The following is a 57671-nucleotide window of genomic DNA, read 5'->3' as shown; positions in this document are numbered from 1 at the left end:
TCGTCCCGCCGTAAGGCCCAGACCGTCGCCAGCGCGCCCGCGACGGTCCAGAAGGTGAACAGCACCTCCGTCAGGATCAGGTTGTTGTACCCCAGGAACGTCGGGTAGAACGCGAACAGCCCGGCCGCCCAGAGGCCTGCCCGCGGGCCGTACACGAGCCGGCCCAGGTTGTACATCAGGACGCAAATTCCCAGGCTGAGGACCGCCTGGGTCAGCCGGACGGCCGAGAAGTTGTCCACCCCGGCGACTGCGTACACGGCTGCGATCATCGCCGGGTACAGCGGCGGGCGGAGGGAGGTGGGAACGCCGGGGCGGTACGCGTACTCGCCGGTGACGGCGATCTGCCGGCCCAGTTCGACGTAGTCCTTCTCGTCCGCGATCCGCGGTTCGACGCCGACGAAGCCGACCCACAACACCAGCCGGAGGGCGAACCCTGCGGCGAGGATAGTTAGGAGCGGTCGCGGCCAGAAGGGCGCGGGTGTTGGCATGTCGCTCATGGGAGTTACAGGGCGGGAGCCGCGTGCGCGAGCCGTTCGCGGGACCGGGGCGGGCCGGCTTTCTCCCGCCGGGCGATGTTTTCCGACAGCTTCGGGTGCGGCACCAGGAACGGCCCGATCGCCAGGTAGTCGATGTTCCCGAGCAGGAAGGCCCGGACCGCGTCCTCCGGCGAGCAGATGATCGGCTCCTCGTGCATGTTGAAGCTCGTGTTGATGACGACCGGGATCCCTGTCCGGGCCTCGTACGCCTTCAGAATGCGGTAGAAGCTCGCGTTCGTCCGCTCGCTGACCAGCTGCGGCCGGGCCGTGCCGTCCACGTGGACGGCGGCCGGGCAGAGCCGCTTCATCTTCTCCGTGCAGTCGAATGTGACGGTCATGAACTCGGCCGCCTTCTCGGCCCCGGCGAGATTCTTGAACAGTTCCGGCCCGGCCTCGGCCAGCGCCGCCGGGGCGAACGGCATGAACTCCGTCCGGCCGAGCTGCTGGTTGAGCCACTGGTTGACTTCCGGCTCCGTGGCAGGGTACAGCACGGACCGGTTCCCCAGCGCCCGCGGGCCGTACTCCATCCGCCCCGCGAACCGGCCGACGATGGCGTTCTGGGCGAGCAACTCGCCGACCTGGTCCTCCACGTCGTCGTGCCGCTCGTACTTGAGACCGGCCGCGTCCAGGGCCTTCCGGATATCGGCGTCCGAGTAGTCCGGGCCGTAGTACACGTTCTCCAGCGGCCCGCGGGCGACCTTGTCGTGCCCGAACACAAGCATGGCGGCCCCGGTGCCGCACCCGCCGTCCCCCATGTTCGGGTAGATGAACACCCCCTCGACGCCCGGCAGCTCCTTCACCCGCTGGTTGAGCTTCACGTTCGCGTTGACCCCGCCGGACATGACCACGCGGGTCATCCCCGTCCGCTTCAGCCAGTACGCGATCGTCTCGGCTGTCACCTCCTCGAGCACCCGCTGGTAGGCGGCGGCGATGTCCCGCTTGGCGAACCGGCCGGCCAAGGCCCGGCAGAACAGGGCGTTCAACCCGGCCCGAATCTTGATGTCCCCGTCCTTGCACTCGAACCGCTCCCGCAACACGGCTCGCAGGTGCTCCGGGTTGCCGTAGGCCGCCAGCCCGACGATCTTCCCCTCGTGGCGGCTCGGCTTGAACCCCAGCCCGCTGGTCACCTGCTCGTAGAAGTGGCCCAGCGAGTTCGGGAACGCGAACCGGTGCAGCGGCCGGAGGCCCTGGGCGTCTCCGACGTACACCCCGCCGCAGCACCCGGACCCGTACCCGTCCAGCGTGACGACCAGGGCCGACTCGTACGCGGACGCATAGAAGCTGTTCGCCGCGTGCGTGTCGTGGTGGTGGAACCGCCGCAGCTTGCCGGTCAGGCCGTACTTGGCCAACCCGGCGTCCAACTCACGGTTCCACCGCTCGTGGTCGGCCGCGGCCGCCGCCACCCACGCCCGGAACTCCCGGCGGTGGGCCGCCCAGTCCAGTCGCGGCACGCGGGCGGTCGTCCGGTACGCCAGCCTCTTCCACCACGCCTTCCGGGGCATGAACTCGGACGCTTCGGTCGTCAGCCCGTGAATGCGGACCGTGCGGTCGAGGGCGTACCCCGACTCGGCCCGGCCGAGCGCCCGGAGGGACGGGGCCGTGCATCCCGCGGAATGGGCGTCGGCGTCCGCCGCCTGGGCCGCCCGCATCAGCCGTGCTTCCTCGGCGGCGTCGAAGAACGCATACGCGACCGCGTCGATGGACGCCGGGTCCCACCCGGTCCGCTTCAGCCCCAGGTCGAGGGCGCGGTACGGGAACCCGTCTTGCAACTTGACGCGGGACAACCGCTCCTCGCCGCAGGCGAAGACCACCCGCCCGTCTTCCATGAAGGAAACGGTCGAGTCCTTGTCCAACGGGCTAATTCCGAGAACGCGCATGATGTTCTTCCAGGAGAGTGGCGATTTCGGTCACGGTCGCCGGTCGGAATTCCGGCCACTGGGCGAGACAGCCGAGTGCTTCGTCGAGGTTGGCCAGCACCCGTGCCCGGTCGGCCGGCGTGCGGGTGAACGTGTTCCCCCCGGCGATCAGGGAGGAACTGTGCAAGCAAATGTCGATCGTCCGCGGGCGGGCCCGGCGGAGGGATCGGAGGAACCGGGCCGGCCGCTGGCCGAGCGGTGTCTCGACGTTCAGCCAGGACTTCCGCACGACGCCCAGTCGGTCCAGCACGCCGATCAGCCGGAGGTGCCGCAGCGGCGAGTGGGCCACGAGTTCGTGGACCCGGTGCCAGAACCCGAACGGCCGGCGGGAGTACGCCAGGGTCAGCGGGATTTCCCACAGCGGCGGGTCGCCGGGCCGCCGCGGCGGGAGTCGCCGGGGGTCGAGCCGCCGGTGCCGGTAGTCCGGCGCGCCGTCGTCCGGCCAGGAACTGAACGGGAGAATCGAGGCGTCCGCGACGACCCCCTTGTCCCGCAGGAAGTCCTGAATCGCCGGGCCGGTCGAGTACCGCCCGCCGCGGAAGCTCGTCGGCCGCAACCCGTGCCGGGCGAACAGGTCGTACACGGCCTCCAACTTCGCGCGGGCCTCCGCCGGCGGCAGGTTGTGCAGGAACGTGTCCCGCGGCCGCACGGGGCCCGACCCGGTGAGCGGCGGCGTGTTCCACGGGTGGATGTGCATCCCAATCTCCACCCCCGGTCGCGCGGCCAGGTCGAGCACCACGGCCCGCGCCACCGGGTCGGCCAGCACGGCGTAGTTCACGAAGTACGTCACCGACGCCCCGTGCCGGGCGCACACCGCTTGCAATTCGGGCAGGCGGGCGATGTTCTCCACGCCCGGCCGCTCGGTCGGGTACGCGCCGTCCCAATCCCATTCTTCTTCGGTATCGACCGTCACCGCGTAGGGCGTATAAGCGGTCGGGTCTACCAGGCCCATGCGACTGTCACCCGCTCGGTTAGGGGGAGGTTTCCGGACGGACCGGGTCAGATCTTCCACAGCGGGTTCACCGGCGACGGCTGGACGTTGAAGAACTGGTACAGGCCGGGGATGTGGACGAACATCAGCGCGAAGAACGCCACCACGCACACCGCCAGGAACACCATCAGCCCCCGCTCCTTGTACAGCTTCTCCGGGTTCTGGGCCGCGCTGTCCGGCTTCAGGGCGACGTACATGTAGAAGCACACGAACCCGGCCACCAGCGGGGTCATGAGCATCAGCTCCAGGTGGTAGCGGATGATGAACACCCCGAGGAACAGGGCGAACATCGCCACGTACCCGAACAGGCTGACGAGCAGCTTGTTCTCGTCGTAGTACCGGAACGAGTTCCGGTACGCCGCCGCCCGCTCCTTGTCCCCGATGTACCGGTACTCGGCGAACCGCTTCGCCCCCATGAAGAACGCCCCGATCATCCAGTACGCGATCAAAAGCGACACCGGCGGGACCTCCCCGGCCGTCACCGCGAACCACCCGAGCAACAGCCGGATCGGGTTGTTCACCGACTCGCTCAGCACGTCGATGTACGGCAGCTCTTTCGTCCGCACCGGCGGGATGTTGTAGACGAGGCCCATCACCAAGAGCGACAGCCCGGTCCAGAAGAACGGCATGTTGATGAGGCTCGCGAGGCCGAGGCCGGCCACGCCGAGGAGGATCCACTGGGCGTACCCGGCGGGCAGCCAGATGCGGCCGTCCGCGGCCGGGCGGTTCTGCTTGCTCGGGTGCAGCCGGTCCCGCGGGGCGTCCAGGATTTCGTTGATCGTGTAGTTGCTCGACGCGATCAGGCACGTCGCGGCCACGGCCAGGGCGATGCTCGCCAGCGCGGCGACGGTGAACAACTGCGGGTAGTAGAAGAACGCGAGCAGGACGCCGAGCGCCATGAACACGTTCTTGAACCAGTGGTCCGGCCGGGCGATGGACGCGTAGTCCTTGAGCACGCCGAGGGCCGACCGCCGCGGGGCGGGCGGGGCCTCGCGGACGACGACGGCCGGGGCGGTCAATTCCTGGAGCGTGGGCATGGTACCAGTCCTCAAACGGCGCAGGCCGGGGTGATGGTCGGGGTGAACGGCGGGGGCGTGTACGGCGAGTTCGCCGTCAGGTAGCGCTCGGCCCAGTCGCCGAGGATGAGCAGGGACCACAGAATCTTCCCGAGGCCCCGTGCCCCGCGCTGGTGGCGGGCGAACAATTTCGCCACCTCGCGGCGGTCCAACAACGAGCTAACCGCCCCGTTCGGGGCCAGCACGATGTCCGTGAACCGGTCCCGCAGCGGCCCCTTCAGCCACTCGCCGACCGGGACCTCGAACCCGTGCTTCGGCCGGTCGATCACGTCGCTCGACAGCGACCGCCGGGCCACCTGCTTGAAGATCCACTTCGTCTCGCCGTTCCGCACCTTGAACCGCGACGGCACGCGGGCGGCGAGTTCCAACAGCTCGTGGTCGAGCAGCGGCGGCCGGGCCTCGACGCCGGCGGCCATCGTCGCCCGGTCCACCTTCACCAGGAAGTCGTCCGGCAGGACCGTGCTCACGTCCGCCGCCAGCATCCCGGCGAGCGGGTCGTTCGGGCACGTCCCCTGGTGCGCCAGCCGGACCGTCAGGCCGGGGTCGTACCCGACCAGCCGGGCGACCACGTCCGGGGCCATCAGGCTGCGGCGGAGCGGCTGGCGGCAGAGCGAGATCGAGTTCGCGTGCGCCGCCGCCGGGTCCATCGACAGGTGCGTCAACGCCCACTTCAACCGCAGCGGCCGGGGCAGCCACGCCGTCTGCGGCCAGATGCTCGCGATGGGGCCGACGACGCCCTGGCGGAACCACTTCGGCAACATGTGCCGGACGGCCGATTCGCGGAGGTCGTGGGCGTACCGCGAGTACCCGCCGAACGCCTCGTCCCCGCCGTCGCCGGTGAGGACGACCTTCACGTCGCGGGCGGCGGTGCGGGCGAGCAGGAACGTCGGCACGGCCGCCGGGTCGGCGAACGGCTCGTCGAAGCACTGCGTCAGCCCGTCGAGCACCCGGCCGGAGTCCGGGATGAGCACCCGCTCGCTGTGGGCCGTGCCGAAGCTCTCGGCCACGGCGCGGGCGTAGGGTAGCTCGCTGAACCCGTGCTCCTTGAACCCGATCGAGTACGTCCGCAGTTGGCCGTGGTACTGCCGGCTGGCGGCGGCGATGACGGCGCTCGAGTCGATGCCGCCGGACAGGAACGCCCCGACCGGCACGTCGGCGATCATGTGCGCCTTCACCGTCTCGTCGAACTTCGCCTGGATCGCCTCGACCCACTCCTCGCTCGTCAGCTTCTCGTCCGGCTCGAACTTCAGCCGCCAGTACGACCGCGGGGCCGACTCCAGCCGGCCCGGTTCGAGCAGCAGCGTGTGGCCGGGCTGCAGCTTCGTGACGCCCTTGAAGATCGACCGCGGCCCCGGCACGTTGCCGTAGGTGAGGAAGTCTTCGAGGGCGGCGTGGTCGATCTCCGGCCGGAAGCCGGGATACGCGAGGATGGCCTTCGGCTCGGACGCGAACAGGAGTTTCTCGCCGTCGCGGTAGATGTACAGCGGCTTGATGCCGATCCGGTCGCGGGCGAGCAGCATCCGCCGGCGGCGGCGGTCCCAGATGGCGAACGCGAACATGCCGCGGAGGTGCTCGACCATCTTCTCGCCGCGGTCCTCGTACAGGTGGACGAGGACCTCGGTGTCGCTGCGGGACTTGAACGTGTGCCCGGCGGCTTCGAGTTCGGCCTTGAGCTTTTCGTAGTTGTAGATTTCGCCGTTGAAGACGACCTGAACGGAGCCGTCCTCGTTGCCCATCGGCTGCGCGCCGCCGCCGATGTCGATGATGGACAGGCGGCGGTGGATGAGGCCGACGCCGGCCTCGGCCCGGAGGCCCTCGCCGTCCGGCCCGCGGGACACGATGGCCTCGCTCATGGCCCGCAGGGCGGCGTTATCCGGAACTTGGGCGCTGTTCGCGAAGAAAACACCGGCGATCCCGCACATCTGGTAGGTCTCAGGGGGGAAAAGCGGAGGGCGGGGCGAGGGTTACGGCGTCGGTCGGGGACGCGGTCTGGGGATGTCGTCGCCGTCCAAGCGTTCGTCGGAACCGACTGTTGGGTCGAGGTTTACGGACTCCGTCCCCGTGGGTTACGCCGCCCGTGGGGGTGGGCCGCACCTGCTTCGGGGAGGCGTCCGCCGCCGCGGTCGGGGGTCGGGTCGCCGAAACTTGGAACTACGGTGTTAAATTAAAGTTGATGACGTGCCACACCAGTCGGGAGGCGTGTTTTTGATCTGTCGGGAGTTGCGGGAGGCGGCGTGTGCGGGATTGCCTGACAGGATTGGTGATGAACCGGCGATTCTGGGAGTGGCCGACGTGTCGTTCGTTCGGGATGTTGAACTTCGACGGGAAGGTGAGGGCAATTGCGGCAAGAGTAAGGGTCAACGAGTGATGATTCCGACCACCGCCGCGGCCGCCGCCAGGCCGGTGACGACCGCCAGACGCTTGGCCCGGCGGATGGCGATCGCCTTCTGGGAGGTCGGCAGGGACCAGTCGTCCGGAACCTCGGCCCGAGTGACGGACACCGCCGGGGGCGGGGCGGCCTCGCCGGGGTTGGCTTGCCACCACGTCCGCGACCAGCCGAAGTTCAACATCAATACCACGGGCCGGCAGAGGGACCGGGTTCGGAACTCACCGAGGGTCCGCACGACGTGGGCGAAGAACCATTCCGCCCGTTCGAGGAGTGCCGCCCGGTCCCGCCCGGTCGTGTGCTTCACCGCGTACTGAAAGACTTCAACCTTTCGCATGTCTTGGGCGGCCCAGGTCTCAGTCGGGAACTGGACCGCGGCCGGGCGGTCCAGCACCAGCCGCTCGTTCGCGGCCATCCACGCCGCGTAGTGCAGCAGCGTCTGCCGGGCGTGGGCGTACCCCCGGTCTGTCTCGCCCAACTCGGCCTTGTGGTCGAGGTACTCGCCGACCGCCTGGAGGTGCATGGTGTAGAACCACCGATGCTCGGCGTTCAGCAGGTCGAGGGCGTCCAGGTCCTGCCACGGGTGGGCCACCCGCCGGATCAACTCCTCGGCCTTGTCGAGCAGCCGCCGATCGCCGGTCAGTCGGTGGCCGACGACCAACGCGAGGATCGCGTTCGCGGTCGCCCGGCCGGGGCCGTGGTACCCGGCCCGGGACTCCGTTAACAACCCCGAGGGGATGTTCGCCAGGAGTCGGAACCGGGCCTGCGGCTTATCGAGCCGGTGGACGAACCAAGCCAGCCCGGTCGCCGCCTCCCGGTAGAGCGGATTGCCGGTCAGGAAGTGGGCGAGCATCAGTCCCTGGGCGTAGACGTGGGACGCGCTCGGCCCGCCGCTGGCCCCGTCCAGGCCGGGGTCGTTCGACCGGCGGAGCGACCGCGGGTAGGTCCGGTGGGTGCCGGTGTCCGCGTCCGAGTAGTGGGCCGTACACCAGAATAGCCCGCCGTTGTACGCCGCCTTGTCCCCGGTGGTGTGGTAGATGTCCACGTCGCAGGTGTGGTCCGCGGCCGGGACGAGCAGGTCCCACCACCGCGGGTCGGACGACCGGAGGAACTGCACCGCGCACCCGCGAACCACGTCGAACTGGTTGTTGTAATGCGAGACAAGGGCTTCCGGCCCGTCGTGGCGGACGGCCTCGTGGTCGGCGTACACGTCCCCGAAGTTCCGCCACCCGTACTCGTCGATGACCTCTCGCTTGGCGAAGAACGTGTCCGGTCCCTCGATCGCCTGATCGACGAGTCGCTTGTAGGCCGTGTTCTGGTCCGCGGCGGCCGGCGTCAGGTACGGGACGGCCTCGGCGGCCGCGTACCATTCCGGGTCGGCATGCGCGAGCGTCGGGGTTCGCGCCCACGCGAGCGGGTCGTCGGTCACCTCGTCCCGGTCTAGCGCGACGTAAAAGACGTGCGTCTTCTGTTCCCCGCCTTGCAGTTCGTACGGCGCGGTGGATTGACGGGGGAACAACCCCAACGCCCACCCGTCGGAATCGGCCGCGACCGCTTTCGGGAAGTTCTCCCAGAAGTACGGCATGGTCACGCCCAGGGTGCGGCCGCCCCGCGCGACCGTCACCACGGGCGTGGCCCGTAAGCCGGCCACCGTGGTCCCGTCGGCCGTCACTTGGTACCCGCGGAACCGGTGCGGCACGACCCGGTCCCGGTTCAGGTGTGTGTGGTGCTTCCAGTTCTCCCCGCCGCTGGAGTCCTGGTATAGTTCGATGCCGGCCGGGTACGCGCGGGCCGGCTGCCCGCGCTCCGCGGAGCAGCTCACGACCGCCGGGCCGGACGCCGTCAGGAACCGGGCCGCGACGGTGAGGTCGCGGAGGTCCGTCGAGCCTGCCCCGCCCAGGTCCCAGTTGCCGCCGGGGTGGCCGGCCGCGCGGGTGTTTCGCAGGGTCAACTGGACCCGGACCACGGGCGTGGATGGGAAGAAGTCGATGTGTCCGAAGGCCGTCAACCCGTCGGGCAGGTCGGCCGACGTGAACCCGATGCGGGTGCGCACGGGACCGCTTTCAAGAGCCTTCGCCTCGAAGCGGGGGTGGAACGGGCGGCCGTCGCCCAACGCCCCGCGGAGGAGGACTTCCGCCACCGGACCGGCGGCCGACCGCGCCGTCACGAGTGTTGTGCCGCCGACTTCCACCCGTAACCCGCCGGCCACGGCGGCGACGGGTCCGGCAGACGGGCGGTCGTCGAGCGGCGGCGAGTCCACGGCCCGGCCGGACCGGACCTCGATCCGGGCGTCCCCGTCCCCGGTCGTCGCGAGGAAGTCGAACAAGCACCACCGGACGCTCCCGTCCGACCACCGGTCTAGCACGGCTGCTTGTAGCGGTCCCGGTTGGCCGTCCGGGCCGAGGAACCGGAATTGGTCCACGGATCGAACCGCCCCGCGGGGCCAGGGCAACCCCCACGTTACCGGTTCCCCGCGGCGGACGGCCGGGTCCGCCGTCCGGAGCCGCACGGCCACGGTCAGCGCCTCCGACTCCTCGTGGTAAATTGCGGGCGTCTTGCTCGGGTAAGTAATGGTCATGCGGTTTGAAAACCGGTCAAATCGGTCCAGACGAATCGATCGAACATTAACCCGCGGGAAGGCCGAACAGCTTGGCCGCTTGCGGGACGAGGGCCGACCAGTCGAAGTTGTTCACGACCCACTCGCGGCCCCGCCGCCCCATCCGGTCGCGGCCGGCGGGGTCACCCAGCCACGCGATCACGACCTCGGCCAGCCGGTCCGGGGTGGTGCAGTCGATCACGACGCCGGTGTCGGTAGTCATCGTCTCAGCCGTCCCGCCGGACTGGCCGGCGATGACCGGCTTTCCGCACGCCTGGGCTTCCAACAGGACGATCCCGAACCCTTCCACGTCGCACCCGGCCCGGCGGTTCGCTAGCGCGAACACGTCGCACTGCTGGTAGCACTCGACGAGTTCGCGGTCCGCCGGCGGGCCGCGGAACTGGACCGCGTCGCGGACGTTCAACTCGTCCGCTAGCCGTTGGAGCCGGGCCAGCTCCCACCCCTCCCCGCACACCGCGTACAGCACGCCGGGGAAGGCCCGCCGGACGGCCGGCAGGGCGCGGATCATCGTGTCCTGGCCCTTCCGCTCGGACAGCGCCCCGACCGTCAGCACGACCGGCCGGTCGCCCCAGCCGAGGCGGTCGCGGACGGCCCGGTCCCGCGGGGCCGGGGTGAACGCGGTCGCATCCACGCCGGGGTGGAGGACGGTGATGCGGTCCGCGGGGACCTGCCAGTCGGCCAGCAGCATGTCCCGCGTGTTGCGGCTGTTCGCGATCACGTGGGCGGCCCCGGCGAAGCTCCGCCGGGCCATCCACCGGACCTGCCGGCTGGCCTGGGCGATCGTGAGTTCCTCCCCGTGGACGTACAGCCAATACGGCGGCCCGCCGACGGCCCGGAGCATCCGGGCGACGAACCCCTCCGGCACGCACCGGGCGCAATGCATGACAGAGGGGCGGGTGGCCCGGACGACTCGGCCCACCGCGCGGGCCGTCCGAACGTAAGTCTTGACGCCGCGGGGGCCGACCACGCCCCAGTTCGTGAACCGCAGGGGCACGCGGGTGATAGGTAACTCGTGGGTGCGGTCGAACGCGGCCGCGTCCGGCGTGTCGTGGGCCGCGACGTGGACCGAACCCGCCGGGAGCCGCCGGTACAGCTCCCAGAACCAGCGGCCGCTCCCGCCGCGGGTGGGAGGGAAGATGTCCGTGACGAGGAGGATCATGCGGGCGTCGAGGGGCGTCCGGGGACGAGTTGGCGGTAGGTTTCGATCACGTTCCGGGCGTGCGGCTCGAGCGCGAACAGGTCCCGGCAGCGGGCCGCCCCGGCCGCGCCGAACGCCGCCCGCTCCGCCGGGTTCGCGATCAGCCGGGCGAGCGCCGCGGCCAGTTGGGGCGGCGACTTCGGCGGGACGAGCAGGCCAGTTCGTTCGGCCGCGACCATCTCCGGGATGCCGCCCACGTCCCCGCCGATGACCGGCAGGCCGAGGGCCATCGCCTCCAGCGTCGCGTTGCCGAGCGGCTCGACGTGCGACGGGACGACGGCGACATCGGCCGCGGTCAGCCAGTCGGCCACGTTCTTCTGGAACCCGACGAACTTCGCCGGGCAGCTCTCGGCCGCGGCCAGTTTTTCCATTTCCGCCCGGTACGCCCCGTTCCCGGCGAGGTCGTCGCCGACGATCACCAACTCCGCCGCCGCGCGGGCGGCGGCCGGCAACAGGCCCCACGCCCGGATCAGGTCGGCGACGCCCTTCCGCTCGATGATCTGCCCGGCGAAGAGGACGATGACTTTGTCCGCCGGCAACCCGAGCTGGCGGCGGACGGTCAGCCGGTCGGCCGCGGTCGGGACGGGCGACAGCGGGAGGCCGTCGTACAGGACGCCGCGGGCGGACGCGGCGAGGGTCGGGGACGCGGCGCACATCTCGTCCATGAGCGCCCGCGACACGAACACGTGCCGCTCGGCCCCGAACTTGTTCATCCAGTCGATGGCGGTGCCGGGGAACGGGAACCGGTGGTGGCAGACCCGCGGCAGCCCGACCCGCCGGGCCGCGTCCGCGACCATGGCGTGCGTCGGCAGGTCGTTGCCGTGGATCAGGTCCGGCTTCTCGTCCGTCAGAATCCGGATCAGCCGCCGGCGGGCGAGCCAGTACAGCGGGTAGTCCCACTTCCCGGTGAACCGCATCCGGGCGACGACGCACCGCAGCCCGGCCTTGCGGTAGCGGTCGAGGACCGGCCCGGCCTGGGCGACGAGCATGAACACGTCTTGGCCGGCGGCCGTCAGTCCGAGGGCCGTCCGTTCCGCGGCGACTTCCGCCCCGCCGACGAACGGGGCCCACGTCGCGAAGCAGACCTTCAGCGGGCGATCCGTCGGGGTCATGCCTGCGCCCCGGTCGGGAGGACGCGGGCGGCCCGCGCCCACGCCAGCGTCAGGGCCAGCGCCCGGTCCCGCGACACCGGCGACCGGAGGCCGAGGACCTGCTCGGCCTTCGTCCGCCGGACCTCGACCCGCGTGAGGTCGAACAGGAAGTCCTCGGCCGCGGCTACCGGCTCCGGCTGGTACACGAACGGGGTGTCGATGCCCAACGCCTTCGTGACCACCCGCTTCAGCGGCGGCACGGCCTCCAGCGTCGCCTTCCCGGCGGAGTAAATCGGTTCCGCCTTCAGCACCCGCTTGGTCAGTCCCCACATCTCCGGAGAAGTCACGACCCGGCCGAACTCCCGGAACGGCGTCAGCGCCCACCCGAACGGGTTGCGGCGGGCCGGCGGGTTGAGCCGGGCGAACTCCTCGTCCGAGACGAACCGCAGCGGCCGGCCGGCGGCGTTGGCGAAGAACCCGTAGAAGTCCGCCCAGGTCAGGTCGTCCCCCTCGCTGATCGTGAACAGCTCCCCCTTCACCCGGTCGGCCGGGGCGGCCAGCGCCCGGACCATCGCCTCGACGACCGTGTCCACGTACACGGTGCTGCACGGGATGCTCGCGGCCGGGCCGGCCAGGACTAGCGACCCGTCCATCAAGTGGGTGAGCGGACGGGTGGTGAAGATGGTCGAGTTCGGGCCGTACACGTTCGCCAGCCGCAGGGTGGTGGCGCACAGCCCGCGGCCGATGGCCGACTGGATTTCCCGGTCGGCCTCGGCCTTGCTCTCGGCGTAGTCGTTACCCGGCGGCGGGGCCGGCGGGGTGGTGTCGTCGATCACGCCCGGCCGGGACAGGTCGTGGACGGCGAACGTGCTGACGTGGACGAACCGCCCGACCCCGGCCGCGAGCGCGGCGTCGGCCAGCCGCTTCGTCCCGCCGACCGTCACGTCGAAGATTTCCTTTCGGTTCCCCCAACTCGTGCCGATGGCGCAGTGGACGACGGCGTCGCACCCCTCGACGAACTTCGCGGCGTCCGTCGTGCCGTTGAGTTCGCCGACCACCATCTCGACGGGCAGCCGGCAGAGGCGGCTCGCGCGACCGGGGTTGTGGACCAGCGCCCGCACCTGCCACCCGTCGCGGAGGGCGAGGACCTCGGCCAGCCGCCCGCCAATGAACCCGGTCGCGCCGGTGATGAGCACCCGCTTCGGCTTCCCGGTCCCGGTGTGGACGCCGGCCGCGGGCGTCAGCCCCTCCTCGACCCACGGCTCCGGCAGCCGGTTCGCGGTCCGGGCGTAGCAGTCGGAGATGATCTTCAGCGACGGCAGCACGGTCGCCCCGTCGAGCTTCGGCGGCGCGCCGGTCCGGATCGCGTCCAGCCAGTCGTTGAGTAGGACGCGGAACCCCTCGAACGAATGCGGTTCCGGCTCGCCGGCCCACCCGGCGTGCATCTCGAACGCCCGCGGCTCGCCGGTCTGCGGGTCCACGGCGGCGACGCCGTCCGGGATGACCCGCACCTTCGTCCGTTCGCCGGACATGAGTTCCAGCGTGCCCCGCTCGCACCGGACGCGGTACGAGTTCCGCAGGTTCCGGCTGCGGCTCAGTTCCACCCGCCCGTCGATCGGCCGGCCCTTGTACTGAAGCCGCAGCCGCACCTCGCAGTCGGACTCGACCTGCCCGCCGCGGTCGTTGTCCCGGTAGTCGAGGACCTCGCCCGGCCCGTCGAACAGGGCGACCAGCCGGTCGAACGTGTGCGACCCGTAGTCGATGAGCACGCCGCCGCCGGCCAGGTCCTTCCGCATGTTCCCGAGGGTGGCGGTGGGCCAGTTGTAGACCTCGCCGTCCTCGGCGTCGAACGACAGCGGCGCGCCCAACAGCTCGGCGTCGATCAGTGCCCGCATCAGCCGGGTGGCCGGGAACAGCCGGCGGAACACGCTGACGGACAGCGCGACCCCGGCGTCGGCGGCCGCCCGGACCATCCGCTCGGCGTCCTCGTGCCGGGTCGCCATCGGCTTCTCGACGAGGACGTGGAACCCGCGGCCGGCGAGGTCGATGGCGGCCGGGGCGTGGTGGAACGGCGGGGTGCAGACGATCGCCGCGTCGGCGAGGTCCCGCGTCAGGGCGGCCATGTCCGTGAGGACGGTGCGGACGCCGTAGGCGGCGGCGATCTCGCGGGCGCGGGTCGGGTCGCGGTCGATCACGGCGGCGATCTCGACGCCGGGGTGGCCGGCGAGGATCGGCATGTGCAGTTCGCGGGTGGCGGCCCCGGCCCCGACGAGGGCGATGCGGACCTTCTGGCCGTCCCGCGGGCGGGCGGGGGCGACGCGGGGCGTCGTCGCGGAAGGGCGGTCCAACACGGCGGTCGATGAACTCATGATCCAACCTTAGGAATGCGATTCGAGGAGGACTTGCGGGGCCGGGCCTGGCCGGGCGGTGAGCGTTCGGTACAAGTCGCGCAACCGGCGGAAGCTCACGGCCGGGTTGAACCGCTCGGCCACCCGCCGCTTGGCGGTGTCACCCAGCGCCGCCAGCCGGGCAGGGTGGTCGATCAGTTCGCGGGCGGCCGCGATCAGCGCCGGCACGTCCGCGTTCTCGACGATCCGCCCGGTGTCGCCGACGACTTCGGCGACCGACCCGCCGCGGTAGCCGACGACCGGCTTGCCGAGGGCCATCGCCTCGCACACGCTGTTCCCGAACGTCTCGTACTCGCTGGTGCTCACGAACAGGTCGATGCCGTGGTAGAACGGCTCCACGTCGTCCAGGTTGCCGAGCCACCGAAACCGGTTTCCCAACCCGGACGCCGCGATGTGCTGGAGCACCTTCTCACGGTACGGCTCGTCGCCGGGCATGGCGTCGCCGGCCAGCACCCCGCGGACGCGGGGGTTGTCGCGGGCGAGGGCGGCGACCAGGTCGATGAACTCCTCGACTCGCTTCCGCGCCCGGAGGGCGCACGCCTGGCCGATCACCAGATCATCGGGACCGAACCCCCACGCCGTTCGGGTCGCGGCTCGGGTGTCGTTGACCCCGAACGTCGCGAGGTCGAGGCCGAGCGGCAACACCTCCTGCCGGTCCTCGGGAACGACTCCGCGGATGGCGTCGGCGCAGTCGGCCCGCTGCTGGGCGGAGGTCCACAGCAGCGCGTCCGGCCACTTGCGGCCGCCGAACGCCCAGGTCGCGAACCCCGGCTCGACCTTGTACCGGACGTGGCAAACCATCGGGCGGGGCAGGAACCGGCGGAGGAGGCTGGCGAACGGGTAGACGTTGTGCTCGTTGCAGTGGATCACGTCGACCCGATGCTTCCGTGCCCACCGTGCCAGCCGCCACGCCTGCCAAAGGGCCGGGACGGGCCACTTGCGGTTGGGCCACGTCATCGGGCTGCTGGTGTGGGGGACGCCGTACGCGGCCAGCCAGGAGAGGAACTTACTACCGGGCGGGGTGACGACGCACGGGTGAACGCCCTCACTCGGGGCCAGCCGGAGCCAGCTCTGGAGGATGCGGATGGTGCCGCCGAGCGTCGGGTTGTCCGTGAGGAAGAGGACGTTCATCCCCGGTCCTCGGAATTTGCAGCAGCAAATTCCCCGAGCTGTTTCCGGGGGTCGGCGGCGAGCAACTTGGTCTCGACAAAGTCCAGGATTCGTTCGGCGGCCCGGCCGTCCCCACACGGGTTCGGCGGGGCCACGGCCGCCGGCTCGACGCGGAGGGCGGCCAGCGTCTCGTCCCGGATGTGGTTCCCGTCGTTGCCCACCAGCCGCACGAGGCCGGTCGTCAGAACCTCCGGCCGCTCCGTGTTCTGACGGGTGACCAGAACCGTCTTGTTGAGTGACGGGGCTTCTTCCTGAATGCCGCCGGAGTCGGTCACGATGACCCGGCTCCGGTGCATCAGGTCGATGAACGGCAGGTAGGACTGCGGCGGGATCAGGTAGACGCGGTCCTGCTTGCCGAGGACGGCGTTGACCGTCCGCTGCACGTTCGGGTTCAGGTGGACCGGGTACACGACGGCCACGTCCGGGTTGCCGCGGGCGATGCCCAGCAGCGTCCGGCAGAGGCTCTCCAAGTGCTCGCCGTGATTCTCCCGGCGGTGACCCGTCACCAACACGAGCTGCTTGCCGGCGAGCACGGCCGGGTCGAACCCGACGTAGCCGGGGTCGCGGTCGGACAGCTTCCGGACGGCGAGGAGGACGGCGTCGATGGCCGTGTTCCCGGTGACCTTGACGTTCGCGGCCGGGACGCCCTCGCGGAGGAGGTGGGCCTTCGAGTCGGGGGTCGGGGCGAAGTGCCACGCGCACAGCACGTCGATGAGCCGGCGGTTCATCTCCTCGGGGAACGGGTTGTCCCGGTCGCCGCTCCGCAGCCCGGCCTCGACGTGCCCGGCCGGGATGCGGTGCCAGAACGCGGCCTGCGCCGCGGCCAGGCAGGTCTGCGTGTCCCCGTGGACGAGGACGGCGTCCGGCCGGTACTCCCGGAAGCACCCGCTGAGCAGGGTGAGCAGCCGGGCGGTCAGGGCGTCCAGCCCTTGCCCGTCGGCCATGGCCTGGAGGTCGAGGTCGGGCCGCAATCCGAACGGGTCCAGGCCGTGTTGCAGCATGTCGCGGTGCTGCCCGCTGGAGCACAGGACGACCCGCAACCCCGCCCGCCGCCGGCCCTCCAGCACGACCGGGGCCATCTTGATGGCCTCGGGCCGGGTGCCGATCACGCACAGAATGGTCTTCACGAAACGCCTGCCAACTTAGAGTTCAGGGGCTGGGCCGGTCGGGGGTTGGTGTGGCCGGGCGGCACGGGTTGCGCGGCCCTGTAGAAGTCCGTCGTTCGGGCGGCCACGCGCTCCCAGGTGAACTGCCCGAGAACCTTCTGCCGTGCTTGGCGGCCGAGCCGCTCCCGGCGAATGGGGTCGGCGACCAACTGGGCGACGGCCGCCCCGAACGCCTGCGGGTTCCCGTACTCGACAAGGAGCCCGGTTTCGTCGTGGGCGATCAAGTCCGGAATCCCCCCGATGTTCGTCCCGACCAGCGGCAGCCCGCACGCCATCGACTCCAGGCCGGTGATGCTCGTCGCCTCCTTGAGCGACGGGAGGACGCCGAGGTCGGCGGCGGCGTACAGCCGCTGCATTTCGGCGTTCGGCACCGCCCCTAGGAACCGGGCCTTCCGGCCGAGCGGGGACCGCTTGATCGCGCCGGCGGTCTCCTTCTCGTAGGTGTCGGTCGTGTGCGGCTGGTTGCCGGCGAACAGCACGGTCGTCCGGTCCGCGACGGCGGCGAGTTCCCGCAACCCGTGCGCGAAGTCGATGACGCCGTTCTTCGCCACGAACCGCCGGGCGCACAGGATGACGACCTCGTTTTGCGGGATCCGCAGTTCCTGCCGAACCCGCTGGCGGAGGGCCGGGTCGGGCTTGAACCGGTCGGCATCGACCCCGTTCGGAATGAACCGGACCTTATCCGCCGGGGCCTTGCATTGGATCACGCCGTCGGCCAGTTCCTGGCTCGGGGCCAGCACCCCGTCGTACATGGCGAACCGCCGGACCCAACCCTCCGGCACACCGTCCTCTTCCATGTCTTGGAGGAACCCGGACGTGTGGTTGGTGAACAACCGGGTGACAGGACCACCGGCGAACTCGGCGAGGTAGTGCCCGTAGTCGCAGTCGTGGACGTGGAGGACGTACGGGCCGGTGTCGAACCCGCACAGCCGCGGCAGGTCTTTGGCGAACCGGCGGAACCGCCAGAACCGGCCCTTGCCGCCCGGCCCTGCGGAAAGCGGTAGCCTGACCGCCTTCACCCCGTCCTGCTCGGTGGCCTGCACGCCCCAGCCGGTCGGCGTGAACCCGACGACCCGAACCACGTGCCCCAGCCTCTGCAGGCCGCGGGCGAGTTCGTGGACGTGAGCGGCCACCCCGCCGATGCTCGGCAGGTAGTCGCTGCTACAAACGGCCACCTGGAGCGGCACGGACGACGGACCGGACACGGGCGTTCCTCACGAGGGTTAGGCGGTGGCCGCGAAAACGAAGAAGTCGGCGGCCGACGTGGGTTGGCCGTCCGCGAGGGGCGGCGGGTAGGCGTTCGGGATGCGGCGGACGAGCTTCCACCCCGGGCGGTTCCGAGCAACCCAGTCTGTGAACCGCCGGTGGCGGACGTGAGCCGTGGGGTACTCGTCATGGTCAGTCGAGTAAACAATCACGTACCGCCCGGCGGACCCGAACAGGGCCGCCATGTACGCCTCGAAGATGGCGTCTTCGACGAGGTGGTAAATCACATCGATCGACAGTGCCACGTCCGACTGGAACAGGTGGTGGTTGTCCACGAAGCAGAACGGATCGAACAGGAAGAAACTCTTGGTCGGGTCGTTCGGGAACCGCTGGCTGGACACCACGACTGCGGCCGGCGACACGTCCAGGCCGATGTACCGCGGGTACTTCCCGAGCGACAGTTGATGACCGTCTCCGCACCCGAACTCGACAAGCGAGGTGATCCCGAATTCCTCTACCAACCCATTCAGTACTTGGGCCTTGAACTCAGCCAGCCGTCCGTAGGACCCCTCGCCCGAGTTGCCACCCGTTCGATACCGCTGATCCCAGTACACGGGCGACCCTGGGAACGACCCGCCGTGCCCCCGCCCGAGTAGTCTTGCCCACAACGACTGGACTTGCGAAAGTAAGCCACGCATGGCAGGTTCCGTGTTGCTGATGTTCAGACGGTGACCACGTCGGTGGACGAGTTAGGTCTTCGAGAGCTGGGCACTTCGGGATACATTCGACAAACAGTCAGGGCCGGCGCGCTTGTTGGGAGCCCCGCCCCTTATCCGCGTTCGATCGATTCGATCTTCCAATCAAAGATCGGCGAGACGACGCCGGCGCGGCGATCGTTTCGCTTGGTACGGATACATCCCGCCTCGGTCACGTCAAACGACAGGGCATCGTGTTGGGCGTCGAGCGTCTCTTGGTTGATGATTTGGGCCAGGAAAGACACGGCGTATGTTGTGGGTGACAACAAGTTCCTGGGAACCGTGCAGACCGAGCGATACCGGCCCGCGGGCCGCACTTTGTCCGGCCATCCGGCGGAATCACAGTCCATAGTTGACAGCACCGGCAAGCCTTCGTGATTTCGCAGGAATAGCCAGACATCGAAGTTGGGTGTCGCCCGCAATACGTCATACTCAACGACGATCCGGAACGGTTCGCCGGCCGGTACGCTTCCGGTAACGGCACCGCTCGCCCCGATCACCTCGGCGCGAGTCAGGACCACTTGCTTCGCCGGCGGCGGCGCGTTCTTCGGCCGCTCCCAGCGGCCGCCCTGGGACTGGTTGTCCCGGAGGTAGGCCGGGATCACGTCGTCCACCGGGCCGTCCGCCACGACCTGGCCGCGGCGGAGGTGGATCGCCCGGCTGCACAGGCGGTGGATCTGACCCAGGTTGTGCGACACGAAAATGATCGTCCGCCCGCCCTCGGCGACCTTCCCCATCTTGGCCATGCACTTCTTCTGGAACTCGGCGTCGCCGACGGCCAACACCTCATCCACCAGTAGCGTGTCGAGGTCGAGGTGCGCCGCCACCGCGAACGCGAGCCGGACGTACATGCCGGACGAGTACCGCTTCACCGGCGTGTCCAGGAACTGGTCGATTTCCGCGAACGCGACGATCTCGTCGAACTTCCGATTGATCTCTCGCCGCGTCATCCCCAGGATCGAGCCGTTGAGGTAGATGTTCTCCCGGCCGGTCAGCTCCTGGTGGAACCCGGTCCCGACTTCTAACAGGCTGCCCATCCGCCCGCGGACGACGGCCCGGCCGCTGGTCGGCTCCGTGATACGCGACAGAACCTTCAGCAGCGTACTCTTGCCCGCCCCGTTCCGGCCGATCAGCCCGACGACCTCGCCGGGCCGGATGTCGAGGCAGACGTCCTTCAACGCCCAGAACTCCTTCGGGGCGGCCCCGGCCGCGGGCCGCGGGGACCGCCACGCGGCGGCCTTCGACATGATCGTCTCGCGGAGCGTGCGGTACCCGCCGGGCGACTGCGTGCCGAGCACGTACCGCTTGGACAGGCCCTCGATCTGGACGGCCGGCTTCATGGCAAGCGAACCTCGGTCTGGGACCCGGTGCCGGCGCGGCCGGCGGACTCGACCTTCAAAACCCCGGCCCCCAAGACGGTGACGAAGTACGGGGCTTCCAGGCCGGGGATGGTGACGAACTGGGCGGTGAATACGAACCCGACGGTGGCCGCGATCACCATCCGGGCGACCGCCCGCGCGAACGGGTCACCGACCGGGTTGGCGGCGCGGGTGAGGGGCCAGAGGAGGACGACCGGGATGACGAAGTAGGCCAGTAGCAACCCGGCCCCGACGACGCCGATCTCCGCGGCCACCTGAAGCCAGGTGGTGTGGGCCTCCTTGAACGGGGTCAGGCCGAACGACTGGGCGTAGATCGGGAAGTGGTGCGGCCCCAACCCCAGGACCGGGTTGGCCGTCGCCTCGCGGATGCAGATCTCCCACATGTCGAGCCGGCTCTCGGCCGACGAGTCCCGTTGCGTCTCGCCGACGAACGCCGACTCGAACCGCTTGACCACCTCGGGGCCGGTCGTCAACGCCAGCCCGAGCAGGCAACCGGCGAACAGGGCGTAATGCTTCAGCCGCTTCGGGACGAGGACGAACGAGAGCGTGCCGACGAGGATCAGGCCGAGCATCGCCCCCCGCGAGAAGGAGAACAGGACGGCGTGGGCCAGCAACGCGACGGCCCCGCCGGCGAGGGCGGCTTCCCACCACCAGTTGACGCCTAAGGCGAGGAAGGTGCCGAGGCCGATGATCGTGACGAACGCGATCCCGTTGCAGTTGTTGTCCACACCGCCGAAGCCGAGTTCGTGGAGCCGGTTAAACCCGGAGAAGTAACTCAGGTTCAGGTCGTAGGCCACGTACCCGTAGCTCAACAGGATGACCCACGCGAGTTGCCGAATCCGCTCGTAGGAATCGATGAGGGTAATCGCGACGACGCACGGGATCACGACTTTCGCTTGGGCCTCGACCCAATCCCAGGCCACGGCCGGCACGGCCGCTTGCGTCGCGGACAGTACGTTCCAGGCCAAGTACCCGATGAGGCTGACGACGACGGGCGTGGCCCGCCCGAGCCGCCAATCCCCGCACCCGCGGATGGCCCACCCGACGAGCAAGCTGACGGCCAAGACCTTACTGTAGTTCCCTTGCGGCACCGACCAGTACCACAGCCCCACGCCGGGCCGTAGGATCGCGAAACTGATGTAAATCAGGAGACCCACGAACGGGTAGAAGATCGCGACGGCGGCTCCGCCGTAAGCCATCAAGTACGTAAAGAGTAAGCCGAGGGCCATGTCTCGTCCGAACATCGTTCCGTTAGATCGCGTCGGCGAAATGCTGCTCGACGCGACGGTAGTAAAGCACGCCGGCGGCAAAGACCGCGGCCCCCACGACGCCGGAGATGCCCAGGGCGTACCAATCGAGCGGGCCGCCGAGCACGGCACTCCGGAAGTTCAAGATCAGCCCGTAGGCCGGGTTCAGCGGTAAGACGGCCCGCGAGGTCGGCCCGAGGGCTTCCGCCGGCATGTAGATGATCGGCGTCGCGAACATCCAGAACTGCATACAGAACGGCACGACGTACCGGAAGTCCCGATATTCGACCGTCAGGGCTGCCAACAAGATGCCGACGCCGAGGGCGGCGACCGCCAACAACGCCACGAGGGCCGGTAGCAGTAAGACGCCCAGCCCCGGCAGCACGCCGAAGTACAGCATCGCCAGGGCCAGCAGCCCGCACCCGACGCCGAGGTCCACGAGGCCGACCGCGGCCGCGCTAACCGGGATGATGAGCCGCGGGAAGTACACCTTCGTCACCAACCCCTGGTTGCCGATGACGCTGCCGGCCGCGGCCGTGAGCGCCCCGCTGAAGAACCCCCACGCGAGTAGCCCGGCGAGCACGAACAGCGGGTAGTGCTCGACGCGGTCCGCGATCCCGCCGACCTTCGCCAGGAACAGGCTGAACGCGGCCATCATCGCCAGCGGCTGCAACACCACCCACGCCACGCCCAGGGCCGTCTGCTTGTACCGGACGGCCACGTCCCGCCACGCCAGGATCAGGAACAGTTCGCGGTACCGCCACAGCTCCCGGAGGTCGAGCAGCCGCCAGCCCGGCCGCGGCTCGATGACCGTTTCCACCGGCTCCGGCGGGGTCGGGTCGGCCGCCGGGGCCGAGTTCTCCGGGGCGCGGGCGGGCGCGGGTATCGCGTCAACAGGACTCACGAACGCTCCTCGTCTGGGGGCGGGGATCGCAACCGGTCACACGTCCGAGGCGGTGGCCGACAGGGCCGGCAGTTCTTGCGTGTCGTCGAGCAGCCCCACGGCCAGGTCGCCGGGGATGCCGCACCGGGTGAGGATCCGCGGGGACACGAGGCCGACCATTTTCAGCCCGGTGCAGGCGATCAGCCGCAGGTCCAGCCACGGCCCGCGGACCCGGATGTAGTGCAGGTCGTAGGCGAGCTTCTTGCCGACGCCGGGGATGCACACGTCGGCCGGCCGGCGGAGCTGGGCCAGCCCGGTGACGCCCGGCTTCACCCGGTGGCGCTCGTGGTAGTTCGGGTACACGTCCGCCAGCGTCGGGACGATCTCCGGCCGCTCCGGCCGCGGGCCGACCAGGCTCATCTCCCCGCGGAGGACGTTGACGAGCTGCGGCAGCTCGTCCAGGTGCGTCGCCCGCAGGAACCGGCCGACCCGCGTGATCCGGTTGTCCCCCGGCACCGACCACTTCACCCCGGACGCTTGCTCGCACCGGTGGTACATGGTGCGGAACTTCAGGATGCGGAAGTGCCGGCCGCCGCGGCCGACGCGGGTTTGCGAGTAGAACGCCGGGCCGGGGCTGGACACCTTGACCGCGATCCCGGTCAGGACCATGACCGGCAGCGCCAGCACGAACAGCACGGCCGCGAGGCCGAAGTCGAGGGCGGACTTGAGCGCCCCGGCCGGGAGGCTCTCGACGGCGGGGGCGGGGGCGGCGGGCGGGGCCGACGACGGACCCGCGGGCCGGTCCCCGCGGGGGACCTGGGCCACCAGGTTTTGCACGTTGTTGGGCATGGCCTCTACCTGAATCGGATCAAGGGGGAACCAAGTCGGGCGGGGCCCGATGGGCGAGCCACCGTCGGTCGCATTCACGGTTGAGAGGTAACGGCTTGCAAGGCGGGGAGCAGCTGCTTCAACAGGTCGAGTTCGGGGGCCGGCGTCGCGTCGTCGGCCTTCGCGGGGAGGGACCGGACGAGGTACATCTTGTACAGGAGCGGGGACCGGGCGAAGTCCGTCCGCGGGGACCCGGACGCCGCCCACCCGCGGCCGTCGTTCCACGCCCACCGGACGCGGAGCTTCTCGACCGTCGCCCCGGTCCCGCGGGTGAAGTCCGTCTGCCACAGGGCGGCCGCGTCGCCGACGGCCTCGGCCTGGACCGGCCCCATCGCGAACCCGTTCGCCCCGTAGCACACCTCCGGCGGGTGGACGGCGACCGGGCCGGGCCGGCCGCAGAGGATCAGCAGGTTCACCACCGTCCGGTCGTACCGGTGGGTGAACTTCCGGCTCACGTACCCGGCGACGTTGGCCGCGGCGACCTGCTCCTTGGGCAACTCGGTCGCGACGCCGTCCCAGTCGCCGACGGTCAGCGGCACGGCCTGGAGGCGGTCCACGGCGGCTTGGAGGTCGGCCGGCGTGCCCCACCGGTCGGTCCGGTTGCCGTGGACGACGGCCGCCCCGACGAGGACGGCGGCGGCCGCGAGGGCGAGTCCGTAGGTGCGCATCAGGTCGGCTCCGTGGAGGTGGCGGCGGCGGCGACCGGGGCCGGGGCGTAGTAGTACTTCGACCGGCCGTAGGTCTGCGGCTTCGTGCCGTTGACGATCGCCCCGAGGATCGGCACGCCCAGCGACGCGAACCGCTGGATCGCCTCGGTCGTCTGGTTCAGCCGGCTGACGCCCTGCAGCAGCGACAGGATGATCCCGTCCACGTGCCGGGCGATGAGCAGGGCGTCCGCGACCGGCAGGACCGGGCTGGAATCGACCAGGATGAAGTCGAACTGGCCCTGGCAGGCGGTGAACACCTGCGACAGCCGGTCCGGCGTCAGGATTTGCGGGATGTCGGCCGACCAGAACCCGGCCGGCAGGACGTACAGCCCGGCGACGGACGTTTCCTGGATGAGGTCCGACACGGCCGCCTCGCCGCGGAGCGCCTCGCACAGCCCGCGGGCGGCCGGCAGGCCGAGCCGGACGTGCGTGTTCGGGTTCCGCATGTCGGCGTCGATCAGCAGCGTCCGCTGGCCGGTCGCCGCGATGCTGACGGCCAACTGCACGGACAGCGTCGTCTTCCCCTCGCCGCTGACCGGGCTGGTGATGAGCACGGTCCGGTGCTCGGACAGCCCCTCGCCGTGCAGGATCATGGTCCGGGTGCAGGCGATGGCCTCGGCCAGGCCGTGGTGGTCGGTCCCGTCGGCGGACACCTGCCGGCCGGTGATCGGGGCCTTCGGCCGGGGCACCGTCCCGACGACCCGCAGGCCGAGGCCCTGGGTGATCGCGTCCGTCGATTCGACCCGGCGGAGCAGGACCTCGACCAGCCCGACGAGCACGAGGACGGCGACGAACCCGCCGACCGCGGCCCCCGCGGCCATCATCATCTTGCGGCGGTTCTCGTCCACGCGGGCGATGGTCGCCGGCTCCATCTGCTCGACCCGCGGCGGGGCGTCCTGCTCGATCGACAGGAACGTGATCTGCTTCAGGATGCTGGCGAGCATCTCCTCGTTCTGCTTGATCTCGAACTGGATCGGGGCGATCTCGTTGCCGGCCACCCGGTTGTCCGAGAGCGTCTTCGCGTAGGCGTCCAGCTCCCCCTTCAACTGGGTGACCTGCTGGTCGAGCAACGTGTTCTCGGCCTTGACCGCCTGGAGCTTCGTGGCCCGCTCCGTCTTCGATTCCTTCTCCCGGTCGAACTTCATCTCCTTGCCGACCTTCGCCCGCAGGTCGGCCAAATCCTTCGTCAGGTCCGCGACCCGCTTCTCGGCGTCCTTCACTTCCTTCTGTTGGGGGCTGCGGGCCATCTTGTTCTTCTGCTCCAACTCGGCGTCCGCCTTCTTGAGTTCCGCGACGGCCAGCCGCACGCCGGCGTCGGCCTCCACGTACCCGTCCAGGACCGGCTTGGTGATCTCGACCGGGGCGTCGGCCGCGTACATCTGCTCCTTAATTTTCCCGGCCTTCAGGTCGGCCTCGGCCTTGAGCAACTGCGTCCGGGCTTGTTGCATCTGGGACCGAAGGGTCTCTTGAATGAACACCCGCCTCTCGGTGTCGAACACGCCGGAGTCCTTCGCCAGCTCCCGGACCGTCTCCCGCTGCCGGGAGAGCGTCTTCTGCTGGTTGGCGGCGATGCTCTTGAGCAACTCGAGCCGGGCGGCGCGGGTCGTGCTCGACTTGTTCGCCACGTTCGTCAGGTAGCTATCCTTGATCGCGTCCACCATGACGCGGGCCTGCTCGCCGTCCTGGTAGCTCAGGGCGATCCGCAGGATTTCCGGCCCGAGGAACTCGACCGTCAGCTTCTTCCGGAGCCACTCGAGGATGTCCGCCTCGGCCTTGACGAGCGGCAACTTCGAGGCCTCCGTCCCGTCCCGGAGGGCGGCGTTGAGGACGAGCTGACTCTTGATGAGTTCGACCTGGGTGGCCCGCTCCAGCGGCGGGTCCGGGTGCTCCCCGATGGCCCCCATCGGCTTGAGCGGCATGTGCAGCTTCGCCGACGCGGTCGGGACGGCCGGGGGCAGGAACAGCCAGACGGCCGTGCCGGCGGCGGCGGCGACCAGCATCCCGAGGGTGACGGCCAGCCGCCACCGCCGGAGCGTGCCGCGGAGGACGGCCAGCGGGATCGACTGCTTCGTCGGCTTGGCGGCCGGCAGGGCGTTCACCGGGGCCATCGGCACGGTCGCCACGGTCGCCACCCGCGGGGTGGACCGCGGGGCCGACGCCGGGCGGGTCAACGCATAACTCTCAGGCCCTAAATCCGATAGCGGGTCTGGCATTGCGGCAGTACCTAAATTTCCCAGGCGATCCAGAAGGTGTTGCGGGCGCGGAACCCTGACCTATCGACGGGGGTGGGCGGGTCGGGGTTCCGTTCGAGAGGGGTTAAGATTTCACGGGCACTTTCGCGGCCCCGGTCGGCGGCAGGCCGACCACCGGCATCGCGGTCGCGGCCGGCTCCACCAGCAGCCGGCGGAGGACCCAGAGTTCGATCCCCAACAGGACGAGGGCCAGCGGCATCATCATCCACCCGCCCTGGTCGTGGAACCACTTGTGCGCCACCTCCGGCCCCCACCACTCGATGGCGAGGCCGTTCCCGGTGATCCGGGCCATGTTCACGACCAGTGCCACCGGGACCGTGCTGGCGACGAGGAGCAGCTTGTCCAACAGCGGCCGGTCCACGACCATCGCCAGCCCGGTCGTCAGGGCGGCGAACGTCAGCAACATGCTCAGCCCGTTGCACGCCTCGACGACGGCGATCCGGCCTTGTTCCAGCAGGATCGTGTTCCCCTCGGCCACGGCCGGCAGGCCGGACAGTTGCAGCAGCCACGTGCTGCCGCGGGTCGCGATCGCCTGGAGCGGCCGGCCGACGGCGGTCTCGACGAAGTACGGCAGCGGGACCATGAACCCGAGGAACAGGACCATCGGCAGGCTCCACCGCAGCGCCGCCCGGCCGCCGACCATCAGGGCCAGGCCGAGCAGCGTCGGGATGACCGCCCCGGCCGCGAGGATGTCCATGTACAGGTAGCCGCCGGCCACGAAGAGGCCGGCCCCGAGGACGACCAGCAGCAGCCCGCGCCAGTCCGGCCGGCACTCGGCGGCCGCGAGGTTCTTCCGCCGGACGTACATCAGGACGGCCGCGAACAGCGGGACGAGGTAGCCGTGCGAGTACTGCGGGTCGGTACTCCACTTGTCGAACATCGCGACGAGGGCCGGCCAGTACGCCCAGCCGATCACGGCGGCGAGGCCGGCGGCCACGGCCAACTGGGACGTGGACCGCGGGGCGGCATCGGGGGAGCGATCCGCGGACATCGGGGCTGCCTCCACGGGGTCGGGACGGGGCCGCGCGTCCGGCGTGGCCGCTCGCGCGTCGCGGGGTTTGACGGCCGATTTCGAGGGCACGGGATGAACCCTTTGAGGCGGAATTCGGCGCGGACTCCGTCCCCGTGGGTTACGAACCCTTGAGGGCGGGCCTCAACGCGGTGAGGGTTGATGGCGCGAGTCGCTTTCTGCACCCGAAGCTAGAACCGTTTCCCGGTTCGTGTCGGTCGCAGCTCGCCGCCGCCCGATGGAACGGGTCCACGCGGAGGGGCGACTTCCTATCTGACGGATAGCGTAAAGTTGCGGTGTGGCTTTACCAGTCGGGTTACCCCCACGGCCCGTGTCGGGAATCGTCTGACCCAACATTCCCTGGAAAACAAGGCATTTCGCGCGATAGGCCCGGCCGGATCGGGGACCGACCCGACGGAGAAAAAGAACCCGGTCGGCCGGGAGAGTATTTTCCCCAACCCGGAGGGTCGGGAAATATGACCGAGTCAAAACCGGGAGAAGGTTTTCGATTCGGGAACCGTCTTCATTTTCTATACTAATTATGACTCGTCGCGACGCCCTTCGCCCCGCCTAACGATGAGGTAAACGGCTTGGTCTCGCATTGCCCGACGACCACACGTCCTGATCGCCCTGGGCATAAAATCTGACCCGCCCTGAATCGCGTATGATGGTTACGATTACGTCGGCTCGTTGATACGAACGGTCCGGTTTACCCCGACGCCCCGTCGGGTGGTGTTACTCGCCGCGGGAAGACTCGTCGAACACAGGATGGGCCGTGATGCAGGGTCCGGATTCCACAACCCCGGTGGCGCACGCGAACGCAGTGCGGCCGGCCGAGCTGCCCCGCGAGGTCCTGGACGCCGTCGCGGCGGAGAACCACCGCATCGGCCTCGAGTTGCACGACCACGTCGGCCAGCACCTCACCGGGCTGGAACTGCTCGCGGATAGCCTGACGCACCGCGTCGCCGCCCTCGACCCGGCGATCCGCGAGACCGTCGCGAAGATCGCCCGCGGGCTGCGAGAAGTTCACGCGGACGTTCGCTGCCTGGCGCTCGGGCTAAGCCCCAACGGCGTCTCGCCGGCCGGGCTGGAGGCGGCCCTGCAATTCCTGGCCGAGCGGGTGAAGCACGCCGGCATCGCCATCGACCTGCGGGTGACCGGCCCGCTCCGACTCGCCGACACGGCGGCGGCCACCGACCTGTTCCGGATCGCGCAGGAGTCGGTGTCGAACTGCCTGCGGCACGCCCAGGCGACGAGCATTGCCGTCCACCTGCACGGCACGCCGGCCGCGGTGACGCTGGAGGTCCGCGACGACGGCGTCGGCCTGCCGGAGGCCGGGCGGGACGGCAACGGCCTCGGCCTGCGGCTGATGCACCACCGGGCCACGCGGCAGGGCGGCACGCTGGCCGTCACGTCCACCCCCGGCGGCGGCACGCGGGTCGTCTGTCGGATGCCGACCGCCGACGCCGCCCCTTGAATTCCTCTTGTCCCGCCGTCCGAGAATCGGGTACACCTTCTCCATCTCGCCGGGTCACGTCGCCCGTTCACCGTCACCGGCCGTGGGATTGAGGTTCATCCTCAAAAATCGCGATCGTGCCTTCCGTCGAACGCGGGGAGTTCGGTTGCCGCGCGAACTCCCCGTCGGCGCGTTTTCACGACTGCACGATTCGGGGATTTATCCTATGATTTTGAGGTGTTTTCCAATCTCGCGACGATCCCCCAGGATTTCGTGAAGACGCCCGCTCCGACGCCCTGGCCTTCGTCCCGCTGCGAAAGGACTCCCCCTGCGGCCTTCGGAAAGGATGCCCAGATGCCCCTGGTTCCGTCGGCCCTGTCGCCGACCCTTCCGGCCGAACTTCCGTCCCGCGACCGAACGGTCGTCGAGGATTGGACCCCCCTCCCGTCCCGTCGCGGCCCCCACGTCGGCCCGCCCGCCCACCACCCGACCCACGAGAACGGGGACGCCGTGACCCACGCCCCTCACCCCCGCGCGGTGAAGCTGTCGGACGCACCGCCGCGGATCGCCAACGTCGATGTCATCGCGGACCCGCAGCCGCGGCCGATCCGCGTCGGGTTCGTGCTGCACGTCATGCAGGTGGCCGGGGCCGAGGTGCTGGTGAAGGAGACGATCCAGCGGCTCGGCAAGCTCATCGTCCCGACCATCTTCTGCCTGGACCGCGTCGGGCAACTCGGCGAGGAGTACGTCGCCGACGGCGGCGAGCTGGTCTGCTTCGACCGCCCGCCGCGGCGGGACCTGACGCTGCCGTGGAAGCTGGCCCGCGAGTGCGGCCGCCGGCGGATCGACGTGCTCCACGCGCACCAGTACACGCCGTTCTTCTACGCCGGGCTGGCGAAGATGCTCGCCCGCCCGATGCCGCGGCTCATCCTCACCGAGCACGGCCGCCACTACCCGGACCACGTGTCCCCGCTGCGGCGGGCGTTCAACCGGATCGTCCTGGACCGGCTGGCGGACGCCGTCAACGGGTGCTGCGAGTTCAGCGCGAAGGCCCTGCGGGACGTGGACGGGTTCGCCGGCAAGCGGATCGAGGTGATCGAGAACGGGATCGAGGTGCAGCGGTACGGCCCGGCGGCGGACATCGCCCAGCAGAAGCGGAAGCTCGGCCTGGACCCGCGGCGGCGGTACGTGGCCCACGTCGCCCGCCACCACAAGGTGAAGGACCAGCCCACCCTCTTGCGGGCGTTCGCGCTGACGGCCGCCGACGTGCCGGACGCCGACCTGCTCATGGTCGGCGACGGCCCGCTCCGCGGCGACCTGGAGCGGCTGGCCAGGGAGTTGAAGATCGAGCACCGGGTCCACTTCCTCGGCGTCCGGTCGGACATCCCGGACCTGTTGAAGGCGGTGGACATTTTCGCGCTGACGAGCGTGAGCGAGGCGGCGTCCCTAACGCTGATGGAGTCGATGGCGACGGGCGTGCCGGTGGTGGTCACGAACGTGGGCGGGAACCCGGAGATCGTCCGGCACGAGCGGGAGGGGCTGCTCGTGGACCGCGGCGACGCCGCCGGGTTCGCGGCCGCGTTCCGCCGGCTGTTCCAGGACCACAAGCTGGCGAAGAAGCTCGGCCTCGCCGGGCAGATCCGCGCCAGCGCCCGCTACCGGCTGGAGCAGACGATCGACAACTACCACCGCCTCTACCGCCGGCTGGCGAACGTGTGACCCGCTCGCGGGGTTACGTATCATAGCCCCGCCATGAAAGCCCTCGTCAAACTCGGCGTCCACGTCGTCGCCCTCGTCGTCGTGTCGCCGGTCATCCTCACGTTCCTCGTCGGCGCGCGGCTGCTGGGCCGCGACCGGGCGCTCGAGGGGGCGACGCAAACCCTCGCCCTGCTCCCCGGCCTCACCGGCATCTACCTCCGGCGGGCGTTCCTCACCGTCGCCTTGAAGCACTGCGACCGGTCCGCCGAGGTCGGGTTCGGCACGATCTTCTCCCAGGCCGACGCCCGGATCGACGCGAACGTGTACGTCGGCCCCCGCTGCCACCTCGGGTGGGTCCACCTGGAGAAGAACGTCCTCGTCGCGGCCGGCGTCCACATCCCGAGCGGGCCGAACACGCACTACTTCCACGACCCGGCCGTGCCGATCAAGGACCAGGGCGGCGAGCGGGTCGAGGTGACGATCGGCGAAGGGGCGTGGATCGGCAGCGCGGCCGTGGTGATGGCCGACGTGGGGAAGGGGAGCGTCGTCGCGGCCGGGTCGGTGGTCACGAAACCGATCCCGGACAACGTGATCGCCGGCGGCGTCCCGGCGAAGGTGATCCGCGGCCGGTTCGACCCGCCGGCCGAAAAGTGACGTTGAGCGCCGACCGCCGGGCCGCTATTGAATTCCGCTCCTAACCCGTTCTCGCCCGCCCGTTCGGCCCGCGCCCGCTTTCCGGCAGGAGCAGTTTCGTGAGCAACGGAAGCCTCCTCTACCCGACGCTGAACGCCGACCCGGTCTACGTGCGGGGGATCGAGTACGGCATCCTGTACGCGCAGATGCGGGCGTCCGACGAGACGATCGAGCAGTTCTTCACCCGCCCGAATCAGGAGCAGATTCTGTTCCTGGCGAACCGCATGGGGTGGTCGGTCGAGTCGATCGAGCCGCAGGACGACGAGTGGTTCTGGTGTCGCATGACGCGGAAGGCGGGCTAGGCCCGCGCGACGCCCTGACAACTAATCCGGCTTCTCAATGAGCCGTACAGGTTGTCCGATTTCCGGTCGGACGGCCCGGAGTTTTCGTTCGATTTGCGGAACACGCCACGTCGCCCTCGTCTCACACAGTTAGATTGTTTTCGTGCTTGACTCGGTCCCCCCAGTGCGCCGTTGTCATTTCGCCCCCCGCCCGATTCGCCCACCCCCCGAATCGCCCCACCGATCGGAGACGAGCGGATGAATCGCGCATTCATTAGACTCGGATTGATAGGCGTGGCCGCCGGCCTCGCCGTGGCCGCCACCAACTCGCCGGCGGCGGCGGGGTTCCTGTGCGCCCGACCCGCGAACGCCGCCGGCAGCTGGCTCGACGCCCGGTACGAGGCGGCGACCGCCTTCCGGTTCGACTTCGCGGAGGACGGCTACACCGCCGGCCCCCCGTCCGTCTCGGTCTTCGCCGGGCCGTTCGACCCGCCCCTGGGGTCCTCCGAGGTCGCGCTCGAGTACGTCGCGGCCGCCGGCCCAGGCCCGACGACCATGCTCCAGGAAATCTTCGTCCGGGTCTACCTGCTGCAGAAGTTCGCCGGCGGAGCGACCGAGCCGCCGGGCTTCGACCCGCCCGGCCCGACGGGGGGCGATTCGCAGGCCCGCGACGCGACGACTTCCATGCCCGGCCCGTCCGGGTTGGTGCTGCTGGCCGCGGCCGCGCCCATCGTCGGCGGGTACTTCGTCCGGCGGAAGCGGCCGGCGGCGTGATCGGCAAGGAAAAGCAACGGGCCGCGGGCAACCTGCCCGCGGCCCGTTCGTTCGTCCCCGTCCGTCATCCCACGAACACGCCGGTCGCCAGCGGCGCCGCGAACGGGTCGATCTCCTGCACGAGCGGCGGCTCGTCGCCGTTGCCCAGCGGGAACGACGCCCCGCGGTACACCCGCACCCGGCTCGGCTGCTTGTCCCCGCTGCCCGTCACCAGGTCGGCCCGGCCGTCGCCGTCCAGGTCCTTCACCGCCGGCCGGATGCCCCCGCGGGAGAGGGAATCGTTGTTCACGAAGAAATTCGCGACCGGCAGGTTGTAGACCGCGTCCAGCGGCTGCGTGAGCATCAGCCGGCCGCTGAGGGCGTACACCCGCGGGCCGCCGCCGGGGCCGCCGCCGAAGACGAGGTCGCCGAAGGCGTCGCCGTCCAGGTCGCCGACCGTCACGAACACGCCGTTGCGGAGCGTCGTCGCGTCCTTGCCGGGGAACGCGAAGAAGTCGTTGACCAGCTTCGGCGGCCGCGGCGTCGCCCCGAGCGGGTCGAACAGCGTCGCCCCGTTAAACACGGCCACCCGCGGGCCGCCGCGGAACCCGGCCCCGACCACGAGGTCCGGCCGGCCGTCGGCGTTGATGTCGCCGAGCGCCACGCGGGCACCGCCGCGGAAGTTCGGGTCGTCGATCCCGAAGAAGTCCGTCCGCTTCACCGGCGTGTTGTCCGCGGCCAGCGAGTAGACGGTCGCCCGCGGCCCGCCGCCCACGTCCGGGCTGACGACGAACTCGGCCCGGCCGTCGAGGTCGATGTCGGCGGCGGCGACGTACACGCCGCCGGTGAACCCCTTCTCGAACGCGTCGAAGTCGAACGGGGTGACCGCCCCCGGCGTCAGGCTGCCGAGCAAGAGCCGGACCCGCGACCCGGTCCCCGGCCCCGCGCCGAGGATTTGGTCCAGTATGCCGTCCCCGTTCAGGTCCGCGACGGCCGGGCGGACGGTCGCGGTCGCCGCCGGGCCGGCCGACGTGCCCTGGTTCGTGAACCCCGTGCCGACGGTGACGAAGGTCTGCACCGTCCCGGTCGGCGGCCCGGCGACGAGTAGCTCCTGCGGGTGGTTCGTGTTCGCCACCAGCCGGGCGACGCCGAGGTCCGTGTCGCCGGTCGCCACCGTCTCGACCGTGCCGACGACGACCGCCCGGCCGATCGCGTCCACGGCGATTCCGCCGGCCGCGTCCGCGTTCCCGCCGCCGCGGTCGAACGCCACGGCCGTCCGCCCGGTGGACGCGAACGTCGGGTCGAGCTGCCCGGCGGCCGTCAGCCGGGCGACGCCGAGGTCCGTGTCTTTGCCCGCGGCCGCGTCCACGGTCGCGGCGACGAGGACGGCCCCGGTCGCGGCGTGGACCGCCACGCCGGCCGCCCGGTCGTTGTTCCCGCCGCCGCGGTCGAACCCGAACGTCGTCTTGCCGTTCCCGTTGAACGCGGAGTCGAGTTGCCCGTCGGCCGTCAGCCGGACGACGCCGATGTCCAGGCCGGCGGGGACGGCCGCCGTGCCGGCGACGACGTACCGGCCGGATAGGTCGCGGGCGATCCCGGCCGCCACGTCGGCGTTCGTGCCGCCGCCGTTGACCGGGACGATCACCAGCCCGACCTCGTTGAACGACCGGTCGAGCGCCCCGGACGGCAGCAGCCGCGCGACGGCGAAGTCGGCGTCGCCGGCCCCGCCGACCTGCACCGTGCCGGCGACGACGACGGCGTCCGTCGGGTCGAGCACCAGCCCGGCGGCCGCGTCCGCGTTCGCCCCGCCGTGGTCGAACGCGACCGTCTGCCGCCCGTCGGCGTCGAACGCCGCGTCGAGCGACCCGTCCGCCAGCAGCCGGGCGACGCCGAAGTCCGTGTCCCCGGTCGCGTTCAGGGCGACCGTCCCGGCGAGGACGACGCGGTTGTTGGAATCGACGGCCACGCCGGCGGCCCGGTCGTCGTTCGTGCTCCCGATCACGTCGAACCCGACCGTCTGGCGGCCGTCGCCGTCGAACGTCGTGTCGAGCTGCCCGGCCGGGGTGAGGCGGGCGACGGCGAAGTCGAAGTCGCCGGCGGCGTCCACCTGGGCGGACCCGGCCACGACGATGCTGCCGTCCGCGAGCACCGCGACGGCGGCGGCGGCGTCCTTGTTGTCCCCGCCGAGGTCGAACCCGACGGTCCGCAGCCCGTTCGTGCCGAACGTCGCGTCGAACGTGCCGTCCGGGTTCAGCCGGGCGACGGCGAAGTCGGTGTCGGCCGTCCCGGACCGGGCCGTGCCGACGACGATCACCTTCCCGTCCGCCTGGACGGCGACGGCGGCCCCGAGGTCGGCCCGCGTGCCGGCGAGGTCGAACGCGATATCCGCGAGGCCGGTCGTGTTGAACGTCACGTCCAGCCCGCGGACCGTGGCCGGCGTGGTGCGGGCGTCGAGGGCGGTCAGCTCCAGGCGGGTCATGCCGCGGACTCCGGGGTCGCGAGGTGGTGGGGAGCGCCTACGACCGCACGCGGCGGCGGGCTTGCGACGGAAGCATAATACGGAATCGGTCGTGAGAAAGACGGGCGCAGCGTTTCCCGCGATTGACGCGAACGCGGCGAGCGGCCCGGCGGGCGCGGGCCGCCGCCCCGCGCCCGCCGGGCCGCTCGCCAAATTTTTTCCAACTTTCCCCGCCGTGTAAATCCTGTTAACTCAGGCCCCGTCGAAGCCGCGTCCGGGCCTTATTTTTCCGGCCCGCGGCGCTCGATCCCCGGTGTTAACCCCCGGCCCGGCCCTTCGCCCCAGTTCACGATTCAGCCGCCGGCAATCGCGCTGACACAATAACCCGAAAAATCCAATTCCGCCTTATTTTCAAGCCGTTTCCGCGTGTCATAATCCCCCATTGATGGGCCGTCGCGCCCCGCCCCCACTGACGCCTAGCAGTGAGTACCCCATGCCCGCCCGCAAGTTTGGATTGGATTTCCACGCCCTCGAAGACCGCACCGTCCCGACCGCGTTCGGCACCCCGTGGGCCGACGGCGAGCACATCTCGCTGAGCCTCGTCCCGGACGGCACGGCCACCCACCTCGGCACGAACGCCCTCGCCAAGACGTTCGGCGCGACCACGGCCAAGAGCACCTGGGAGCGGGAACTGCTCCGCGCGTTCCAGACGTGGGCGGCGGCCGCGAACCTCAACATCGGCCTCCGGGCCGACGGCGGGCAGGCCCTCGGCACGCACGGGGCCGTCCAGGGCGATTCCCGGTTCGGCGACATCCGCGTCGCCGCCGCCCCGCTGTCCGAGGACCACGGGGCGCACGCCTCGCCGTTCAGCTGGACCGGCACGACGTACAGCGGCGACGTGGTGTTCAACAGCCTTCAGAAGTTCACCGCCGGGCCGACCGCCGGCGGGTACGACATCTTCTCCGTCGCCCTGCACGAGGCCGGGCACGCCCTCGGCCTGCCGCACTCGGACGACCCGCTGTCCGTCATGCACGAGGACTACCGCCCGCTCACCGCCCTCGCCGCGTCCGACGTGGCCGCCGTCCAGGCGCTGTACGGCCCGCGGCCGCAGGACGCCCACGACCTCGACCGGAACAACGACGCCCTGGCCCGCGCCACGGCCCTGGCCCCGACCACCCTGCTCGGCGTCCTGGTCGGCGAGGCCCGCGTCGCGGACGGCGACATCACCACCCGGTCCGACGTGGACTTCTACAAGTTCTCCGCCCCGGTCCTCGGCGGCACGGCGACGGTGACGCTGCAGGCCGCCGGGCTGAGCCTGCTCGCCCCGAAGGTCACGGTCTACAACGCCTTCGGCCTGCCCATCGCCGCGGCCAGCAGCGTCAACCCGAAGTCGAACGACGTGACGCTCCAGTTCCCGGCCAGCCTGATCGGCGGCACGTACTACGCGAAGGTGGAGGCGGCCGGCGATGCGTTCTCCGTCGGCGAGTACCGGCTGACCGTCCACGCCGGCACGGTCCTCGACCCGCTCTTGAACACGCTGCTCGCCCCGGTGGCGGACGGCAACTCGAACGACACGCTCGCCGCCGCCACCGACCTGACCGGCGGGTCGTCCACCCGGCCGGACACGCGGTTCGACGCCATCTACCGCGGGGTGATCGAGAACGACCGGGACGTGGACACGTACCGCCTCCGCGCCCCGGCCGGCACCGGGCTGGGGTTCAACGTCATCGTCTGGGGGACGGACGCGACGCCGCTGGACGCGCGGGTCCACGTGTTCGACGCGGACAAGAACCCGGTCGCGTTCCAGGTGCTGGCGAACGACAAGGGGCTGTTCAGCGTCCGCGTCCCGTCGGCGACGCCGGGCGGCACGTACTACGTGTCGGTCGAGCCGCGGGACGCCGGGGCGAAGGGGGCGTACTTCCTGGGGGCCGACTTCAACGCGAACCCGACGCCGATGCTGGCCGGCATCGCCGCCGACGCGATCGCGGCCGGCGCGACGCAAACGGCGAAGGTCGAGCTGGCGACGGCCGGCATCTTCCAGTTCGGCCTCGCGGCCGCCGGCGCGGAGGGCGGCGTGTCGATGGCGTTCGCGGACGCGACCGGCCGCACGGTGTTCACCCTGGACGCGACGGCCGGCCGGCCGCTGGTGACGGCGATGAAGCACCTGGCGAAGGGGACGTACACGGTGACGTACACGTACCGCGGCCGGGCGACGACCCCGCTGGGCTACGACCTGTTCCTGTTGCAGTTCAGCGACAACATGGGGCCGTATTCGAGCACGACGACGAGTTCGTCGGGTACGACCTCGTCGTCGGATTCGACCTACACCTACAGCAGCTCGTCCTCGTCGGAGCCGACGTACTCGAGCAGCACGCAGACCTCGACGAAGAAGCCGTCGTCGTCCTCGGCGTACTACTATTGAGTTGCGACCAACCCCGTGAAGCGAGGGCGAAAACGTCCTCGCTTTTTTCGTGCGCGCGGTTGCCGAAACCAAAGTATCAAGTTGTCGGGGTGGCCGGCCGCGCCAAAGTTCGCCGAACGAATTTTTTTGACATTCGGCCAACGGTCGGTCAGTGTGTGCGTTAGCCCATCAGCAGCCGGTTCGTCGGACCCCGTCGGAGAACCCGGATGGCCGCCACGACCTTGACCTCCCCGCGCGATGGAACGGCAACGCACGGGAACAAGCGGCGCGGAAGCCGCGGCGTTGGCTCGACCTGATGTGCCTGGAAGACCGGAACACCACCGGCAGCCTCCTCGGCGACCCGCTCGCGTTGACACTGGGCGACCTATTGCCGATGCTCAGCGAACCGCCGGCGGCCCTGCCGTCGAGAGCCGTCATTGCCACGTTGGCGAAATCCGTGTCGTCTCACAGTGTCGTCGCGCGGCACGACCCGCAATCGCTCGCACCGGAACGCGAGGTTGCCCGCGTTCGTAGTACTGAGGGGTTCGTCGCAATTTCCTCGAACTTTGCTCTGGGCTTCGTTTCGGATGATGTGGGGGATGTCCTCTTCATCCCCACAAGCCTCCTCGCGGCCCAGCCGGTCGTCCCTGTCAATCAAAATCTGCCGGCCACATCTCCGCGCGACGATTCGGGTCTGTTCGCAACAGTCTCGTCCAACGCCGTTCCGTATCGCAATTCATTGGCGTTCGACGCCGTGGCTGAGAGGCCGATCTTGTTCGGACAGAACAGGATCACGCTCGCCCCGCCGCCGAGACCCAACTCCTCTCCGGTGGCGACCAACGACAGCGTTTCGGTCAACGAGGACTCTTCCGTCCTGATCGACGTGCTCGCCAACGACACAGACTCTGACGGGGATAATCTCCGGGTGAAGATCGGCGATTACGTGACACTGCACGGGACGGTGACGCCGGAGGCAGGCAAAGTCCGGTACACGCCGTTCCCGGACTACCACGGGTCGGATGCGTTCACGTACCGGGCGACCGACGGCGTGGCGGCCAGCTCGCTCGTCACCGTGTCGATCACGGTGACGCCGGTGAACGACGCCCCGATGGCGTACCACGACGCGTTCGCGTGGGGGCTGGAGACGGACCTCGACAACAACTTCACCAACCTGCCGACCGGGTGGGGGAACGGGCCGGGGTACTTCGCCGGGAACGTCCTGAACAACGACATCGACTTCGACTGGCAAGACGCCATTACCACCCCCATCTCGCCGCCCGGCCCGCCGTACAGCCCGCCGCCGCCGCCGAGCGGCAAGGACACGATCTTCGCCGTCCTGGACACCCAGCCGGCCATCGGGTCGGTGGTGAACTTCGCGGGGAACGGCAACTTCTACTACATGTACCCGCAGGGCAACCTGGACGAGACGTTCCAGCCGTTCAGCACGTCGTTCACGTACCACGTGGAGGACGGGAAGGGCGGGAAGAGCGCCCCGGCGACGGCGAACATCTGGGTGAAGAAGGGGAACTACGGCATAAACGTCGAGAGCAAGGACGTGCCGACGTTCCTGGTCGGGGACGACCCGATCGAGGACGCGGTCCCGGCCGGGTACACGACGGTGCTGACGAAGGCCCCGTGGTATGGGCGGATGACGCAGTTCGAGTTCGACGGGAAGTTCAAGTACACCCCGCGGCACGACCGGACGGACCAGGGGTTCCAGTACAAGCTGGTGGACCCCGGCGGCATCACGTACACCTTCGTCAACGTGACGCTGCCGATGCTGCAGATGGACGTGTACGACGGGCAGGGCGGGGCGCAGTCGATCCGCGAGCAGAACGAGCTGAACGTGGGGGCGTTCACGGTCGCGAACCGGAACGACACGGACAGCGACTACGTGAGGGACGACGTGGACGGGGTCGTGAAGGGGACGCCGATCGCCGGGTGGAACACGCCGCACGACGGGGTGGACGAGGTGGACCTGATGAAGGTGAGGATTTACAAGCCATTCTCGACCGCCTTTCTCGACTGGACCTTGGAGGTGATCAGCCCGAACGGTTTCGGCGGGCACATCTACGACAACCCGTATGCCGACCTCGACAGCACGACCCTCTTCACGCGGCCGCTCTTCCCCCCGTCCAGCAAGGTGTCGTTCAGCGACGCCTCGTTCAGGAATCCCGACAACTCGTACAAGGCGTCGATCGACGTATGGGTCGGCTTGAACGTCGAGTCGGCGGCCTTGCGTGACTATACGATTGAACTGAAGATGGGGTCGGTCTCGGAGCGCGCGAAGGCGACGGCCGTGTGGTCAACTTTGACGCAATTCCGGGGAACGAACGCGAACGATGCCAAGATACTACCGAATGCCGGCGGCAATAAGGATGTCCAAAAGTATTTGGATTCTCTGGCCGCACAATCCCCCGTTGGGAAACTTGGTACCGCCAACCTCCCCTTCGTGTACGACACTAACAAGACGGCCATATCAAACCCCTTTGAATTAGAGTTCACCTTGACACCGGCAGGTATTGGTACCGCGAATCCCCGATTGGCGTTCGATGCGTCGCGCTCGACCGACCTCATGCACTGCGAGAAGTTGCCTGGCGCTGCCGTCAATGTGTTGAGACAGTACGGCCTTCCCCCCAATCGGGATCGGGCCAATGACGACCCCGCGGTCCCTGGCGTTCTCGATGAAGTTCAAATCGGCGATAAATTCTACTCCGTCGATGCGCCGGGCCTGTTCCAGGATCGGGAGACCCCTGGGCAAACGGAGTGGTACAGCTGGAGGTTGAACGCCTTGACCTTTATTCGCGTCAAGATCGGACCCAACGCGTCGATTACGGACCTCCCCTTGCCGGCACCACAGGCCGACCCGACCCCGGACCTTCAGGGGTCGCGGACCTCCGAACTCATTTCCTGGCGTTCGTGGGTCACCGTTACCCCAATCGATCCGGCTCCCTTCTGGACGCGGACGCTGGGGGCCGGGACCAATGAAGTCGTCCAGGGGCAACCGCCACGAGATTTGACGACGTGAGGAGTTCTTCATGGTCGCGTGCTTCGCCGTGCTCCTGACCGCGCCCGGGCTGAACGCCCCCGGCGACCGGGCGCTCGCCAGCAACCGGTTGCCGGCGGGCGTCATGCTCCAACTCTGCGACGGCAACGCCTTCCGGGGACCGGCCCTCCGCCACTGGCGGGCGTACGTCGATTCCCTGCTGGTGTGGAACGTCTACCACTACTACGGCAAGTTGACCGGCGACGGGAAAAAACTCGCGCACCTCAGCAGAACGAGTTCCAAGCCGGATGTGGAGGCCGTGCAAGAGGTGCTGGGGCTGGTCGTCCAGCACCGCTCCGCGGCCTGCCTACGGGCGTTGGCCCTGACCTCGCCGCTGTCGGTCCTGACGTTTCCCACTACGGAAATGATGTACGCCCGACGCTCGACGTTGCCGTCCACCCTCTGTCCCATGGAGCGGGCGCTGGGCCAGTACCCGGCCGAGGCGGTGGGGCCGCTGTTGGACCTCTGCGTCGAGTGCGCCCTGAGCTATCCCAAGAGTTGGGTCCCCCCGTCAGTCCTATGGGCGTTCGTGGGGCGGGAGGACATGTTGGTGGCCTCGATGGACCACCTCGAAACGGCGGCCGCGGGGCTGATCAAAACCGAGCGGGGCCGGCAGACCTTGAGCAACCTTGTCTACCAACTCGAGCAGGCCAACTGGAAGCGCGTCCGCAACCGGGACGTGATCGCGCGGTGCGCGAAGCTGAAGGCGGGGCTCCCGGAGACGACCGCGAAGCCGGCACCCGCCGCCGACCCGCCGGCCGCGAAGCCCGAAAAACCTTGACCGCACTCCCGGCGAGCCGGGGGGACGTTCAGCCCGAACCCCGTCATGCGTCGTCGGCCATCGGCGGCGGTGGCGAGGTCGCGGGCGTGCCGGACTGAGTGTACGAATTATCATTATACCGGTCGCGTCAACCCAGGTGGCCATTCCGCCACGGGGGGCCACCCGTGGCGGTGGCGGCGGTGGCGGCGGCACGTCACTCCACCGTCCACACGTCCTCGGCCTTGAACAGGTCGGCGACCACGCCCTTGCCCTTCTTCGCCACGTTCTCCGCGATCTGCGCCTCCAGCAGCTCCTCGTAGCACGGCTTGCGGAACGACCGGTACGTCCCCAGCACCTCCGGGAACTTCGGCCCGACCATCCGGCTCAAGAGCGTCGCCAGCGTCGGGTCCTCCGTCTTCTCGTCGTGGACCAGCAGGTCGTCGATCTGGCAGTCCTTGCCGACCTCCACCACCTCCGGCGTCAGGCCGTTCAGCCGGATGCCCTTGTTCCGGTCCTTGCCGAAGATCATCGGCTTGCCGTGCTCCACGTACAGCAGGTTGTCCGCCTTCACGCTCTTGTCCGTCGCGTAGGCCCACACCTCGTCGTTGAAGATCTTGCAGTTCTGGTAAATCTCCACGAACGCCGCCCCCTTGTGGGCGGCCGCCTTCTGGAGCGTGTCCGTCAGGTGCTTCACGTCCACGTCCACGGTCCGGGCGACGAACGTGGCCTCCGACGCGATGGCGATCGTCAGCGGCCGGATCGGCGTTTCCAGCGAGCCGGTCTTGCTCGTCTTCGACGGCGTCCCGGTCCGGCTCGTCGGCGAGTACTGGCCCTTCGTGAGGCCGTAAATCTCGTTGTTGAACAGCAGGATTTTCAGGTCGATGTTGCGGCGGAGGGCGTGGAGCAAGTGGTTGCCGCCGATGCTCAGGCCGTCGCCGTCGCCGGTGACGACCCAGATTTGCAGGTCCGGGTTGGCCAGCCGCAGGCCGGTCGCGACCGTGGGGGCGCGGCCGTGGATGGTGTGGAATCCGTAGGTGTTCATGTAGTACGGGAACCGGCTGGAGCAGCCGATGCCGGAGACGAACACCATCTTCTCGCGGGGCACGCCGACGGTGGCGAGCGCCTTCTTCATCTGGGCGAGGATGGAGTAGTCGCCGCAGCCGGGGCACCAGCGGACCTCCTGGTCCGTGGTCAGCTCTTTCGCGGTCAGGGTCGGGAGGGTGGTAGCAGCCATTGGAATCGGGTTTCGGGTTGGAGGTTTTGGCGAACGGCACGGCGTAAGCGTGCCGGTGTCCGGCGAACTACCGGCACGCTTACGCCGTGCCGTTCGCCGGGCTTAGAGCGCGGAAAAAATCGCTGCCTCGATCTCGCTCACCAGGAACGGCCGCCCCTGCACTTTGTTGTAGCCCTCCGCCGGGGCCAGGTATTTCGCGCGGAGTAGCCAGCAGAGTTGGCCGCTGTTCAACTCGGGGACCAGAATCTTCTTGTACTTCTTCAGCACCGCTTCCGTGTTCTTCGGCATCGGGTTCAGGTAGCGGAAGTGCGCCTGCGCCACCTTCTTGCCGCTCTTCCGAACGCGCTCCACGGCCGTCGTGATGCTGCCGTAGGTGCCGCCCCAGCCGATCACCAGCAGGTCGGCGTCGGCGTCGCCGAGGACCTCCAACTCCGGGATCGTCTGGGCGATGTTCTCGATCTTCTTCCACCGGGTGTGGACCATGTGCTCGTGGTTGGCCGGCTCGTAGTTGATGTTGCCGGTCACGTCCTGCTTCTCGATGCCGCCGATGCGGTGCTCCAGCCCCGGCGTGCCGGGGATCGCCCACGGCCGGGACAGGTACTGGTCCCGCTTGTACGGCAGGAACTTGCCGGCCCCGCCGCCTTCCCCTTCGCCGCTCTCGTGGACCTGGCCGTTCAGCCCCTCGCCGTTCGGCTTCGTCGCGTGGACGATCTCGATCTTCGGCAGCTTCGCCACGTCGGGGATCTTCCACGGCTCCGACCCGTTGGCGATGTACCCGTCGGACAGCACGAACACCGGGCACATGAACCGCGTCGCCACCTGCACGGCCTCGTAGGCGATGTCGAAGCAGTCCACCGGCGACTGCGGGGCGAGAATCGCGACCGGCGACTCGCCGTTGCGCCCGAACATCGCTTGCAACAGGTCCGCCTGCTCCGTCTTCGTCGGCAGCCCGGTGCTGGGGCCGCCCCGCTGGATGTCGAGGATGACGAGCGGCAGTTCGGTCATCACCGCGAGGTTGATGGCCTCACTCTTCAGACAGATGCCGGGGCCGCTCGTCCCGGTGACGCCGATCGCGCCGCCGAAGCTCGCGCCGAGGGCGACGCCGATGGCCGCGATCTCGTCCTCGGCCTGCAGCGTCTTGACGCCGTGCCGCCGCATCTCCGGCTGGCTCAGGTCTTCGAGGACGGAACTCGCCGGGGTGATCGGGTAGCCGGAGTACACGAGCGTCTTGTTCGCGGCGTGGCTGGCGGCCACCAGACCAATCGCGAGCGCCTCGTTCCCGGTGATCTTGCGGTACTTGCCCGGCGCGATCTTCGCCTTCGCCACCTTGTACTGGACCGGCAGCAGTTCGACCGTCTCGCCGTAGTTGTACCCGGCCTTCAGCGCCGCCGTGTTCGCGTCCAGCACCGGCTTGTGGTCGGCCTTCTTGCCGAACTTGTCCTTCAGCCACTTGAGCGTCGCCTCCAGCGGCCGCTCGTACAGCCAGTACACGAGGCCGAGGGCGAAGAAGTTCTTGCACCGGTCCTGCTCGCGGGGGCTGAGGCCGCAGTCCTTGACCGCCTCCTTGTTCAGCTTCGACACCGCGACGCGGACGACGCGGTAGCCGGCCAGCGACCCGTCTTCCAGCGGGTTCGTCTTGTACTTCGCCTTGTCGAGGTCGGTCTGGGCGAAGGCGTCCGTGTTGACGATCAGGATGCCCTCTTTCTTGAGGTCCCGGAGGTTCGTCTTGAGGGCGGCCGGGTTCATGACGACGAGGGCGTCGAGCACGTCGCCGGGGGTGTGGATGTCCTGGCTGGAGAAGTGGACCTGGAACCCGGAGACGCCGGCGAGCGTGCCGGCCGGGGCGCGGATTTCGGCCGGGAAGTCGGGGAACGTGGCGATGTCGTTGCCGAGGACGGCGGCGGTGTCGGTGAACCGCGTGCCGGCGAGCTGCATGCCGTCGCCGGAGTCGCCGGCGAACCGGATGGTGATCGACTCGACCTCTTGGACGGTATGCGTGGCGTTACGGGTGGCGGCAACCTGAGCCGGGGCGGACCCCCCGGCGGAACTGGTGGGAGAAGCCATTCCTGAACCTCAAACGTATCGGATAGTCGGCGGAAACGGGACCGACTCCGGGAAGTAATTTTGGTGAGAAAGCCGGTTCAGATGTTATATCGGTCCCACCGTCCAAATCCGAGAGCGCGAACCGAAAACGGGCCGGGCCGTTCTCCTCATATCTCGTCCCGAACCACCACGGCTACCCCGCCGCGCAACGGCGAGCGTCACGGCGTGAGCGTGACGTGTCTCGTCCCACGCGGGACAGGCGGTCACGCCTTGTAGAACCCTGAGCGGAAGCGACGGGGTGAAGCGCCTCCACCCCGTCGCTTCCGCTCAGGGTTCTACGAAGCCGGTCGTTGCGGTTTCGAGACACGTCACGCTCACGCCGTGACGCTCGCCGTTGCGACGGCAGGACGACAACTTTGGACGCTCCGAACCCGCCGGGTTGCGGCGGAATGCAATTTTTTCCACCGGGGGTTCGCGGTCGGCTACCATACCGGCATTCCGACCGAGGACGACCATGCCCGTTCCAGTGACCTGCTCCGGCTGCGGGGCGAAGATGAACGCCCCGGACAACCTCATCGGCAAGCGGGTGGCCTGCCCGAAGTGCAAGACCGGGTTCGTCATCCCGGACCCGAACGCGGCCGACGGGTTCGAGGTCGTCGAGGAGGAACCGCTGGCCGTCGCCGAGGTCGTGGACGACGACCCGCCGCCGGCCGCGACCCCCGCCGCCGCGAAACCGGCGTCGAGTCCCGGCGTGGCAAAGGCCGCCCCGGTGGTGACGAACTCCAAAAAGGGGAAGAAGCCGAACGCCCGGCGGAAGAAGCAGGTCGATGCGACCGACTACCTGACCCGCGTGAACGGCAAGCCGGTCGCCGTTCGTGAGGGCGAGGCCCCGCCGCCGCCGATCCCCCGCAAGAGTCCGCCGCGGGACTAGCGAGCAGACTTCCGAAGTCCGGCTTCGACTTCGGAAGTCGAGGGGAAGGGGGCGGTTGCCGACCCCGCGACCGCGATTGCGGCGTTCGACTTCCGAAGTCGAAGCCGGACTTCGGAAGTCAGTCTTCGCCCCGAACCGGAAGCGAGTCCCGCCATGCCCATCTCCGTCCTGTGCCCGAAGTGCTCGATGCGGGTGACCGCGCCGGACGAGGCGGCCGGCAAGAAGGCCAAGTGCCCGAAGTGCGCCGCGACCATGCTGCTGCCCGGCGGGTCGGGGCCGTCCGCCGTCCCGCCGCCGCGGAAGCAGCCGCCGGAGGAAGAGGACGAACGGCCCGTGAAGAAGCCGTCCGGCCGCGAGGAGGAAGACGAGGAGGAAGACGAACGCCCGCCGCGGAAGTCGGCCCGGCGGCGCGACGAGGACGACGAAGACGAGGAGCGACCCGCGAAGAAGTCCTCCCGCCGGATCGCTGCTTCCGAGGACGACGAGGACGAGCGCCCGCGGCGGAAGTCCCGCCGGGACGAGGACGACGAGGAGGACGACGACGACCGCCCGCGGAAGAAGGGGAAGGGCAAGGCGACGAAGAAGGGCGGTCCGCCGCTGCCGCTGCTGATCGGCGGCGGCGTGCTGCTGCTGTTACTCGCCGCGGGCGGGGCGTACTTCGCGTTCAGCGGAGACAGTTCCAGCGGGACCGGCGGTGGCGGCGGTGGCGGGCCGAAGGGTGTCAACTGGGTGGCGTTCAACGCCCCGGACGGATCGTTCTCGACCGCCTTCCCGGACGCCGCGCCGACGGACCTGGACCTGGATTCCCTGATCCGCCAGACGCAGAAGGCGAACGCGACGGAGGAAGAGGTCAAGATGGCCAAGGACATGATGACCGCGTTCAAGATTCAACTGACCGGGTGGAGCGGGGCGCGCGGGGGGAAGAACTTCTTCGTCGTGGTCACGACCATCCCGCCGGGCATGCCGGTGAACCCGAACATGGACGCCGCCATCGAGCAGGTGGCGAAGGTGTCCGGGTCGAAGATCGTGGCCAAGAACCCGTTCTCCCACGGCGGGCTGCACGGCATGCACTTCACCCTCCACGACCCCAAGAGCAACAAGTGGGTGGTCACCCGCCAGGCGCAGGTCGGGAAGGGCAAGACGGTCGCGCTGTCCGTCATGGCCGAGACCGAGTTGAAGGACGACGACGCCGAGGCGAAGGCGTTCTTCGAGAAGTTCCAGTGGAAGCAATGACCCCCCGCGTTTGGGCGTGCCGGCAGCACCGGTTCGCGATCGGCGTCCGGCCGCTCGTCCTCGGCATCGTCAACGCCACGCCGGACAGCTTCTCGGACGGCGGCACGTACTCCCCCGTCGAGCACGCGCTGAAGCTCATCGCCGACGGCGCGGACCTGTTGGACATCGGCGGCGAGTCCACCCGGCCGGGGTCGCAGCCCGTCCCCGTCGAGGAGGAGCTGCGCCGCGTCGTTCCCGTCATCCGCGAGGTGATGCGGCAGCACCCCGTGCCGATCTCGGTGGACACGAGCAAGGCCGAAGTCGCGCGGCCGGCGCTCGACGCCGGAGCGGTCGTCATCAACGACGTGACGGGCCTCCGCGACCCGGACATGCCGGCCGTGGCGAAGGCGGCCGGGGCCGGGCTGATCGTCATGCACATGCAGGGGACACCGGCGACGATGCAGGTGAACCCGCAATATGCGGACGTGGTGCGGGAGGTGTCGGACTACTTGAAGCAACGGTTCCGCGAGCTGACCGACTTCGGCATCGACCCCGAGACCATTTCCCCCGACCCGGGTATCGGGTTCGGCAAGACGGTCGAGCAGAACCTGCAACTCCTGGCGAAATTGAATCACATCTGTACCGGCGAGTTGGCGGGTCGGCCGCTGACGCTCGGCGTGTCGCGGAAGGGGTTCATCAGCAAGGCCGTCGGCCGCAGCGGGACGGCCGACCCGATTGCGAATCGCGTGGCCGGGTCCCTGGCGCTGGCGTGCTTCGGCATGGCGACCGGCGGCGCGAACATCTTGCGGGTCCACGATGTCCGTGAGACCGTGGACGCCGTTCGGCTGTATGAACTGACATATAGCGGTGGGCTTGCCCACCGTGCGGCCGAGTCTTCGAGGCCGCAGGACGTTCCTCCCGCGGAAAGCTGATCCCGATGGGAGGAGCGTCCCCGTGGGAGGCAGGCGGTGCGGGTTCTCGAAGACTCGAACCCGCACGGTGGGCAAGCCCACCGCTATATTTCCAACATGACACTCTCCGACTCCTGCACGGCCACCGCCCGCGCCGCCCGCGCGGCGGCGACGGCCCTCGCGACGGCCACCGCCGACCGCAAGAACGCCTGGCTCCGCGCCGCGTCCGACCGCCTTCAGAAGGAAGCCGCCACCGTCCTCGCCGCGAACGCGAAGGACGTGGCCGCCGCCCCCGGCTACGGCCTGTCGGCCGCGAGCATCGACCGGCTCACGCTCACCCCGGCCCGCATCGCCGCCGCCGCCGACGGGCTGCGGCAGATCGCGGCGCTGCCCGACCCCGTGGGCGAGGTCCGCGAGGGCGGCGTCCGGCCGAACGGCCTGCAAGTCCTGAAGGTCGGCGTGCCACTCGGCGTCATCTTCTTCCTGTACGAGTCGCGGCCGAACGTTACCGCGGACGCCGCCGGGCTGTGCGTCAAGTCCGGCAACGCCGTCATCCTCCGCGGCGGCAAGGAGAGTCTGCACTCCAACGCCGCGCTGCACGAACTGCTCGCGAACGAGCTGCCCAACCACGGGCTGCCCCGCGACGCGGTGCAGCTGGTGACGACGACCGACCGCGACGCCGTCGGCCACTTCTTGAAGCTGAGCGAGCTGATCGACCTCGTCATCCCCCGCGGCGGCGAGAGCCTGATCCGCCGGGTCGCGGCCGAGGCGACGATGCCGGTGCTGAAGCACTACCTGGGCAATTGCCACGTCTACGTGGACCGGGCCGCCGACCTGGACATGGCCGAGCGGATCGTCGTCAACTCGAAGACGCAGCGGACCGGCGTGTGCAACGCGGCCGAGAGCTTGCTCGTTCACGCCGGGATCGCGGAGCGGTTCGCGGGGCGGATCGTCGAGGCGCTGCGGGCGAAGAAGGTCGAGGTGCGGGCGTGCGACGAGACGCGGCGGTTCGTCCCGGACGCCGTGCCCGCGACGGAGGCCGACTACGCGGCCGAGTTCCTGGACCATATCATCGCGATGAAGATCGTCCCCGATTTGTCCGCCGCGATCGAGCACATCAACCGGTACGGGTCGAAGCACACGGACGCGATTGTGACAGCGGACTTGGCGGCGAGTCGGCGGTTCGTGGCGGAAGTCGATGCGGCGGCCGTGATGGTGAACGCGAGCACGCGGTTCAACGACGGGTTCGAGCTGGGCCTGGGGGCGGAGATCGGGATTAGCACGGACAAGTTCCACGCCCGCGGCCCGTGCGGCCTGCGGGAGCTGACGACGTACAAGTACGTCGTCACCGGCGACGGCCACGTCCGCGGGTGACGGCAACAATTGTGGGACACGGAGCGGAAGCGATGGGGTGCTGGTCCCGCACCCCGTCGCTTCCGCTCCGGGTTCCACAAGACTATCGCCGCACCTTCTCCGCCGTCGTGCCCTGCTCGCCCTTCCGCAGGACGTACCGGACCGGGAACGACTCCGTGAAGTCCTCCTGGTGCGACACCAGGATGATCCGCTTCAGGTCCCGCTTCAGCTTGTTCAGCTCGTCGGCCGTCGCCCGCAGGCCGTCCTTGTCGAGGCTGCCGAACCCCTCGTCGATGATGACGCACTCCAGCGGCCGGGCCTGCCCGGCGGCGAACCGGCCGACGGCCAGCGCGACGGCCACCGCCACCCGGAACTTCTGGCTGCCGGACAGGTAGCTCACGTCGATCGGCGGCGACCCGTCCCGCCGCACCCGCAGGGCGAACGCCTCGTCCGGCCCGTCGTCGGCGTGATCGAGTTCGATCGACAGGTCGCCGTCCGACAGGTTGCGGACGGTGTCGTTCGCCAGCCGGACGATCTCCGCCTCGGCCGTGCGGACCAGCTCCCGTTGCAGCCCCTTCTTGCCGAGCAGCTCGTCGAGCCGCTTGTGAACGCGGGTGGTAGCCTCGGCCGCGGCGATCTGCATCTTCAACTTCACGAAGTCATCCGCCTGCTGTGTGAGGTCGCGGAGCGCGTCGCGGGCGATGCCGAAGGCAGTGTCGGCTTGCTTCGCGACTTCGGCCGCGGCCTGCTGCCGCCGCTCGGCCTCCGCGACCGGGACGCGGGCCGCCTCCGGGATGGCGGCGGCCTTCGCCGCGCCGTCGCGGAGCTGCGCGTCCCACTCGTCGCGGCGGGCGGCGTCCTCTTGCCACTGCCGGAACCGCTCCGCGACCCCGCCCGTCGCGAGTTGCTGCCGTTCGCTGATGAAGTCTTGAAGTTGTGCCGCGGTTGTGGCGACCCACTCGTCGGAAAGTTGTCCGGCGAGGGTGGCGAGGGTCGCGGCGTCGGCTGCTTGATTCGTCTCGGCCTTCTGAACCGCGGCCGCCAGATCGCGGACCTTTTTCTCCAGTGGGGCGACCTTCGGGTCGGCGAGCTTCAGCGCGTCGGCTTGTTTCGTCTGCTTCGCCCGTTCCTCGGCCGCGAGTTTTTCCAGCCGCGTCGCGTCGGCGTCGGCCGCCGTCAGCTCGGCCCCCAGGGCCGCGGCGTCCGCCGTGCCGCCGAACGCGGCCAGGTTCTTCCGCTGGAGTGCGAGTTGCTGCTTCGCCGCGTCGCGATTCTGGATCGTCGTGGTGAGGACGGCCTGAGCTGTCGTCGCTTTCGTGATGGCGTCGCCGGCCGTTTTCCAGTCCTTTTCGGCGCGGGCGAAGTCGGCGGCGTGTCGGCGAACTCGGTCGGCGATGTCGGCCCGTTCCTTCGCCGCGTGGTCCTCGGAAACGACCTGGCCGCACCGCGCGCACTCGACGCCGACCGCCACCGTCGCGAACTGCTTCTGCTCCTTCTCCGCCTGCTTCAACAGCGTCTCGGCTTCCGTCTTTGCGTCGCGGGCGCGCTGCTCGGCCCCCGTCGCCGCGGCGAGTTTTGACCGCAACTCCCCGGCCTGCGAGTCGAGCGTTGGGTCGAACGCGGCCACCTGCCGGTCGAGCGCCGCGATCTCCTCGGCGGCGGTCAGCAGCTTTCCCTTCGCTTCGATGCCGTCGTGGAGCGATTTCGCGGCCCGCGCGTGGTCGGACGCGGCGGCGCGATGCTCCTCGATAACGAGCTTCAACCCGTCGATCTGGTTCTTCAATTCCTCCAACGATTCGGCCGCCGCCCGGTGGTCCTCGCGGAGCTTCCTCGACGACACCTCCGCCGCCGGCCGCGCGTCGCGGAGCGGGACGAACTTCTCCAGCGTCGGCAGCACGCGGGCCAGTTCCGTGAGCCGGTCGTGGTCCGCCCGAATCCGGTCCGCGTCCTTCGCCCGTGCCGTCGCGTCGGCCAGCTTCGCCTCCAACTTCCGCCGCGCGTCCTCGTGTTCGGCCCACTGTTTCGCGAGCGTCACACGTTCGGCCGCGGCGTCCTTCTCCGCCTCCGCCCGGCCCTTCGCTTCCTTCGCGCCGTCGCACGCTAGCGCCGCCTCGGCCAGTTGCGCGTCCGTCACCTCCGGCGTCGTTTCGCGCTGCGCGAGCAGCCGGTCCAACTCGGCCTCCTTCTTCGCCGCGTCCTTGTGAACGTCGTCGGACAGCTTCTTGTACCGCTCGGCCGCGATGATCTTTTTCAGTATCTCGAGGCGCTTGGTCCCCCCGGCCGCTAACATCTCGTCCGCCTTGCCTTGTCCGAGCAACACAGAAGTTTGGAACGCATCGTATCCCATGCCGAGCAGTAGCTCGGACCATTTTTTAGCCTCTGCAACAGAGTTCACCCCGGTGATGGCCTTCCATGCTTCGCCCGTGCGCTGCTCGACACGGGCCGTCGGCCGGCCGTCGATTTTGGTGTTCCGCGTGATCCGGTAGTCGATCCCGTTGAACTCGAACTCGAACTGCACGGTGAACCCGTTCTCGCCGTGCCGCACGAGCTTGTCCGGGTGCTGCTGTCCGCCGCGGTGCGCGCCGAACAGGCAGAACGTGATGGCGTCGAACACGGCCGACTTGCCGACGCCGTTCGGCCCGCCGACGACCCACAGCGGCTCGTCGTCGTCGAACGCGATCACCTGCTTCTCGCCGAAGCTCAGGAAGTTTTCCAGCGTCACCTTCTTCGGGATCATGCGTCACCCGCGGCTTTCAAATATGTCTCGGCGAGGGCCAGCACCGCGTCGCGGTCCGGGTCGCCGGCGAGTTGTTCGGTCAGGTAATCGCGCACCGTCGTTTCGAACCCGGCGCGGGGCGAGAACTTCGCCGGCGCGTCCGTCGGCACGTCGGCGTCGGCCCACGCGATGGCGTGCCACCGCGGGAACAACTGCCGGAGTTGCCGCGCGACCTCGTCGCGACTCATCGCCGTCGGCGGCGACACGGTGAACCGCACGATGGCCGTCTCGCGGTCCTGGTGTTTTTCCGCAAGGGTCGGCAGCTCAGCGTCCGGGTCTTTGAGGGGAATGTCATAAAACGGCGTGCCAGGAATCGGCAGCCACGTCGGTATCACCGCATTCGCGCCATCGATTTCCAGAAACAGCACGCCGGGGTCATGTTTGTCGTCGAACGCCAGCCGGTCGAGGCTGCCGGGGTAGCGGACGTTGTCGGCCCCGCCGAGCGCCTGCGGCTTGTGAATGTGCCCGAGGGCGACGTAGGCCCAGCCGGGGTTTAGGTCCGCGAAGTCGAACAGGATGTCGTCGCGGTCCGTCATCTTGTACAGCGAATGCACCTCGGACCCGCGGACGTGCAGGTGCGCGGCCATCACCGTCGGCAGCGCGTGGTCGAGCTTCTTCGCCGCGTCCTGCTGAATCCACGCCGCGACCATCGAGTGGAGGAGCCGCGATTCCTCCTCCTTCGTCTTGTACCCGGCCGCGTCCAGCTCGTACCGGCTGGCGAACGGGTACGGCACGAGGACGAACTGCACGCGGTTCCCGGCCGCGGACTTCAGGGTGGCGACGGCCCGGCCGTTGAGCAGGTACATGCGGCCGGGCGGGAGCGTGCCGTCCGCGCCGGCCGTCGGGGCGGCGAGCGTCATGCCGGCCCGGACCATGTTGATGCGGCCGTCCCGGTCGTGGTTGCCGGTGACGGCCAGGATCGTGCCGCCGCGGGCGAAAAACGGCGTGAACGTCTTGCGGACGTGTTCCAGGGCGCGGGTCATTTCTTCGACGGACGCCTGTTCGCTGAACACGTCCCCGGCGATGAGCAGCACGTCCGCGGCGTGCTCGTCGCACAGTTTGGCCACGACCTCGACCCGCGATTGCAGGTCGGCGGTGCGGTCGAGGCGGCCGAGCTTGTCGCACAGGTGCCAGTCGGCGGTGTGGATGATGCGCATGGTCGGAATCCCTTCGGCAGTTCGCCGCGGTTCTTGGATTTGTACCCTCCCCCCTTGAGGGGGAGGGTTAGGGTGGGGGGTAAAGACGGTCGCGCACGGGAGGGGCGTTCGATCCCTCGGTGACGCTTTTTCCCCCCACCCTAACCCTCCCCCTCAAGGGGGGAGGGGACAAGAAGTCGCGGCGTGGGCATCATGTTCTTGCACCCGCCGCCCGACGTGTGACGCAATAATCTCAGAACGCATCCAAATCGGCCGCCGACGCCGGCGGCACGCCCTGGTCGCCGCCGCCGCGGGCCGTCGGCGGCTCGGCGTCGTTCTCCGACAGCGCGAACGGCGGGAACGGGACCTTCGCCAACATCGGCTCGCGGAAGCTCGGCTGGTACAGCAGCTTCTCGTCCGGCTGCAGCTGCGCCGCCGCCGACCGCGCCGAGTGGTTCAGGAACTTCCACACGTCCGCGCCCAACTCCAGCGTCCCGCTGCGGCCGACGGCCCGCACCGCCGCGTTCTCGATCACCCGCGGCTTCACCAGGCTCGCCTGCTGTTGCGCCCCGAACAGGATGATCCCCTGGCTGCGGCCCTCGGACGCGACCGTCTCCAGCTTCTGCGTGATCGGGTCGGAGCTGTCCTTCGGCGCGAACCGGTTCAGCTCGTCGAGCGTGATGAGGTACTTCAGGTTCTTCACCTGCTTGGCCGACTGCGTCTGTTGGATGCGGTGGAACACGGCCGCGACGACGAACCGCTGGAGGCTCGGCGTGGCGTGCAGGCCGTACAGGTCGATGACCATCGGCGATTCCACCCCGGCCTGCGGAATCTTCAACGGCTTGCCCTTCGGGTCCGACCGGCGGAGGACGCCGTTGCCTTCCTGAACGATGTACTTCAACCGCCGGAAAAAACTCCCCTTCGTTCCGGGTAGGAAATCCTCGAACAGGCTTTTCCCTTTCTTGACCTCCTTGAACCATTCCAGGAGTTCGTCGAAGGTTTTGGGCGCGTCGCCCGTCGTTCTCAATCGCGGGTCGTCGGCCGTGCCGCTCGTCAGCCATTCCTCGACCTCGCCGACCAACCCGCCGAGGTTCGCGGTCCCGATCTCGTCCTCGGAGAACAGGAACTTGAATAGCCCTTGCTCGATGATGTCGGACAGCGACCAACTGTACGCCTGCACGTCCGTCGTTCGACCGCCCGTCCGGATCGGCGTCGTCTCCTCGCGCGCCTGCGGGGCGAAGAACTCCGGCTTCGCGAACGGGGCGGGGTCGTCCACGCCCATCGTCCGCCAATCCCCGCGGTGGGCGTTCTCGTCCTTCTTGAACTCCCGGTTCCACCGGTCAATGAAGAACAGGTCGAAGTTCTTCACGTTGAACACGACCGGCACGACCTGGAGGCGGTCCGGCGCGGACGGGAAGGCTTGCTTCAGCCGGCGGACGTGGCGGAGGAGCAGCCAGTTCATCGTGAGGAGCAGCGTCGATTTCGTGCCGAGGCCGGCGATGCCGTTGACGTTCAGGTGGCCGCCGTTCTCGCCGAGGAGGAACGCGAGGTCGAGGACGGCGTGCCCGGCGAACTGGTTGTCGCCGCCGTTGCGGAGGAGGCCGACGGACAGCGGTTGCTTCATCTTGTCGATGCCGTACCCCTTGCGGGCGGCCGCCGCGTCGCCGAGGAAGACCTCGCTCTCCTCCGTCGGCGGCGTGTGCGCGACCGGCTCCGTCCGCAAGATCGCGACCTCGGCGTAGGTCACGCCCTCGGAGTCGAACGGCGGCTTCTCGGCCGTGCGGCCGTCGAACCGGGCGGCCTCCTCGCCGACGTCCTTCTGGCGGCTGCGGCGGTAAACTTCCTGCACGATGCCGACGAACTCGACCTCGCGGGGGCCGACGGTGCTCTTCGTGGTGACGATCTGCGTCCGCTCGACGGCCTGGGCGCGGTCCACCCAGAAGTAGAAGACGCCGCTGGTGGACTCGTGCTCCGGCGGGGCGGCCACGCGGCCGAGGGCGGTCCGACTCACGATTCGTTCCTCCGAAACAACCCGGCCTGCCGGTACAGGCGGTTGACGAGCAGTTGCAGCGGCGTGAACAGCGGCTTGAGCGCGTCCTCGGCCCGGACGATCGGGTCGAGCGACACCGGCATCCGGGCGTAACTGTCCGTCCGGCAGCGGGCGTCGATCAGCCACCGGGACAGGCGGTTGACGAACCCGAAGTCGCCGCCGAACTGCTTCTCGAACTGCCCCCACGGAACCTCGACGCGGACGTACCCCCAGTTCGGGGCGAGCTGCGGCCCGCCGGCGAGCTTCAGGAACCACGTCGCCACCTCCGGGCTGCCCGGCCGATTGATGCGGACGACCGGCGACCGCTGGCCCGGCCGCAGGGCGTAGAGCGTCCGGTAGCCGTGGGCGTGCAGGTACGAGCCGAACTGCCGCTTCGTGATGCCGATCAACAGCGGCGATGCCGGGTCCGGGTTGCCGACCACGTCGTCGAGCGGGCCGTCGATCAGCGTCGGCACGGTCCGGTCCGCGGCCAGCGCCAGCCGCTCGAGGTACTGCATCTCCTTCTGGGCGCGGTTGTACGCCTGCGTCCGCATCAGCTCGTAGTCGAACGGGCTGTACTTCCCCTCCGGCCGGTTCGCGGGGACGAGCCGGAGGTCGAGTTCCGGCTTGTTGGCGACCGCGGCCGCGAACTCCTCGACCTGCTCCCACGGGAACGGGTCGGCGTAGAACGACAGCACCCGCTCGACGGCCGCGAACTCCCGCTCGAAGTGGCGGTCCACGGTGCGCAGGGCGACCGCCCCGACCTCCGCGAGGTACATCGGGATGCGGTAGCCGTCCGGCCGCGTCTCGAGGCAGAGGACCGGCTGGCCGAAGTGCGACCCGTCGATGAACCGGACCGGGAACTCGCCGCCCTTCGCCGGGGCCTCGCTGACCGTCTGCGGTTGCCAGGCGTCTTCATTCACTTCAAACTGCCGGTCGATGACGGCCTTCTGTTCCTCCCCCTCTTCATCCACTGGGATGTTCGGCTGGGGCGGCGTCGCGCCGACGGCCGACGCGCCGTACTCGCGGAGGAACCGGGCGACGGGGTCACTCATGGCCCACCCCCAGCGTCTTCAGCCGGAACTGCGCCGCCTGCCGGCTGACGAGCAGCTCGCTCGCCAGCCGGTTCGCCAGCACCAGCCGCGGGCATTTCTCGACCTTGTACTCGGCCCGCATCTCTTCCTCCCGCGCCCGGCAGACCTCCTCCGGCATGAGCAACTCGGCGGCGAACCGGTTCGCCTCGCGTTCCCGCTGGCCCTCGGCGTCGTCCGTCTCACTGATGGAAGCGTCGGCGATGAAGTCGCCCATCACGTCCCGGTGCAAGACGGCGTGGCCGAGTTCGTGGGCCGCGGTGAACCGGCGGCGGGGCAGGATGTCGTCCGCCGTCACGAACGCCCACCCGTCGTCCGCGACCCAGTACAGGCAGCCGGCCAGCGGGGACGCCGGCTCGCCGACCGGGCCGACCGGCATCCCCTTCGTTTGAAGGAACGCCGTCACCGCCCCGCACGACAGGTTCGGCAGCGCGACGTGGTTGAGGTTCAGTTCCTCGAAGAACTGGCTCAGCAGGACCGGCCCGCGGCGGGTCGGATCGACCGGCAACTTGCACTTCACCCGGAGGCGGGCGACTTCCGTGGCGATCACGTCGGGTCCTCCGGCTTCGGGCCGCGGCGGGCGGCGAGTTGGTAATCGGCCGCGAGCGTGTTCGCCCGCATCCGCACCGTCAGGGCCGCCTCGCGGAACGCCTTCCAGTACTCCCGCGGGGCGACGCCGAACTTCTTTTCGGCGAACTCGATGAGCGCCGTCAGCCCCAACTCGCGGGGCAGCGGCTCGTCGGAACTTCGCAGGGCGTCGTTGAGCCGCCACCCGTCCGTCGGGACGCCGCCGGGCGGGGCGCGGAAGAGTTCGTCCGCCACGTCCGCGAACGTGACCGGGCCGGCCGCGGGTTGCACGACCCGCGCGGCCGGCAGGTGCTGCTCGACGGCCGCGGCGACGGCGGCGGTCGTCCGCTCCTGTTCTTCCTCGATGATGAGGGCGTGAATCTCGTGGAACGCGGCTTCCAGGTCCGGGTCGGCCGCAGCGAGCAGCCACAGTTCGTCTTGCGCGGCGAAGTCCTCCCGCTCGACGGCTTCCAGGTAGCGGGCGGCCGTCACGTCGATCCAAAGGCGGCGGTCGTTCGGGGTCATGACCGGTCCTCCTTGTCGGGGGCGGCGTGGGCCTTCAGCTCGTTGATCGCCCGGTAGTACCTGGCCCGGACGTTCACGTAGGTGAGGCTCGTCCGGGCCGCGATCTCCAGGAAGTCGCGGTCCTCGAACAGCTTCATTTTGATGATGGCCCGGTCGTCCGGCCGCAGCTTCGCGAGGAATCGTTCGGCCAGGAACCGGCGGTCCGCGGGGTCGTCGCCGGGGGCCGGGTGGGCCGGGGCGATCGCCTCCCAAAGTGTACGGTCGGCCGGCTCCAGGGCGGGCAACTTCCGGGCGCGTCGGACCTCCTCGTGGGCGACCCGCTCGAGGATGCGATACAACCAACCCCCCACGTCGCCGCGGCAGCGGTCGGGGTCGAACCGGTCGCGGAGTTCCAGGACCCGGAGCCTCGTCGCCTGGACGATGTCATCGACCTCCAACCGCAGGAACGGGTTCTTGATCGCGACGGCGCGGGCGTGCCGGCGGAGCTTCTCCTCGGTGGCCGGGTCGCTGAGGGCCGCGGTCAGCGGGTCGTCGGCCGGCGCGACGTGCGGCGGCGGGTGGGTGGTCGCACTCATGGCGGAAGCGGTCCTCCGTGGGGTCGGACACCATGAACTTGTCGGCAACGACGCCGGTGTGACAGAAAACCGTCGGAATGTTGGGGACGCGCTCATCATGGCCCGATCGAGCCAAAAGGGGGAAACAAAAAATGCAAAATGGCCGCCCCGTCCCCGCACGATCCAAATTGCCCGCACGTCGCATTTCCCCGACGCGAGAAACTCCCCCGAACGAATGATTGACCCGTCGCCGGCGGGCTACTATGCTGTATAAAAGTTGGACACCCCGCCACCCTCTCCGGGCAAGCCCGGACGAACGCTAGAATAACTCGCCGCTCGGCCCGCGACCTGCCGGTAGCCCGACCGCCGAGGAAACTCTCCCCTGACAACCCGCGTCCAAGTCCGGCAGCCCGAAACCGGCCGCGGGATTCGAGTTTCGGATTTCTACCCCTTCAGGAGATCGCTCGTGACGAACAAGCAGAAGTGCCTGGGGTCGCCGCTGGGCCGGCGGACGTTCCTCCAGGTCGGCATGGTCGGCGGCATCGGCCTGACGCTCGGCGACTTCTTCCGGATGCAGGCCGGCGCGGCCGAACCGACCGCGGCGACGAAGGGGCCGAAGGCCGAGGCGTGCATCCACATCTACATGCCCGGCGGCATGGCCCACCAGGAGAGCTGGGACCCGAAGCCCTACGCCCCGATCGAGTACCGCGGGGACATGACGCAGATTCAGACGAAGATCGAGGGGGCCGTCTTCAACGAGTGCCTGCCGAAGACGGCCGCGATCGCGGACAAGATCACCGTCGCCCGCGGGATGACGCACGGCGAGGCGGCCCACGAGCGGGGCACGCACAACATGTTCACCGGCTACCGGCCCAGCCCGGC

44 protein-coding genes and 1 tRNA gene (1 of these 45 running past the window's edge) are annotated in these 57671 nt (G+C 69.4%); 13 read left to right on the top strand and 32 right to left on the bottom strand.

Translation table 11 applies throughout. From position 1 onward, the window contains the following. From AC5JJ2_RS01730 to AC5JJ2_RS01635, 20 genes are all read right to left on the bottom strand, one after another. On the bottom strand, positions 1-488 hold the start of the coding sequence (locus tag AC5JJ2_RS01730; RefSeq protein WP_495856241.1) for an ArnT family glycosyltransferase. The gene continues 910 nt to the left of window position 1, outside the view; only the first 488 of its 1398 coding nucleotides appear in the window; its start codon is at positions 486-488; its stop codon lies off the left edge, out of view. A gap of 14 nt (positions 489-502) precedes the next feature. Continuing rightward, complete coding sequence (locus AC5JJ2_RS01725; RefSeq protein ID WP_495856240.1) at positions 503-2413, bottom strand: carbamoyltransferase family protein; 1911 nt, start codon at positions 2411-2413, stop codon at positions 503-505. Then, positions 2394-3404 (bottom strand): polysaccharide deacetylase family protein, encoded by a 1011-nt coding sequence (locus AC5JJ2_RS01720; protein WP_495856239.1) that lies wholly within the window; start codon positions 3402-3404, stop codon positions 2394-2396. The genes AC5JJ2_RS01725 and AC5JJ2_RS01720 overlap by 20 nt, the downstream gene beginning before the upstream one ends. A gap of 47 nt (positions 3405-3451) precedes the next feature. Further along, positions 3452-4480, bottom strand: a complete 1029-nt coding sequence (locus AC5JJ2_RS01715) for a UbiA prenyltransferase family protein (RefSeq protein ID WP_495856238.1) — start codon at positions 4478-4480, stop codon at positions 3452-3454. An 11-nt stretch (positions 4481-4491) separates the two neighbouring features. Further along, a complete protein-coding gene (gene asnB / locus AC5JJ2_RS01710; protein WP_495856237.1) occupies positions 4492-6441 on the bottom strand; it encodes an asparagine synthase (glutamine-hydrolyzing) in 1950 nt (649 codons plus the stop codon). Between the two features lie 435 nt (positions 6442-6876). Next, positions 6877-9483: an RIFT barrel domain-containing protein gene (locus AC5JJ2_RS01705; RefSeq protein ID WP_495856236.1), complete on the bottom strand. Its 2607-nt coding sequence runs from the start codon at positions 9481-9483 to the stop codon at positions 6877-6879. A gap of 46 nt (positions 9484-9529) precedes the next feature. Beyond that, positions 9530-10681: a glycosyltransferase family 4 protein gene (locus AC5JJ2_RS01700; RefSeq protein ID WP_495856235.1), complete on the bottom strand. Its 1152-nt coding sequence runs from the start codon at positions 10679-10681 to the stop codon at positions 9530-9532. After that, a complete protein-coding gene (locus tag AC5JJ2_RS01695) occupies positions 10678-11832 on the bottom strand; it encodes a glycosyltransferase family 4 protein (RefSeq protein ID WP_495856234.1) in 1155 nt (384 codons plus the stop codon). The genes AC5JJ2_RS01700 and AC5JJ2_RS01695 overlap by 4 nt, the downstream gene beginning before the upstream one ends. Then, a complete protein-coding gene (locus AC5JJ2_RS01690; RefSeq protein ID WP_495856233.1) occupies positions 11829-14180 on the bottom strand; it encodes an NAD-dependent epimerase/dehydratase family protein in 2352 nt (783 codons plus the stop codon). Before AC5JJ2_RS01690 ends, AC5JJ2_RS01695 begins: the two co-directional genes overlap by 4 nt. A gap of 9 nt (positions 14181-14189) precedes the next feature. Next, a complete protein-coding gene (locus AC5JJ2_RS01685) occupies positions 14190-15350 on the bottom strand; it encodes a glycosyltransferase family 4 protein (protein WP_495856232.1) in 1161 nt (386 codons plus the stop codon). Beyond that, entirely contained in the window at positions 15347-16516 is a 1170-nt protein-coding gene (gene wecB / locus AC5JJ2_RS01680) for a non-hydrolyzing UDP-N-acetylglucosamine 2-epimerase (protein ID WP_495856231.1), read from the bottom strand. Before wecB ends, AC5JJ2_RS01685 begins: the two co-directional genes overlap by 4 nt. Continuing rightward, positions 16513-17760, bottom strand: coding sequence for a glycosyltransferase family 4 protein (locus tag AC5JJ2_RS01675; RefSeq protein WP_495856230.1), 1248 nt, complete (start codon positions 17758-17760; stop codon positions 16513-16515). Before AC5JJ2_RS01675 ends, wecB begins: the two co-directional genes overlap by 4 nt. Before the next feature lie 18 nt (positions 17761-17778). Then, positions 17779-18282: a class I SAM-dependent methyltransferase gene (locus AC5JJ2_RS01670; protein WP_495856229.1), complete on the bottom strand. Its 504-nt coding sequence runs from the start codon at positions 18280-18282 to the stop codon at positions 17779-17781. 308 nt (positions 18283-18590) lie between these two features. Next, on the bottom strand, positions 18591-19856 hold the full coding sequence (locus AC5JJ2_RS01665) for an ABC transporter ATP-binding protein (protein ID WP_495856228.1): 1266 nt from the start codon (positions 19854-19856) through the stop codon (positions 18591-18593). Then, positions 19853-21124 (bottom strand): O-antigen ligase family protein, encoded by a 1272-nt coding sequence (locus tag AC5JJ2_RS01660; protein WP_495856227.1) that lies wholly within the window; start codon positions 21122-21124, stop codon positions 19853-19855. The genes AC5JJ2_RS01665 and AC5JJ2_RS01660 overlap by 4 nt, the downstream gene beginning before the upstream one ends. Before the next feature lie 22 nt (positions 21125-21146). Continuing rightward, positions 21147-22046 carry an ABC transporter permease gene (locus AC5JJ2_RS01655; protein ID WP_495856226.1) on the bottom strand — a complete coding sequence of 300 codons (900 nt, stop codon included), beginning with the start codon at positions 22044-22046 and terminating at the stop codon, positions 21147-21149. Between the two features lie 36 nt (positions 22047-22082). After that, positions 22083-22874, bottom strand: a complete 792-nt coding sequence (locus tag AC5JJ2_RS01650) for a sugar transferase (RefSeq protein WP_495856225.1) — start codon at positions 22872-22874, stop codon at positions 22083-22085. A 74-nt stretch (positions 22875-22948) separates the two neighbouring features. Beyond that, positions 22949-23581: an exosortase-associated EpsI family protein gene (locus tag AC5JJ2_RS01645; RefSeq protein ID WP_495856224.1), complete on the bottom strand. Its 633-nt coding sequence runs from the start codon at positions 23579-23581 to the stop codon at positions 22949-22951. Further along, on the bottom strand, positions 23581-25791 hold the full coding sequence (locus AC5JJ2_RS01640) for a polysaccharide biosynthesis tyrosine autokinase (RefSeq protein ID WP_495856223.1): 2211 nt from the start codon (positions 25789-25791) through the stop codon (positions 23581-23583). Before AC5JJ2_RS01640 ends, AC5JJ2_RS01645 begins: the two co-directional genes overlap by 1 nt. 145 nt (positions 25792-25936) lie before the next feature. Beyond that, positions 25937-26863, bottom strand: a complete 927-nt coding sequence (locus AC5JJ2_RS01635; RefSeq protein ID WP_495856222.1) for an exosortase/archaeosortase family protein — start codon at positions 26861-26863, stop codon at positions 25937-25939. Between the two features lie 823 nt (positions 26864-27686). On the opposite strand from AC5JJ2_RS01635, the gene AC5JJ2_RS01630 reads away from it, so the two are divergent. From AC5JJ2_RS01630 to AC5JJ2_RS01610, 5 genes are all read left to right on the top strand, one after another. Beyond that, positions 27687-28358 (top strand): sensor histidine kinase, encoded by a 672-nt coding sequence (locus tag AC5JJ2_RS01630; RefSeq protein WP_495856221.1) that lies wholly within the window; start codon positions 27687-27689, stop codon positions 28356-28358. A gap of 489 nt (positions 28359-28847) precedes the next feature. Then, positions 28848-30056, top strand: a complete 1209-nt coding sequence (locus AC5JJ2_RS01625) for a glycosyltransferase (RefSeq protein WP_495856220.1) — start codon at positions 28848-28850, stop codon at positions 30054-30056. A 33-nt stretch (positions 30057-30089) separates the two neighbouring features. Continuing rightward, complete coding sequence (locus AC5JJ2_RS01620; RefSeq protein ID WP_495856219.1) at positions 30090-30689, top strand: acyltransferase; 600 nt, start codon at positions 30090-30092, stop codon at positions 30687-30689. A gap of 98 nt (positions 30690-30787) precedes the next feature. Next, entirely contained in the window at positions 30788-31030 is a 243-nt protein-coding gene (locus AC5JJ2_RS01615; protein ID WP_495856218.1) for a hypothetical protein, read from the top strand. 237 nt (positions 31031-31267) lie between these two features. Continuing rightward, positions 31268-31783: a hypothetical protein gene (locus AC5JJ2_RS01610; protein ID WP_495856217.1), complete on the top strand. Its 516-nt coding sequence runs from the start codon at positions 31268-31270 to the stop codon at positions 31781-31783. Between the two features lie 64 nt (positions 31784-31847). On the opposite strand, the gene AC5JJ2_RS01605 is transcribed toward AC5JJ2_RS01610, so the two are convergent. Then, positions 31848-34241: a delta-60 repeat domain-containing protein gene (locus AC5JJ2_RS01605; RefSeq protein ID WP_495856216.1), complete on the bottom strand. Its 2394-nt coding sequence runs from the start codon at positions 34239-34241 to the stop codon at positions 31848-31850. Between the two features lie 472 nt (positions 34242-34713). On the opposite strand from AC5JJ2_RS01605, the gene AC5JJ2_RS01600 reads away from it, so the two are divergent. Beyond that, positions 34714-36642, top strand: a complete 1929-nt coding sequence (locus AC5JJ2_RS01600; RefSeq protein ID WP_495856215.1) for a matrixin family metalloprotease — start codon at positions 34714-34716, stop codon at positions 36640-36642. Positions 36643-37275: 633 nt separating this feature from the next. On the opposite strand, the gene AC5JJ2_RS01595 is transcribed toward AC5JJ2_RS01600, so the two are convergent. After that, complete coding sequence (locus AC5JJ2_RS01595; RefSeq protein ID WP_495856286.1) at positions 37276-37479, bottom strand: hypothetical protein; 204 nt, start codon at positions 37477-37479, stop codon at positions 37276-37278. On the opposite strand from AC5JJ2_RS01595, the gene AC5JJ2_RS01590 reads away from it, so the two are divergent. Together AC5JJ2_RS01590 and AC5JJ2_RS01585 are read left to right on the top strand one after the other, a co-directional pair. Then, on the top strand, positions 37451-39649 hold the full coding sequence (locus AC5JJ2_RS01590; protein WP_495856214.1) for a cadherin-like domain-containing protein: 2199 nt from the start codon (positions 37451-37453) through the stop codon (positions 39647-39649). The genes AC5JJ2_RS01595 and AC5JJ2_RS01590 overlap by 29 nt on opposite strands. A 10-nt stretch (positions 39650-39659) precedes the next feature. Beyond that, a complete protein-coding gene (locus AC5JJ2_RS01585; protein WP_495856213.1) occupies positions 39660-40448 on the top strand; it encodes a hypothetical protein in 789 nt (262 codons plus the stop codon). A 193-nt stretch (positions 40449-40641) separates the two neighbouring features. Here the strand turns inward: AC5JJ2_RS01585 and AC5JJ2_RS01580 are convergent, their stop codons facing one another. Both AC5JJ2_RS01580 and AC5JJ2_RS01575 read right to left on the bottom strand, forming a co-directional pair. Beyond that, complete coding sequence (locus AC5JJ2_RS01580) at positions 40642-41661, bottom strand: 2-oxoacid:ferredoxin oxidoreductase subunit beta (RefSeq protein ID WP_495856212.1); 1020 nt, start codon at positions 41659-41661, stop codon at positions 40642-40644. Between the two features lie 102 nt (positions 41662-41763). After that, the gene (locus tag AC5JJ2_RS01575; RefSeq protein ID WP_495856211.1) at positions 41764-43725 is read right to left on the bottom strand and encodes a 2-oxoacid:acceptor oxidoreductase subunit alpha; all 1962 of its coding nucleotides are present in this window, start codon (positions 43723-43725) and stop codon (positions 41764-41766) included. 493 nt (positions 43726-44218) lie between these two features. Between AC5JJ2_RS01575 and AC5JJ2_RS01570 the strand changes: the two genes are divergently transcribed. The 3 genes from AC5JJ2_RS01570 to folP all read left to right on the top strand — a co-directional run bounded on the left by AC5JJ2_RS01570 (position 44219) and on the right by folP (position 46779). Next, positions 44219-44635, top strand: a complete 417-nt coding sequence (locus AC5JJ2_RS01570; RefSeq protein WP_495856210.1) for a hypothetical protein — start codon at positions 44219-44221, stop codon at positions 44633-44635. Positions 44636-44788: 153 nt separating this feature from the next. Next, positions 44789-45868: a hypothetical protein gene (locus tag AC5JJ2_RS01565; RefSeq protein WP_495856209.1), complete on the top strand. Its 1080-nt coding sequence runs from the start codon at positions 44789-44791 to the stop codon at positions 45866-45868. Continuing rightward, on the top strand, positions 45865-46779 hold the full coding sequence (gene folP / locus AC5JJ2_RS01560) for a dihydropteroate synthase (protein ID WP_495856208.1): 915 nt from the start codon (positions 45865-45867) through the stop codon (positions 46777-46779). Before AC5JJ2_RS01565 ends, folP begins: the two co-directional genes overlap by 4 nt. A gap of 30 nt (positions 46780-46809) precedes the next feature. Here the strand turns inward: folP and AC5JJ2_RS01555 are convergent. Then, a tRNA-OTHER gene (locus AC5JJ2_RS01555) sits at positions 46810-46909 on the bottom strand. On the opposite strand from AC5JJ2_RS01555, the gene AC5JJ2_RS01550 reads away from it, so the two are divergent. Beyond that, positions 46876-48132, top strand: coding sequence for a glutamate-5-semialdehyde dehydrogenase (locus AC5JJ2_RS01550; RefSeq protein WP_495856207.1), 1257 nt, complete (start codon positions 46876-46878; stop codon positions 48130-48132). The genes AC5JJ2_RS01555 and AC5JJ2_RS01550 overlap by 34 nt on opposite strands. Positions 48133-48214: 82 nt before the next feature. Here AC5JJ2_RS01550 and AC5JJ2_RS01545 read toward each other — a convergent pair whose 3' ends face one another. The 7 genes from AC5JJ2_RS01545 to AC5JJ2_RS01515 form a co-directional block, all read right to left on the bottom strand. Beyond that, positions 48215-50848: an AAA family ATPase gene (locus AC5JJ2_RS01545; protein ID WP_495856206.1), complete on the bottom strand. Its 2634-nt coding sequence runs from the start codon at positions 50846-50848 to the stop codon at positions 48215-48217. Continuing rightward, positions 50845-52044: a metallophosphoesterase family protein gene (locus tag AC5JJ2_RS01540; protein WP_495856205.1), complete on the bottom strand. Its 1200-nt coding sequence runs from the start codon at positions 52042-52044 to the stop codon at positions 50845-50847. Before AC5JJ2_RS01540 ends, AC5JJ2_RS01545 begins: the two co-directional genes overlap by 4 nt. 232 nt (positions 52045-52276) lie before the next feature. After that, positions 52277-54034, bottom strand: a complete 1758-nt coding sequence (locus tag AC5JJ2_RS01535) for an ATP-binding protein (RefSeq protein WP_495856204.1) — start codon at positions 54032-54034, stop codon at positions 52277-52279. After that, complete coding sequence (locus AC5JJ2_RS01530; protein ID WP_495856203.1) at positions 54031-55107, bottom strand: hypothetical protein; 1077 nt, start codon at positions 55105-55107, stop codon at positions 54031-54033. Before AC5JJ2_RS01530 ends, AC5JJ2_RS01535 begins: the two co-directional genes overlap by 4 nt. Further along, the gene (locus tag AC5JJ2_RS01525) at positions 55100-55693 is read right to left on the bottom strand and encodes an ImmA/IrrE family metallo-endopeptidase (RefSeq protein ID WP_495856202.1); all 594 of its coding nucleotides are present in this window, start codon (positions 55691-55693) and stop codon (positions 55100-55102) included. Before AC5JJ2_RS01525 ends, AC5JJ2_RS01530 begins: the two co-directional genes overlap by 8 nt. Next, on the bottom strand, positions 55690-56235 hold the full coding sequence (locus AC5JJ2_RS01520) for a hypothetical protein (RefSeq protein WP_495856201.1): 546 nt from the start codon (positions 56233-56235) through the stop codon (positions 55690-55692). The genes AC5JJ2_RS01525 and AC5JJ2_RS01520 overlap by 4 nt, the downstream gene beginning before the upstream one ends. Next, entirely contained in the window at positions 56232-56810 is a 579-nt protein-coding gene (locus tag AC5JJ2_RS01515) for an RNA polymerase sigma factor (RefSeq protein ID WP_495856200.1), read from the bottom strand. Before AC5JJ2_RS01515 ends, AC5JJ2_RS01520 begins: the two co-directional genes overlap by 4 nt. Positions 56811-57318: 508 nt before the next feature. Here AC5JJ2_RS01515 and AC5JJ2_RS01510 point away from each other — a divergent pair. Next, the coding region (locus AC5JJ2_RS01510; RefSeq protein ID WP_495856284.1) for a DUF1501 domain-containing protein at positions 57319-57671 on the top strand (353 nt) is incomplete at its 3' end.

The sequence above is a fragment of the Limnoglobus sp. genome (assembly GCF_059499385.1).
This window is presented reverse-complemented; position numbering and strand designations above follow the sequence as displayed.

What these genes read in the sequence shown, in the direction of transcription:
- AC5JJ2_RS01725 (WP_495856240.1), bottom strand. Translation starts at nt 2,413, where the DNA reads ATGCGCGTTCTCGGAATTAGCCCGTTGGACAAGGACTCGACCGTTTCC.
- AC5JJ2_RS01720 (WP_495856239.1), bottom strand. Translation starts at nt 3,404, where the DNA reads ATGGGCCTGGTAGACCCGACCGCTTATACGCCCTACGCGGTGACGGTC.
- AC5JJ2_RS01715 (WP_495856238.1), bottom strand. Translation starts at nt 4,480, where the DNA reads ATGCCCACGCTCCAGGAATTGACCGCCCCGGCCGTCGTCGTCCGCGAG.
- asnB (WP_495856237.1), bottom strand. Translation starts at nt 6,441, where the DNA reads ATGTGCGGGATCGCCGGTGTTTTCTTCGCGAACAGCGCCCAAGTTCCG.
- AC5JJ2_RS01705 (WP_495856236.1), bottom strand. Translation starts at nt 9,483, where the DNA reads ATGACCATTACTTACCCGAGCAAGACGCCCGCAATTTACCACGAGGAG.
- AC5JJ2_RS01700 (WP_495856235.1), bottom strand. Translation starts at nt 10,681, where the DNA reads ATGATCCTCCTCGTCACGGACATCTTCCCTCCCACCCGCGGCGGGAGC.
- AC5JJ2_RS01695 (WP_495856234.1), bottom strand. Translation starts at nt 11,832, where the DNA reads ATGACCCCGACGGATCGCCCGCTGAAGGTCTGCTTCGCGACGTGGGCC.
- AC5JJ2_RS01690 (WP_495856233.1), bottom strand. Translation starts at nt 14,180, where the DNA reads ATGAGTTCATCGACCGCCGTGTTGGACCGCCCTTCCGCGACGACGCCC.
- AC5JJ2_RS01685 (WP_495856232.1), bottom strand. Translation starts at nt 15,350, where the DNA reads ATGAACGTCCTCTTCCTCACGGACAACCCGACGCTCGGCGGCACCATC.
- AC5JJ2_RS01665 (WP_495856228.1), bottom strand. Translation starts at nt 19,856, where the DNA reads ATGAAGCCGGCCGTCCAGATCGAGGGCCTGTCCAAGCGGTACGTGCTC.
- AC5JJ2_RS01660 (WP_495856227.1), bottom strand. Translation starts at nt 21,124, where the DNA reads ATGGCCCTCGGCTTACTCTTTACGTACTTGATGGCTTACGGCGGAGCC.
- AC5JJ2_RS01650 (WP_495856225.1), bottom strand. Translation starts at nt 22,874, where the DNA reads ATGCCCAACAACGTGCAAAACCTGGTGGCCCAGGTCCCCCGCGGGGAC.
- AC5JJ2_RS01645 (WP_495856224.1), bottom strand. Translation starts at nt 23,581, where the DNA reads ATGCGCACCTACGGACTCGCCCTCGCGGCCGCCGCCGTCCTCGTCGGG.
- AC5JJ2_RS01635 (WP_495856222.1), bottom strand. Translation starts at nt 26,863, where the DNA reads ATGTCCGCGGATCGCTCCCCCGATGCCGCCCCGCGGTCCACGTCCCAG.
- AC5JJ2_RS01620 (WP_495856219.1), top strand. Translation starts at nt 30,090, where the DNA reads ATGAAAGCCCTCGTCAAACTCGGCGTCCACGTCGTCGCCCTCGTCGTC.
- AC5JJ2_RS01610 (WP_495856217.1), top strand. Translation starts at nt 31,268, where the DNA reads ATGAATCGCGCATTCATTAGACTCGGATTGATAGGCGTGGCCGCCGGC.
- AC5JJ2_RS01605 (WP_495856216.1), bottom strand. Translation starts at nt 34,241, where the DNA reads ATGACCCGCCTGGAGCTGACCGCCCTCGACGCCCGCACCACGCCGGCC.
- AC5JJ2_RS01600 (WP_495856215.1), top strand. Translation starts at nt 34,714, where the DNA reads ATGCCCGCCCGCAAGTTTGGATTGGATTTCCACGCCCTCGAAGACCGC.
- AC5JJ2_RS01585 (WP_495856213.1), top strand. Translation starts at nt 39,660, where the DNA reads ATGGTCGCGTGCTTCGCCGTGCTCCTGACCGCGCCCGGGCTGAACGCC.
- AC5JJ2_RS01580 (WP_495856212.1), bottom strand. Translation starts at nt 41,661, where the DNA reads ATGGCTGCTACCACCCTCCCGACCCTGACCGCGAAAGAGCTGACCACG.
- AC5JJ2_RS01575 (WP_495856211.1), bottom strand. Translation starts at nt 43,725, where the DNA reads ATGGCTTCTCCCACCAGTTCCGCCGGGGGGTCCGCCCCGGCTCAGGTT.
- AC5JJ2_RS01570 (WP_495856210.1), top strand. Translation starts at nt 44,219, where the DNA reads ATGCCCGTTCCAGTGACCTGCTCCGGCTGCGGGGCGAAGATGAACGCC.
- AC5JJ2_RS01565 (WP_495856209.1), top strand. Translation starts at nt 44,789, where the DNA reads ATGCCCATCTCCGTCCTGTGCCCGAAGTGCTCGATGCGGGTGACCGCG.
- folP (WP_495856208.1), top strand. Translation starts at nt 45,865, where the DNA reads ATGACCCCCCGCGTTTGGGCGTGCCGGCAGCACCGGTTCGCGATCGGC.
- AC5JJ2_RS01550 (WP_495856207.1), top strand. Translation starts at nt 46,876, where the DNA reads ATGACACTCTCCGACTCCTGCACGGCCACCGCCCGCGCCGCCCGCGCG.
- AC5JJ2_RS01545 (WP_495856206.1), bottom strand. Translation starts at nt 50,848, where the DNA reads ATGATCCCGAAGAAGGTGACGCTGGAAAACTTCCTGAGCTTCGGCGAG.
- AC5JJ2_RS01540 (WP_495856205.1), bottom strand. Translation starts at nt 52,044, where the DNA reads ATGCGCATCATCCACACCGCCGACTGGCACCTGTGCGACAAGCTCGGC.
- AC5JJ2_RS01530 (WP_495856203.1), bottom strand. Translation starts at nt 55,107, where the DNA reads ATGAGTGACCCCGTCGCCCGGTTCCTCCGCGAGTACGGCGCGTCGGCC.
- AC5JJ2_RS01520 (WP_495856201.1), bottom strand. Translation starts at nt 56,235, where the DNA reads ATGACCCCGAACGACCGCCGCCTTTGGATCGACGTGACGGCCGCCCGC.
- AC5JJ2_RS01515 (WP_495856200.1), bottom strand. Translation starts at nt 56,810, where the DNA reads ATGAGTGCGACCACCCACCCGCCGCCGCACGTCGCGCCGGCCGACGAC.